We start from the raw sequence: 46,514 nt of genomic DNA, 5'->3' as shown, positions 1-46,514 counted from the left end.
TTGTTTATATGTGCCTGGGTGTCAACTCGACATGCTTTTCGTCGAGTTGACACCCCTACCTGACTGTGGCCCGCTCTTGGTGCGGCTCGTGATGGGACCCCACCGCCAACCCCGACTCTCTACGCAACGCGCAGCCGCTCTGAGCAACAGGCGTGCCATCAACCTGCTCACGGCGCTACCCCCATTTCAGATTGCCGGGGTCTGGGGCAGAGCCCCAGGGGAAGCACGCAAGGCGACCAGGCCGCACGCAAAACGACCCACCTGCAAAGGCAGCCACCCGCCGAAGCCGCGACACGCCGGTCGAAGACGAGCAGGCAGCAGCAAGGTCGCCAGGGCGTCAGGCGGATGCGAAGCCAGCGGAGAGGCGGAGGCGGTGTCCTCCACCACCACAACCCTGCACGTCAAACCAGCCGAGATACCCTTACCCCGTGGAACACATCTTCACCGGACTCCTGGTGCTAGTGACGATCGCCGTGACGTGGTTCGCCGGCTACGTCGTCTACCGCCTCTACTCCGACCAGCGATGAGCAGCGGCGACGAGGCCATCCGCCTGGCCGAGGAGCGTGCGGCGGCCACCAGGGAGCGCAACCTCCCGCAGTTCACCGACATGCCCGTCCCGGCGGACACGGCGAACCTGCGTGAAGGCGCGGACCTGAACGACGCCCTGCTGGGCGTGCTGCCGCTCGTGGGCGTGTGGCGTGGCGAGGGCGAGATCGTCTACCCGACGATCGACGGCCCGTTCCGCTTCGGCCAGCAGATCACGTTCGCCCACGACGGCCGGCCGTTCCTCGTGTACGAGGCGCGGTCTTGGCTGCTCAACGAGGCCGGCGAGGTCATCCGTCCCGCTGCGCGCGAGCAGGGGTTCTGGCGGCCGCAGGAGGACGACACGATCGAGCTCCTGCTGACGCACAACACGGGCATCGTCGAGCTGTACTACGGCAAGGTGCGCACGCAGACGTCGTGGGAGTTCGAGACGGACGCGGTCATCCGTTCCGCCTCGGCCAAGGACGTCAAGGCGTCGCAGCGCCTGTACGGCGTGGTGAGCGGCGACCTCGCGTACGTCGAGGAGCGCGCCATGATGGGCCAGGACATGCAGCCGCACGCGTCGGCGCACCTCAAGCGCATCGTCGGCTGAGCAGACCGCGAACGCGCCGTCGGCTGTGCAGGCCGCACGTACGCCGTCGACTGAGCAGGCTGCAAGCGCGCGGTGAAGGATTGTTGAACGATCTGCGTGTCGGATTGTTCAACAATCCCACGATTCCCCGTAGCATGGGGGCATGCTTCTGCGGCGCTGCGGAACCGACGCGCTCCTGGTCGAGGTCGACTCACTGACCGAGGTCGCGGCCGTCCGCGCGGCCCTGGAGAAACTCGACGGCGTCGAGGAGCTCGTCCCCGCCGCCCGAACGGTGCTGGTCAAGGGCGCGCTGACCCAGGTCAGGGAAGCGCTCAGGTCCATCGACCTGACCCAGGCGCCGACCACGCACCCGCGCGAGATCACCATCCCGGTCATCTACGACGGCCCGGACCTCGCCCTCGTCGCCGAGACCGCCGGCACCACACCGGACGAGGTCGTGAAGCTCCACACCGGGGCCGTCTACGAGGTCGCGTTCTGCGGCTTCGCACCGGGCTTCGGCTACCTCACCGGCCTCCCGGAAGCACTCCAGCAGCCCAGGCTCGACTCCCCGCGCACGAAGGTCCCGCAGGGCTCGGTCGGCATCGCGGGCGAGTTCACCGCCGCCTACCCGCGGCCGACGCCCGGCGGCTGGCGGCTGATCGGGCGCACCGAGATCACGCTGTTCGACGCCAAGGCCGAGACCCCCGCGCTGCTGCAGCCCGGCGACCAGGTCAGGTTCGTGGTCGCATGAAGCGCTCGATCACCATCCTCAGGACCGGACCGCAGGCGCTGGTCCAGGACCTCGGCCGGCCCGGCAACGCGCACCTCGGCGTGCCCCCGTCCGGCGCGCTCGACCAGGAGTCGCTCAAGCTCGCCAACCGGCTCGTCGGCAATCCCGAAACCGCCGCCGGGCTGGAGATCCTGCTCGGCGGGCTCGCACTGAAAGCCGGCGCGAGCTGCACGGTCGCCGTCACCGGGCCGACCACCGAACTCCGTGTCGACGGCAGGCTCGCCGACTCCCACCAGCCGGTGCACCTGAAGCCGCAGCAGACCCTGGAGATCGGCACCCCGCAGACCGGGCTGCGCACCTACCTGGCCATCTCCGGCGGCCTCGACGTGCCGGAGGAGCTCGGCAGCCGGTCCACCGACCTGCTCTCCGGAATCGGTCCAGACCCGTTGCGGGACAACGACGTTTTGCAACTCGGGACGCCGAACGCGGCAACCGGCGCGGACGTCGTGCCGCCGCTGCGGGCGCTGCAAACGTTGGTCATCCCGATCCGGCTCGGGCCGCGCGACGACTGGTTCGACGACGCGGAAACGCAGCTGCGGCAAGGGAAGTGGACCGTGTCCGACCGCAGCAACCGGGTCGGCGCGCGACTGCAGGGCACCGCACTGAATCGTCGTGACGGGGAGATTCCCAGCGAGGGGATGATCACCGGCGCGGTCCAGGTGCCGCCGGACGGCCAGCCCGTGGTGTTCCTCAACGACCACCCGACGACCGGCGGCTACCCCGTCATCGGCGTCGTCGACGGCGATCACCTGCGGTTTCTCGGGCAGGCGCGGCCGGGGACGACCATCAGGTTCCGGCCGGTCGACTGAGGAACCGGAGCATTGACGTGAGTGGTCCAGACCAAATACCGTAACCACCAGGCCGCCGCGGAATCTCTACCAAACTGGAGTTCCGCATGCGCCGAATCCCTGCCCTGTTAACGGTTCTGGTCGCGCTGCTGGCCCTGGCGGTTCCCGCACAGGCCGCCACCGGCATCACCGCGACCTTCTCCCGCACCGGCACGAGTGGCAAGTTCGTGGTCGCCAACGCGAGCACGGCCGCGCTCAACGGGTGGTCGATCAAGTTCGACCTCCCGGCCGGTGTCACGGCGAGCAGCCCGCAGAACGCGACGATCACCCAGAACGGCACGAGAGTGACGCTCACTCCGGCCTTCTACATCAACAACCTCCCCGCCGGGCGCAACACCGAGCCGTACAGCCCGACGTTCACGCTGAGCGCCGCCGCCGACCCGACCACCTGCACGATCAACAACATGGCGTGCGATGGCAGCGGCACCCCACCGCCGGCACCGACCGGGCTCACCGCCGAGTACTCGGTGGCGGCAGGCGCGGCGAAGTTCATCGTGCGCAACCACGGCGCCGCCGCCGTCAGCGACTGGTCGATCTCCTTCACGCTGCCCAACGGTGTGACGGTCAGCAACGGCCAGAACGGCACGGTCGCGCAGAACGGCAACCAGGTCACCGTCACGCCCGCCCACTACAACAAGACCATCAACGCGGGAGCGAGCACCGAGCCGTACAGCCCGACGTTCTCGATCAGCCAGAACGTCGACCCGGTGACGTGCCGGATCAGCAACGCGAACTGCGACGGCAGCGCGGACACCCCGCCGACCACGCCGGCGAACCTGACGTCACCGACGAAGACCACGCGCACGGTGACGTTGCAGTGGAACGCCTCCACGGCGGGTTCGCTGCCGATCGCCGGCTACGACGTCTACAACGGCTCCAGCCTCGCAGGAAGCTCCACCACGACGTCCACGATCATCACGGACCTGACCCCGAACACCGCCTACTCGTTCACGGTGCGGGCCAAGGACACCAAGGGCACGCAGAGCGGACCGAGCACCGCCCTGAGCGTCACCACCAACAACCCCGCCGACGACACCACCCCGCCGACCGCACCGGGCAACCTGCGTTCGACGGCCAAGGACGCGGGCAGCGTCACGCTGGCGTGGAACGCCTCCACGGACAACAGGGGCGTCGCGAACTACGACGTCTACGTCGGTGGCACCGTCAAGCAGACGGTTTCCGGCACCACGGCAGTGGTCAGCGGCCTCTCGCCGTCCACGAACTACACGTTCACCGTCCGAGCACGCGACATCTACGACAACCTCTCGACCCCGAGCAACGCGCTGAACGAACGCACTGGTGACATCGTCGGCGGTTACGCCCGTGTCGGGTACTTCGTGCAGTGGGGCATCTACGGGCGCCAGTACTTCGTGAAGGACATGGACGCCGCGAAGATGACGCACGTCAACTACGCGTTCGGCAATATCGACCCGGTCAACCTGACGTGTCTGCAGGGCGTCACGAAGGGCACGAGCCCGAACCCGCAGGACCCCAACCAGGGTGACGGCGCCGGTGACGCGGAAGCCGACTACAGCAGGCCGATGAGCGCGGCGCAGTCCGTCGACGGCGTGGCGGACAGCGGCTGGGAACCGTTGCGCGGCAACTACAACCAGCTCAAGAAGCTCAAGGCGAAGCACCCGAACCTCAAGGTGCTGATCTCGCTCGGCGGTTGGACGTACTCCAAGTACTTCTCCGACGTGGCGGCGACGGACGCGGCGCGCAAGAAGTTCGTGTCGTCGTGCATCGACATCTACATCAAGGGCAACCTGCCCGTGTACAACGGCGCCGGCGGCCCCGGCAGCGCCGCGGGCATCTTCGACGGCATAGACCTCGACTGGGAGTGGCCGGGCGCGGAAGGCCACGCGGGCAACCACTTCGGGCCGCAGGACAAGGTCAACAACACCCTGCTGATCGAGGAGTTCCGCCGTCAGTTCGACGCGCTGACCACCACCACGGGCAAGCGCTACCAGCTCACGGCGTTCACCCCGGCCGACCCCGGCAAGATCGAGGCGGGCTGGGAGCTCGGGCGGGTCGCGCAGTCGATGGACATCTTCAACGTCCAGGGCTACGACTTCCACGGCTCCGGCAGCGACAACTCGTGGGAGCCGAACCGGACCGGCCACCAGGGCAACCTCTACACCGACCCGGACGACCCGTACACGACCAAGTTCAGCGTCGAGACCACCGTGCAGGCCTACCTCGACGCCGGGGTGCCGTCACGGAAGATCACGCTCGGGCTCGCGTTCTACGGCCGCGGCTGGCAGAACGTGGCCAACGGCGGCAAGAACGGCGAGTGGCAGACCGCGGGAGGTGCTGCTCCCGGCCAGTTCCCGGAGGAGGCGGGCACGCGCGGGTACGCCAACCTCGTCGCGTCCGTGCCGAACTGCACCGTCTTCCACGACGACGTGGCCGTGGCGACGTCCTGCTACACCGGCAACCAGTGGTGGACCTTCGACGACGCCTGGTCGATCCAGAAGAAGACCGCGTGGCTCAAGTCGAAGAACCTGCTGGGCGCGATGTTCTGGGAGATGTCGGGTGACCGCGGCCCGTTGATGGCCGCGGTCGACGCCGGACTCCGCTAGCGGGAAGGGGCGCGGCCGCGCCCCTTCTCAGTACTCCGACTCGTACAGGCCCTGCAGCTCGGTCAGCAGGGCCGACGAGTCGGGCAGCTGCTTGCCGTCCAGCACGTTCACCTTCGTGATCTTGCGGACGCTGGACGCGAGGAACACGCCGTCGGCGTCGTAGAGCTCGCTGGTCTGGATCGGCTCCACGAGCACGGTCCAGCCGGCGCGCTCGGCGGCGCGGAACAGCGCGTACTGCGTGGTGCCCGGCAGGATGCCGAGCTTCGACGGCGGCGTCACCAACGTCTTGCCGCGCACCAGGATCAGCGTCGAGGTCGGGCCTTCGAGCACCGAGCCGTCGGACGTCGTGAACACGACCTCGTTGGCACCGCGGCGCTCGGCCTCGCGCAGCGCGGCCATGTTGATCGCGTACGACAACGACTTCGCGCCCAGCAGCAGCCACGGCGCGCGGTCGGCGAGGTCGGCGTCGATGCCGCGGTCCAGCGTCACGGCGGACAGGCCCTCCGCGCGCTGCTTGAGCACCTTCGCGCCGATCTCCAGACCGATCGCGAAGCCGGTGGGCGTGCCGTCGCCGCCCTCGACGCCGCGGGTGTAGACGAGCTTCAGCGCGAACTCGTCGCCGCCGGCCCAGTTGCCGATGACGAGCTCGATCGCGCGCTCGAACTCCGCGCGGGGAGGCGGCGACATGTCGAGCATGGCCGCGGACCGGTCGAGCCGGTCGAGGTGGGGCGTGAGTTCACGGGGCTTCCCGCCGACCACGAGGATCGTTTCGAAGACGCCGTCGCCGCGGATGAGTCCGAGGTCGTCGACGCGGATCAGCGGCGAGTCGGGGTCAGCGAGGGTTCCGTCGAGCAGTGCCAGCACGCGCATGGAGCGAGCCTACTAACATCGGGCATGTGGAGACCGCAAGAGGCCTGCGGAAAACGCTGCACGACCGCGGCATGAGGATGACGCCGCAGCGCCAGCTCGTGCTGGACGCGGTCAGGGCGCTGGAGCACGCCACTCCGGAGCAGATCTGCGCGCGCGTCCAGGAGACGGCGCCGACGGTCAACATCACGACGATCTACCGCACGCTCGACCTGCTCGACCGGCTCGGGCTGGTGCGGCACACGCACCTGGGTCACGGCGCGCCGAGCTACTCGGTCGACGAGCACCAGCACGTGCACCTCGTGTGTCACGTGTGCGGCTCGATCCAGGAGATCCCGTGTGAGCTTCTCGACCCGTTGGTCGGAACATTGCGGGGGCGCGACGGGTTCGAACTTGATGCAAGCCATCTCGCGCTGTCCGGCACGTGCCGCGACTGCTTGAAGCAGGAGCAGGAGACCGAGTGACCCTCCCAGGAGCCGTCCCGCCGCCCGACGAGTCCACGGACGCCGGCGTGGCCTGGCACTACGGGGACCCGTTCGCGGAACAGCGGTCCGCCGCCCGTTCGGTGGTCGTCGTCGACCGCTCGAACCGCGGTGTCATCGCGATCCCCGGCGAGGACAGGCTCAAGTGGCTGCACCAGCTCACGAGCCAGCACTTCGAGCAGCTCGGCGAGGGCGCGGCGACCGAGGCGCTGATCCTCGACGCCCAGGGCCGCCTGGAGCACCACATGGTCGTCGCGAACGTCGGCGGCACCGTGTTCCTGGACGTCGAGAAGGTCGACGACCTGCTCGCGTACCTGAAGAAGATGGTCTTCTGGTCCAAGGTCGAGCCGCGTGACGCCACGGGCGAGTTCGCGCTGCTGACCATCACCGGTCCCGAGTCGTCCGCGCTCCTCGACAAGCTCGGCATCCCGGTGCCGGCCGACGCCGACGTGCTCGGCGAGGGCTTCGTGCGCAAGGCGTCGTGGCCCGGTCAGAACTCGTTCGACCTGCTGGTCCCGCGCGACGACAAGGCCGCGTGGTGGCAGAAGATCACGGACGCCGGCGCACGCCCCGCGGGCAGCTACGCGTTCGAGGCGCTGCGGGTCGAGTCGCTGCGGGCGCGGCAGGGCGTCGACACCGACGAGCGCACGATCCCGCACGAAGTCGGCCTGATCGACCCCGCCGTGCACCTGAACAAGGGCTGCTACCGCGGCCAGGAGACGGTCGCGAAGGTCCACAACGTGGGACGCCCGCCGCGGCGGATGCTGCTGCTCCACCTGGATGGTTCTGCCGATGCCCAGCCAGAGCCCGGTGATCCGGTCACGCTGGACGGTCGCGCGGTCGGCCGGGTGGGCAGCGTGGCTCTGCACCACGAGCTGGGCGCGATCGCGTTGGCGCTGGTCAAGCGGTCCGTGCCGGTCGAGGCGGAGCTGGTCGCGGGTGCCCCCGAGCGTGAGGTCTCCGCGCGGATCGACCCCGACTCGGTACCCGCGGACACGCCCGGATTGGGCCGGGAAGCTGTTCGCAACTTGAGGGCGTGACGCCCTAAAGTCGCGCCTATGTCCCTGGGCACGCTCATCACTGTCGCTCCCACCGGAGCGGAGCACGCTAAAGCCGACGTCCCGCAGCTTCCGGTGACCCTGGAAGAGCTGGTCAAGACGGCGCAGAGCTGCGAGCAGGTCGGCGCGGCGATGATCCACGTCCACATCCGCGGCGAGGACACCAAGCCGTCGCTGGACCTGGGTCTGCTGAAGGCCACCGTCGAGGCCCTGCGCGCCGAGACCAACCTCGTCGTGCAGTTGTCGACGGGCGGGTCGGTGCACGACCCCGAGGAGGACCGGCTGCGCGTGCTGGAGGCGATGCCGGACTCGGCCTCCTGCACGATGGGCACCGTCAACTTCGGTGACGACGTGTTCCTGAACCGCTGGGAGTTCATCGTCTCCCTGCACAAGGGCATGCAGGAGCGCGGCATCGTCCCGGAGTACGAGATCTTCGACATCGGGCAGCTCGCATCGCTGAAGCGCCTGCTGGACCAGCACGGCCTGCCCGCGGGCGGCCACGTGCACGTCGACTTCGTGATGGGGGTGCCCGGCGGCATGCCGGGTGACGCGGCGACGCTGGTCGCGGCGGTCAGCGCCCTGCCGGACGGGGCCTCGTTCTCAGCCACCGGGATCGGCAGGGCCACCCTGCCCGTGATGTTCACCGCTTTGGGTGCGGGTGGCCACCTCCGAGTGGGTATGGAAGACACGGTGAGCTACTCGCGAGGCGTGCCCGTGCGGGACAACGCACAGCTCGTGGCACGTGCCGCAGGTCTCTCGAAGATCGCCCAGCGACCCGCTCTGACACCCGATGAGGCGCGGAAGCTGCTGGGCGTGCACATTTGAGACAAGTTTGGTGCATGGGATGTGTTGGCGGGTGAGGAGGATCTACCGCAGGATGGACACGTGATCGAGGTGCGTCCTGGCGGGCGCCGCCGAATCGACCGGGTGCTCGCCCCCGACTACACGGAGGGCGTCGAGCAGCGCCCGCTCGTCGAGGTGCGCGAACTCCGCGACGAGGCCGCGCAGGAAGAGACAGATCTGTCCTACCTGCGACGGCTGTTGCACGCGCGAATCGACATCGTGCGTGCCGAACAAGAGCGCCGCAGCTCCGGTGGCTCTGCGGTGGTCGACCAACTGGCCACGATCCTCTCCACGAACGCCGTGGGTCCCGCGACCGGTCTCGGCCGCTACCAGACCCATGAGCCGTCACGTGCTGATGCGCATCAACGGCACGTCGAGGCGCTCATCTCCGACGTGGACCTCTCCGACGTGAGCTCGCTTACGGACGAACGCCTAGGCGAGGTGCTGGAGACGTTCATCTCGGAAGAGGCGTCCGTGTCGGTGCGGCGACGCGAGGTGCAGGTGGTGGTGGACACGCTCAACGCCGAGATCGCCTCGCGCTACCAGCGCGGGAGCGCGTCGGTGGACGAGCTGCTGGCCGCCGAGCGCGGTCACCACCGTCCCAAGAGATAAGACGAGCGTTCCACTTTCTGAGCAGCCGACCTAGCGTGCCCCCATGGGGTACCGCTGGGTCGTTCTGTGCATCGGGGCTTTGGCGCAGGGCACGAACGCGGCCGTCTTCCTCGGTCTGCCGGCGATCAGCCCGCAGCTCCGCGAACACTTCTCCCTGACGTTGCCGCAGGTCGGCCTGCTGCTCGGCGCGGTCAACCTCGGCACGATGATCGCTCTCGTGCCGTGGGGAGTCGTCGCGGACCGACGCGGCGAACGGCTCGTGATGACCATCGGCGGCGTGGGTGCCGCAGCCTTCCTTCTCGCTGCGGCACTGGGCAACGCCTGGATCGCCGGCCTCGCACTGCTCGGCGCCGGGCTGTTCGGCGCGAGCGTCAACGCCGCCAGCGGCCGGGCGGTCATGTCGTGGTTCGGCAAGGAGTCGCGTGGCCTCGCGATGGGCGTCCGGCAGACGGCGACCCCGCTCGGTGCGGCGTTCACCGCGGCCGTCCTGCCCGGGATCGCCCTCTCGGCCGGCGTGCCCACGGCGTTCGTCGTGCTGGCGGGCGTGACGGCGTTCGTGGCGCTCGCGGTGGCACTGCTGGTCCGTGAACCTCCCGGCGCGATCCGGGCGAGCTCCGACCACGGCCTGGTGCTCAAGGACCCGCGGTTGCTGAGGCTGTCGCTCGCCAGCGGCCTGCTGGTGGTGCCCCAGTTCACCGCCACGGCCCTGACGGTGCCGCTCCTGCACGAGCACCGCGGCATGAGCGTCACGGCGGCTGCGGCCGTCTTCGCCGTCGCGCAGGTGGCGGGCGGCGCCGGACGGCTGGTGGCCGGCGTGTGGTCGGACAGGGCGCGCAGCCGGATCGGGCCGCTGAAGATCGTGTCGATGATCACCGCGAGCGGGTTCGTCCTGGTCGCGCTGCTGGACCAGGCGCCGCTGCCGCTGCTGATCGCGGTGCTGGTGCCGACGTCGCTGTTCGCGCTGTGCTGGAACGGCCTCGCGGTCACCGAGGCGGGTGAGCTGGCGCCGGACGGCCGCAGCGCCACCGCGATCGCGATGCAGAACTCGGCGAACTACCTCAGCGCCGCGGTGACCCCGTTCGTCGCGAGCTTCGTCGCCGTGACCGTCGGCTGGCCTGCGGCGATGGTGCTGGCGGCGGTCTGCGCGGTGGTCGCGCGGGTGCTGCTTCAGCCGTGGCGTTCTCTGCGGGCCAGCTCGCTCCAGAACTCGCGCAGCGACTCGTAGCGCAGCGCGACCTCCTCGGCGTCGTCCGCTTCGAGGGCGTCGACGATGGCGTTCACGTCGACCGCCGAGGTGTCCTCCAGCAGGTCCTTGTCCTCCAGCAGCTGCACCAGGCCGCCGTAGTCGAGCTCGACGGCCGAGTGCGGGTGGAAGTGCTCCAGCCAGCGGCCGGTGTCGGCGAGGACCTTGGCGGGGCCCTGGTCGCCCAGCGAGCGCTTCACGATCTTCAACGCCCGCGCGACCCGCCGTCGGGCGTCGGCCATGGCCACCCGCCACGACACCTGCCGTTCGGGGTCGTCCTGGGCGCTGGCGAGCACCACGCGGCGTTGGGCGGGGTCCACGAGGGCGAACCACGGGAGCGGGATCGTCCACGTCGTGGAGATCACGTGGACGGCGCCCGCGGACAGTTCGGCCATAACGGCGGACGCGCGCGCACGGACCGTTTCCGGGGAGAGGGAGAGGGCCGCGTCCTGGAGGACCGGCGGCGCTGAGGCCAGGAAGCCCACGAGAGCGGCGGCGGAACGGGCCCGGAGGTCCAGCGGGCAGACGAGCGGCCCCTGCCCGACCCTGGCCGAGTCGGAGGTCGGAACCTCGGCCGGACTGATCGTCATGACGTCGAAGGACTCGCCCGGGAGGAGCTTTTGTCCCAACTGTGATCGCAACCACAGCTCTCGTTCCCGGTCGCCTGCCTCCGAGCGGGGGATCGGGCCCGTTTCCAGGGCTTTTTCCACCTTGGAAGCTAGCGTTGCGTCCAAGACCGATAACGGTTCGTACACCCGTAGGTAGGCAACGAACGGTCTCGGCACGTGTGCATCCTTCCACGCGAGGGGGGCCGTGAGATTTGGCGGCACGTGTCACGCCTACCGCGTCGCGAGGAACCCCATCGGCACGGTACGGTAGTTACCAGGAATCAGTTGTCGAGACGAGTGGGGCCGCCGTTCCCCCGGCCGCCCCCGTCCCTGTGCGAGGGGGTCGAGCCATGGGGCGCGGCCGAGCTAAGGCCAAGCAGACGAAGGTCGCCAGGGAGCTCAAATACAGCTCTCATGAGACCGACTTCGCTGCGTTGCAGCGCGAGCTGTCGACTGATGAAAGGTCGGCGAACGGGAGTGGTGGTGGCGACGAGCCACACGACGACCCGTACGACGACTACGACGATTACCGTCGCTGAATTCAGCCTTCGGAGTTCAAGGGTTGGGCAACCGGTCACCCCGGCGCCCAGCCCTTGAACTCTGAGGGCTCTTTCAGAACGCCCTGGCGTACTGCTTCGGCGCCCTGACCTCCACACCCAGCTGCTGTGCCGCGTGCAGTGGCCAGTACGGGTCGCGGAGCAGTTCGCGCGCGAGCAGGACCAGGTCGGCGGAACCGTCCGTCAAGATCTGTTCGGCCTGCGTCGCCTCGGTGATCAGGCCGACCGCACCCGTGGGCACGTCTGCCTTGCGTCGCACAGCTTCGGCGAGCGGCACCTGGTAGCCGGGCCCGATCGGGATGTCCGCCTGCGCGGTGTTGCCACCGCTGGACACGTCGATCAGGTCCGCACCCGCGGTCTTGAGCGCCTGTGCCAGCACGACGCTGTCGTCGGCCGTCCAGCCGCCCTCGACCCAGTCGGTGCCGCTGATCCTCACGATCACGGGCACCTCGGGGCCGACCGCCGCGCGCACGGCCGCGGTGACCTCGACGGGCAGGGCGATGCGTTCCTCGATGCTGCCCTCGTTCGTCAGCGGTGAGTAGAACTCGTGCAGCAGGTAGCCGTGCGCGGCGTGGACCTCAAGCACCTCGAAGCCGGCGTCGAGCGCGCGCAGGGCGCCGTCGACGAACGCCTTCACGATCTGCGTGGTGTTGGTGAGCTTCTCCGGCTGGTTGCCGCCGGGGAACGGCTCGGTCGTGGGCGCCACCGGCACCCAGTCGCCGATCGCCTTGCGCCCGGCGTGCGCGAGCTGGATCGCGGGCACCGAGCCGTGCTCCCTGATGAACTTCGTGATCGGCTTCCAGGCCTCGACCTGCTCGTCGTTCCAGATGCCGACGTCCTGCGGCGAGATCCGGCCGCGCGCCTCGACGGCCGTGGCCTCGGCCATGACCAGTCCGGCGCCGCCGATCGCGCGGGAGCCCAGGTGGACGAGGTGCCAGTCGGTCGGGACACCGTCCTCCTTGTCGACCGAGTACTGGCACATCGGGCTGACCGCGATGCGGTTGGGCAGCGTGACCGAGCGCAGGGTCAGCGGGGAGAACAACAGGCTCACGGGAGCTCCCTCGAACGTTCGTAGACCTAACTAAATGTTCAAGGGAGGCCGCCGGGGTGTTGTTCCCGGCGGAGAGGTCATCTCAGTCACTGAACAACGACGCAGAGACACGGGCCGGCGTGAAGTCGGCAGGCCACGTGGTGCCGCGGTTGACGCGGGCCCCGGTCAGCACGGCCTTGTCCAGGTTGAGGGCGCGCATGTCGGCACCGCGCAGGTCCGCGTTCGTGAGATCGGCCGCACGGAGGTCGGCGCCTTCGAGGCAGGCACCCCGCAGCGAGGCCTCGCGCAGGGAGACTCCGCGCAGGTCCGCTCCGCGCAGGTCCGAGGCGTCGAGGACGGAGTCGTCCAGGCACGTTCCGAACAACCGGGCGCCGGCGAGGTTGGCCCGGCGGATCACCGCTCCCGCGAGCCCCTGCTTGCCCAGGTCGGCGCCGCGCAGGTCGACGTGGGACAGGTCCAGGTCCGCGCCGGAGGGCTGGGTGAGGATCGCGAGGGCGGTCTCGACCTCCGGGCTCTCGTCAGCGGGCCGTGCCGCGTGCTCCGCGTCCGTCCAGGGCGAGCGCTCGCGCAGGAAGTCCCCGATGGTGACGTCCACGAGCCGTCGGCTCTTCGCGGAGTCCTTCGCGATCTGCTCCAGCTCGTGGAGCCCGTCGAGCCGCACCTCCGCCTGGTCGCTGCCGAGGTGCTCGACGGCACGGCGGTACCGGTCGACGACCTGGCCGTCCCTGACCTGGCGCCACGCCAGCGCACCACCCACGACGACCAGCAGTCCACCGAGGACGAGCTGCGACGCCGAGCGCGGGGCGGCCTGTGGCACCAGCAGGACGACGCCGAGCGCGACCAGTGCCACCGCCCCGAGCCTGAACATCCGCTTGCTCACGGAAGGCCATCTTCGCGACCGCACGGACCAGACGGTATCCGCTGTTGGAGTTCAGCTCAGGAAACGGACCTGTTTGGCCTTGCCCTCCAGCACCTCCGCGCGGGCCGCCGCGGTCTGCTCCCGGTGCGACACCTCCGGCACGCCGACCTCCCACCAGGCCCCCGCCTCGGTCCACGAGGACGGGTGCGTGCGGATCACGACGACGGCCGGGCGCTTCTCGCCGACGGCCACTTCGCGGGCCTTGCGGTAAGCGCCTTCCAGATCTGCGAGGGAGTCCACTGCGAACACCGCGCAGCCCATCGCGGCGGCGTGGGCGGCGAAGTCGGTGCGCGGGGGTTCGGGGTGCGCCGAGGTGCAGTCGGCGTAGAAGTTGTTGTAGCCCGCCCCGCCCTGACCTGTCTGGAGGCGGTGGATCACGGCGTAACCGTCGTTGTCGCAGACGACCGCCACGAAACCGTGGCCCGCGAAGGCCGCGGAGAAGAGCTCGGAGTTCAGCATCAGGTAGCTGCCGTCGCCCAGCAGCGTGGTGACGACGCCCTGCGTGTGCGCGATCGCGGCTCCCCAGGCGCCGGCCAGTTCGTAGCCCATGCAGGAGAAGCCGTACTCGACGTCCATCGTGGACTCGCCGGTCGCTCGCCAGCCGCCGATGAGTTCGCCGGGCAGGCCGCCGGACGCCGTCATGACGTAGTCGGTGGGCTCACTGACGTCGTTGACCACGCCCACGACCTGCGCGTACGTCGGAAGACCGTCGTTCGGCGAGCGCAACGAGGTGATGTGGGCGTCCCACTTCGTGCGTTCCGTCAGCGCTGTGGCCGCCCACTCCGCGGGTGCCTGCCAGGACGCCAGCAGGTCCGTGAGCTCGCGCAGGCCCTCGTCGGCGTCGGCCACCAGCGCGAACGAGCCGTGCTTGACGGCGTCGAAGCGGGCCGCGTTCAGGGAGAGCAGGTGCGCGTCCGGGGAGAAGACGGTCCAGGACGCGGTGGTGAAGTCCTGCAGGCGCGTTCCCACGGCGATGACCAGGTCCGCCTCGCCCGCCAGCACGTTGGCCGAGGTCGAGCCGGTGATGCCGAGCGGACCGGCGTGCAGCGGGTGCTCGTGCGGGACGAGCGTGCGGCCGGCCGTGGTCTCGACGATCGGGATGTTGTGCTGCTCGGCGAAGCGCAGGGCCCTGCCCGCCGCGCCCGAGTAGCGGACGCCGCCGCCCAGCACCAGCAGCGGGCGGGACGCGGACCGGATCGCCGACGCGGCCTCGGCCAGGGCGACCAGGTCCGGGCGCAGGCGCAGCGGGCGGTGCACGACCGGGGTGAACAGCGCGTCCGGGAAGTCGTAGGACTCCGCCTGGACGTCCTGGGGCAGCGCCAGCGTGACGGGGCCGCAGTCGGCTGGGTCGGTGAGGACGCGCGCGACCTGCGGCAACGTCGACAGGAGCTGCTCGGGACGGGTGATGCGGTCGAAGTAGCGGCTGACCGCGCGGAACGCGTCGTTGACGGTCGCGGTCGGGTCGTGGAAGTGCTCGACCTGCTGGAGAACGGGGTCCGGGGCGCGGCCGGTGAAGGTGTCGCCGGGCAGGAGCAGCAGCGGCAGGCGGTTGGCGTGGGCGACGCCGGCCGCCGTGACCATGTTCAGCGCGCCGGGGCCGATCGACGACGTGGCGACGCCGACCTGGCGGCGGTGGGTGGCCTTGCCGATGCCGACGGCCGCCAGCGCCATGCCCTGCTCGTTGTGGCCGCGCCACACCGGAAGGCGGTCGCGGACCTCCTCCAGCGCGTTGCCGAGGCCGAGGACGTTGCCGTGACCGAAGATCGCGAACACACCGGGGAACAGCGGCGCCTGGGTGCCGTCCTGCAGTTCGGTGCGCTGGGCCAGCATCCAGCGGACCAGCGCCTGCGCGGTCGTGAGCTTCACTTGACCCGCCCCTCTGCGGTCGTGACCGGGCAGCGGGGGTCGAGCTCCTGCGTCGCCCAGCTGTCGCGGATCCAGGTGTGGGCCGGGTCGTCGCAGAACGCCATCGAGCGTTCGGGGCCCGGACCTGCGAGAACGTTCAGGTAGTACATGGGGTAACCCGGCGCCGCGACGCACGGGCCGTGGTAGCCGCGCGGGATCAGGAAGACGTCGCCGTCCCGCACGGTCACGTCCTCGTCGATCGTGCCGTCGTCGGTGTACGTGCGGTGGAACCCGAAGCCGGTGCGGGACGGGGTGACGCCGTCGCGGTCGGCGATGCGGAAGTAGTAGATCTCCTCGTTGTTCACCTCGCACGGCTCGGACTCGTCGTGCTTGTGCGGCGGGTACGACGACCAGTTGCCGTCCGGGGTGATCAGCTCGCACGCGTTGAGCTTGTCGGCGTGGTCCCAGACGCCGGGCACGCCGAAGTTCGTGACCTGGCGGGTCGCGTTGCCGGAGCCGCGCACCTCGACGGGAACGCCGTCCGCAGGGCCGTACTTCGGCGCGAGCTTGTTCTCGCAGCGCGCCATCGGCAGGGCGACCTCGCAGCCCTCCGCTGAAACGAGACGGACCGTCTCGTCTCGCGGGACGTAGGCGAAGTCCGTGACGCGGGTGAAGACGGAGTCGCGGCCCTGCAGTTCGAACCGCTCGGAACCGGCCTCGACCGACAGCGATCCGGCGAGCGGCAGCACGAACGCCTCGAACTCGCCGGTCTCGATCGTGCGCGACCCGCCGGCCTCGATCCGCAGCACGCGCAGGCCGGTGTAGGCCCAGCCCGCGTCCTGCGGGGTCAGCGAGATGACGTCGTCGTCGGTCGAGAGCGTCCCGTGTGGACGGTGCAACGTCATTCCGTGACTCCCTTGGCGGTACGCAGGATCTCGGCGGCGGCGGCAACGGCGGCGGCCACGTCCCCGTCCGGCGGGTAGAGCAACGCCCTGCCGACGACGAGACCGCGCACGGTCGGGTGTTGCAGCGAACGACCCCACGACTTGAGGTCGTCCTCGGGGTTCGCCGACGGCACACCGCCGAGCACCAGCGCCGGCAGCGCGGTGGTGTCCAGCACGACCTCCGGCTCCTCCGGCGCGGGCAGCTTCAGCCAGGTGTACGCCGACGTGGAACCGAGTCCGGCGGCCACGGCGGAAGCGCGCGAGAGTGCCGCGGCGTCCTTCTGCAGCACCAGCTTGTCGTTGTGATCACGCTTGTACGGCAACGGTTCGACCATCGCCATCAGGCCGTGCTCGGCGAGTTCGGTGACGGCTCGCGCGCAGCCTTCCAGCGTCGGGATCGTGCCGGGGTCCGAGTCGACCAGGCGCAGCAGCATCTTGCCGCCGTCCAGGCCGAACGTCGCGATGGACGACGCGTCGTACGCGGTGAACCTGTCGTCGATCTCCCAGTCCGCACCGGCCAGACCGCCGCGGTTCATCGAGCCGATGACGACGCGTTCGTTGAGGCCGTCCAACAGCAGCAGGTCCTCGATCACGTCCGGCGTGCCGAGCACACCGTCGACGTCGGGATTCGCCAGCGCCGTCAGCAGACGGGACAGCAACGACCGGCGGTCCGCCATCGCCAGCGGGTCGCCGCCGACGCCGAGCGCACCCCGTGCCGGGTGGTCCGCCGCGACCAGGAACAGCGTGGACTTGCCGTTCAGCAACGAGTTCCGCCGCCTGCGGGACTGGTAGGCCCGTCTGATCGAACCGGGGTCCTCCGCCCGCCGCCACAACAGTTCGCGCCACTGGCCGTCGGTGATCACAGCAGTTCCTCGATCTCTTTCTGATCAGGCATCGCGTCCGCGCACGCCAGCCGGGACGCCACGATCGCGCCGGCCGCGTTGGCGTAGCGGGCGATCTTCACCGGGTCCCAGCCGGACAGCAGGCCGTGCACCACGGATCCGCCGAACGCGTCTCCGGCACCGAGTCCGCAGACGACCTCGACGGGGTTCGGCTCGACCGTCCACCGGCCGTCGGGGGTGGCCACGAGCACGCCCTCTGCGCCCTTCTTGACCAGTGCCAACGAGATCCCGTGCGCCAGCAGCCGGTCGGCCGCCTCGTCGGGGTCGGACGTGCCGACCGCGATCTCGCACTCGGTCCGGTTGCCGACGGCGACCGTCACGTGGTCGAGCATCCAGCCGATCTCGGCCCGCGCGGTCTTCACGTCCGGCCAGAACATCGGCCGGTAGTCCAGGTCCAGCACGGTGTGGCCGTTGCGCGCGCGGTTCGCCAGCATCATCCGCTGCGATCCGCGCGACGGCTCGGCGGAGACGCCCGTCCCCGTGACCCACAACAGCGGGACCTCGCGCGTGAGCTGCCACGGCACGTCGTCCTCGCCGATCGTCATGTCCGGCGCGGTCGGCAGGCGGTAGAACAGCAACGGCGGGTCGGCGGGCGGGTTGAGCTCGCAGAACACCACCGGGGTCAGCAGGTCCGGCGAGGTGCCGACGTGCTCCGACGAGACGCCGAAGCCCTCCAGCGCCTCGCGGACGTACGTGCCGAAGCCGTCAGGACCGACCTTCGTCAGCACGCCGGCGCGACGGCCGAGGCGCGCGGCGGCGACCGCGACGTTGGTCGCGGTGCCGCCGAGCGACTTGGCGAAGGTGCTGACCTGGGCCAGCGGTACGCCGGACTGCTCGGGGTAGAGGTCGACACCGACCCGGCCGACGGTCAGCACTTCCAGTGAGGTCACGCCTCGACACCCCGCAGCTCGTGCTCCAGCGCTTCCAGTTCGGCACCGCCGGCCATCTGCTTCGTGAGCTCGTTGATGTCGATCTCGGACTTCTCGTACGAGCCCAGCGCGCGGCCCCGTTTGAGCAGCAGGAACCGGTTGCCGACCGGGTAGGCGTGGTGCGGGTTGTGGGTGATCAGCACGACGCCGAGGCCGCGATCACGCGCCTGGGCCACGTACTTCAGCACCACACCGGCCTGCTTCACGCCGAGAGCCGCCGTCGGTTCGTCGAGGATCAGCACCTTGGCGCCGAAGTGCACGGCGCGGGCGATGGCGACGCACTGCCGTTCGCCACCGGACAGCGTGCCGACCGGCTGTTCGACGTCGCGGAGGTCGATGCCCATGTCGGACAACGCCTTCTTGGTGATCGCCTTGCCCTTCTTGCTGTCCAGGAAGCCGAGCTTGGTCGTCGGCTCCGAACCCAGGAAGAAGTTGCGCCACACCGACATCAGCGGCACGACCGCGAGGTCCTGGTACACGGTCGCGATGCCGCGGTCCAGCGCTTCACGCGGTGAGGAGAAGCGGATCTCCTCGCCCTCGACCTTGAACGAGCCCTGGTCGTGCTGGTGCACACCGGCCAGGATCTTGATCAGCGTCGACTTGCCGGCGCCGTTGTCGCCGAGCACGCAGGTGACCTCACCGGCGTTGACCACAGTGGACACATCGCTCAGCGCGATGACGCTGCCGTAGGTCTTGCCGATGTTCTCGGTCTCGATGAGTGACGTCATCGCCTGACCCTTTCCGCCCGGCGGCGCAGCATGTTGTTGACCAGCACGGCCGCCAGCAGCATCACGCCGAGGAACAGCTGGAACCAGTCGCTGTTCCAGCCGGCGTAGACGATGCCCTGCCGGGCCATGCCGAAGATCAGCGCGCCGATCGCCGCGCCCACCGCGGACCCGAAGCCACCGGTCAGCAGGCAGCCGCCGATGACGGCCGCGATGATGTACTGGAACTCCAGCCCGATGCCCTGGTTCGCCTGCACGCTGGCGTACCGCAGGATGTTGATCGAGCCGACGAGCCAGGCTGCGAACGCCGTCGTCATGAACAGCAGGATCTTCGACCGCACGACCGGCACACCGACCGCACGGGAACTCTGCGCGGCACCACCGATCGCGAAGATCCAGTTGCCGAACTTGGTGCGCATCAACAGGGTCGACGCGACGACGGTGAACAGGACCCACCAGATGATCGACACGTAGAAGCTCGTGCCGCCGATCTGGAACGTCGAGGCGAACAGGAACCCTGCGGACTCGTAGCCCGCCGCCTCCCGCATGCCCGACACCTGCACGCTGCCCGTCACCAGGCGCGTGACGCCGAGGTTGAGGCCCTGCAACGCGAGGAAGCTGCCCAGCGTCACGATGAAGCTCGGCAGGCCCGTGCGCATCACGAGCCAGCCGTTCAGCGCGCCCACCGCCAGCGCGAAGGCGAGCGACACCAGCAACGCCAGCCAGACGTTGAGTCCCAGCTGGGTGGCGAGGAGAGCCGTGACGAGCGCGGTGGACGCGGTCATGACGCCGGCGGACAGGTCGAACTCGCCGCCGATCATCAGCAGTGCCACCGCGACCGCCATGATCCCGAGCATGGAGGCGTCGTCCAGCCAGGTGGCCGCGCCTCCCACGCTCAGGAACTGCTCGGTGACCACGGAGAAGAACAGGAACACCAGCAGTGCGCCGAGCATCGCGCCGATCTCGGGGCGTTTGATCAGCTGATCCATCGCCCTGGGCTTGCCCAGCCGTTCGTCGGCAGCCGGTGGAGCTGTGGCTGTCACGGTCATCTCCCCGCCTCCTCCTTACCTCTTGCCGTTCTTGGCGTACTCCGCGACCTTGTCGACGTTGTCCTTGTCGACGAAGCCGGGACCGGTGAGGACGGGCTTGCCGCCACCGAGGGTGTTGGCGTTGTCCTTGTAGAGCTTCAGCATCACGATCGGCAGGTAGCCCTGCTGGTACTGCTGCTGGTCGACGGCGAAGAGCACCTCGCCGGCCTTGATCGCGGTGACCACGTCGGCGTTCAGGTCGAACGTCGCGACCTGCGCCTTGGAGCTCGCGCCCTTGATCGCGGAGGCCGCGTTGACGGCGACCTGCGGGTTCAGCGCCAGCACACCGTCGACGGCGGCGTCGGACTGCAGCTTGGCCTTGATGCGGGCCTCGATGTCGGTGGGGTTGGAGATGTCGACCTGCAGGTTCTCCACCGCGCCGCCGAAGCCGGAGCGGGCACCGTCGCAGCGCTGGTTGAGGCCGGAGTTGCCGGCCTCGTGGATCACGCAGAGCAGCTTGGTCTTGCCCGCGGCCTTGAGCTTCTTGCCGGCTTCCTCACCGGCGATCGTCTCCTCCTGGCCGACGTGCGCCATGGCACCGAACTCCGCGCTCTTCGCGCTGCCGGAGTTGATGGTGATGACCGGGATGCCGGCCTTGACCGCGTTCTCGATGGAGGTCTTGAGCGCGTCCGGGTTCGCCATCGACACCACGATGCCGCCGACCTTCTGCGACACGGCGTTGTCGATCAGCTTGGCCTGGGCGCCGGGGTCGCCGTCGGAGTTGTAGGTGACGCCGACGCCGAGCTGCTTGCCCGCGTCCTCGGCGCCGACCTTCACGACGCTCCAGAACGCGTCGCCCGCGGTGCCGTGCGTGATGACGGACACCTTGAGGTCACCCGAGGCCTGCGAGCTGTTGTTGCTGCCGGTGTTCTGCGTGTTCGTACCAGTGGGACCGCTACAGGCGGCGAGTAGTGCAACACCCGCGAGCGCCACGCCCGCACGGATGACCAGACGAGACTTCATCGTCTCCAGTCCCTTCAGAGGATCTTGCTGAGGTGCGCAAGGCTGCGCGCGGTGTCCTGAAGTGGCTTGTCCACCGGACTTCCGTCCTTGAGCTGGGTGTCCTGCTCAAGCACGAACCAACCGGTGTAGCCCGCCTCTTGAACAGACTGCACCAGCGCTTCCACGTCCACGTCGCCGTCCCCGAGCGGCACGTAGATGCCCTGTTCCACGGCATCGGTGTAACTGAGCTCGCCGCCGCGCACCTTCGCCGCGATCTCGTCACGCACGTCCTTGAGGTGCACGTGACCGATCCGGTCCGGGTAGCGGCGCGCCAGCTCGACCGGGTCCGTGCCACCGATGAGGAGGTGACCGGTGTCCAGGCAGAGCTGGAGATCGGAGTCCGCGAGGAACCTGTCGACCTCCGCCTCCCGCTCGACGTGGGTGCCCACGTGCGGGTGCAGCACGGTTTTGAGGCCGTGCGTCGCGGCGATCTCACGGATCTTCGCGCAGGTGTCGACGAGCGTGTTCCACTCGTCGTCGGTGAGCTTCGGCGTCTCGTCGTAGCCGTCGAGTCCCGTGGCCGCGGCGAGCACCAGGACCTCGGCGCCGCCGGCCTTCAGGATCGCGGCGACGCGGTCCGCTTCGTCCAGAGTGGACTGCACGTCGGTGTGCAGCGTGACGGCGAGGAAGCCGCCGACGAGACCGAGTTCGTGGCTGTGGAGCAGGGTCTTGAGCTGCTCGGGGTCGGCCGGGAGGTAGTCCGGCGGGCCGAGTTCGGTGGCCGTGAGCCCGAGGGAGCGCATTTCGGAGAGGACCGTCCCGGACGGGAGCACGTTGCCCCAGCCAGGCACCTCGCACACGCCCCAGGAGATCGGCGCTCCCGCGATCTTCGCCATGCCCTCAGTTCCCCTCGATCTTCACGGGCGCGCCGCTGCGACGCGACTGCTCACAAGCTTCTGCCAGGCGGAGGCTGATCAAACTCTCTCGCGCCGGGGACGGATTCGCGACCTCGCCCTTGATGACCTGCGTGAACAGGTTCATCTCGTTGACGTACGCGCGGTGGAAGCGCTCCGGGAAGCCGGGGTAGGCGTCGTCGCCGGCCACGTGACCGCCGGGCTCCAGCGAGTTCAGCGGCGTGCGCGGGTCGACGCCGGCGACCAGCGAGTCCTTGCTGCCCATGACCTCGATGCGGTGGTCGTAGCCGACCGGGTCGTGCCGTCCGCCGGCCAGCGTGGCGTGTGCGCCGCCCTCGAACTTGAGCATCACGACGGCGTTGTCGACGTCGTCGGCGTCCGCGAACGCCTGGTGCACCAGCACGGATCCGGACGCGTAGACCTCGACGACCTTCTGGCCGACCAGCCACGGCACGCAGTCGAGGTCGTGGATCAGGAGGTCGCGGAAGATGCCGCCAGACGCGGGCAGGTAGGAGAAGTCCGGCGGGTTCGCGTCGTTGCCGATGGCCCTGACCAGGTAGATGTCACCGACCTCGCCCGCCTTGATCCGGCGGTTCAGCTCGTAGATGGCCGGGTCGAAACGGCGCTGGAAGCCCACCAGCACCTCGACGCCGGACTTCTCGACGTCCTCGACCAGCGCCGTCATCTCGGCGACGTCGCTCGCGATCGGCTTCTCGCACAACGTCGGAACGCCCCTGCCGATCGCCGCGCGCAGCATCTCGGGGTGGGTGTTCGTCGGGGTCGCCAGCAGGACGCCGTCGACGTTGCCGAGCAACGTGTCGAGGTCGTCGACCGCCTTGGTCCCGGCGAGTTCCGCCGACGCCTGCGCTGCCCTGCCGGGCACCGGGTCGAAGAGGAGGACCTCGTCGACCCGATCCAGTGCGGCGAGGTTGGTCGCATGCATGGTGCCGATCCTGCCGACACCCGCTACTCCGATCCGCATCGCAGGTTTCCCCTGTTCATCGCTTTGATCTGTTAGAGCGCTCTATTGGTTGGAGCGCTCTAATGCTGTAGCTTGCGTCACACGGGTGTCAAGGGTGCGTTTCCTGCCCGTGACGTGAGGGGAGGTGTTTCCGGTGGTCAGGCCGACGATGGAAGACGTCGCTCACCGCGCGGGCGTGTCCCGTGCCCTGGTGTCACTGGTGATGCGCGGTTCACCCAAGGTGAGCGAGCTGCGACGCAGCGCAGTGCTGAAGGCCGCGGAGGAACTGGGGTACTCCCCGCACGCCATGGCGCGGTCGCTGGCCTCGCGCACGTCCACAGTGCTCGGCGTGATGGTGTCCGACCTGCACAACGCGTTCTTCGCGGAGGTCGTCGACGGCATCGACGAGGTGGCGCGCGAGCAGGGGTTCGACGTCATCATCAACACCGGCGGCCGCTCACCCGCCCGCGAGCGCCGAGCCCTGGAGTCGTTGCTGTCCTTCCGCCCCGCCGGGTTGATCCTGCTGTCGCCCGTCGTCCCGGCGACCGCGATTTCCAAGGCCGCGGAACAACTTCCTGTCGTGCTCGTTGCCCGGTCCTCGCGGGTGTCCACTGTGGATACCGTGAACGACGACGGCGAGGTCGGCGCGCGACTGGCCGTTGAGCACCTGGTTTCTTTGGGGCATCAGCGGATTGCCCATTTAGACGGCGGCGAAGGGACTCAGGCCGGGCCGCGCCGGCGTGGGTACGTCGCCGCCATGGAGGCTTGCGGGCTCGTGCCCCAGGTCGTGTCGTCGGAGTACACCGATGCCGCTGGGGCGCGGGCGATCCGTTCGTTGATCGCTGATCGTTCTTTGCCCACGGCCATTTTGTCCTGCAACGACTTCAACGCCGTTGGCGCGATCTCGGCTTTGGAGGACGCCGGGTTGCGGGTGCCTGGCGATGTTTCCGTTGTGGGGTACGACAACACGTCGTTGGCGGCGTTGCGCCACGTCTCGCTCACCACGATCGACCAGCCCCGTGCCGAGTTCGGCCGGTTGGCGGCCGACGCGCTTCTGCAGCGCGTTCGTTCCGAGCGCACTGAGCCCGTGCGCCATCTCCTCACTCCCTCACTTGTTGTTCGGAGTACGACCGCTCCCCCAGGAGGACCGCGTTGAGCACCATCCCCCACTGGATCGACGGCGCCCGCACCAGCGGGGTGTCGTCCCGGACCTCAGACGTCTTCAACCCCGCCACGGGTGAGGTCGCGGCGCAGGTCGTGCTCGCCGAGCAGGCGGACGTCGACCTGGCGGTTTCCTCGTCCTTGAAGGCCGCGCAGTCCTGGTCGGAGTCGTCGCTGTCGACCCGGTCGCGCATCCTGTTCGAGTACCGCCACCTGCTGCACACGCACCGCGACGAGCTGGCCGCGATCATCACGTCCGAGCACGGCAAGGTCCTGTCGGACGCGGCCGGCGAGGTGCAGCGCGGGCTGGAGGTCGTGGAGTTCGCGTGCGGCATCCCGCAACTGCTGAAGGGCGAGCACTCCGAGCAGGTCTCGCGCGGGGTCGACGCCTACTCGCTGCGGCAGCCGCTGGGCGTGGTCGCGGGCATCACGCCGTTCAACTTCCCCGTGATGGTGCCGATGTGGATGTTCCCCATCGCCATCGCGTGCGGGAACACCTTCGTCTTGAAGCCTTCCGAGCGCGACCCGTCGGCTTCGCTGCGGCTGGCCGAGCTGTTCGCCGAGGCCGGATTGCCGGACGGCGTGCTGAACGTCCTGCAGGGCGACGCCTTCGCGGTCAACGCTTTGCTGGACCACCCCGATGTCGCGGCGGCGTCGTTCGTCGGCTCCACTCCGATCGCCCGGCACGTGTACTCGCGCGGCACGGCGGCCGGCAAGCGCGTGCAGGCTCTCGGCGGCGCCAAGAACCACATGGTCGTGCTGCCTGACGCCGACCTCGACGTGGCGGCCGACGCCGCTGTCTCCGCCGGTTACGGCTCCGCGGGCGAGCGGTGCATGGCCATCTCGGTAGTCGTGGCGGTGGGCTCGGCGGGCGACGAGTTGGTATCGAAGATCGCCTCACGGACCCGTGAGCTGCACCCGTCCGTGCTTCCCGGGACCGATCCGTCCGCGCAGATGGGGCCGCTTGTCACCGGGGTGCACCGGGACCGCGTGCGGTCCTATGTGGACGCCGGCGAGGCCGCTGGTGCCTCGTTGGTCGTGGATGGTCGCGGGTACGCGCCTTCGGGGTCCGAGAACGGGTTCTGGCTGGCGCCGACGTTGTTCGACCACGTCACGCCGGACATGACGATCTACACCGACGAGATCTTCGGGCCGGTGCTGGCGGTCGTGCGCGCTTCGACGTTCGAGGACGCCCTGGAGTTGGTGAACGCCAACCCGTACGGGAACGGGACCGCCATCTACACCGGGGACGGGCTGGCCGCGCGGGAGTTCCAGCGGCGCGTGCAGGTCGGGATGGTCGGGATCAACGTGCCCATCCCCGTGCCGATGGCCTACTACTCGTTCGGCGGGTGGAAGGACTCGCTGTTCGGGGACACTCACGTGCATGGGGCTGAGGGCGTGAAGTTCTACACGCGGGCGAAGGCGATCACGGCTCGGTGGCCGCAGCAGCACGGCGTGAACCTGGGCTTCCCGACCCACGGCTGATCCGTTCGGAGCAATGGCCGTCCCGTCCGCCCCAAGCGAACAGGACGGCCATTTCCATTTGGTACGAACCAATTGCCGACCGGACGACTCGCTGATCTGGCCAAACGATCTAAGCGAACGATTGTCCTGTTGAATTCGCCTTCAGTTTCGCTGATCTTGGAATATCAGGACACGACGGATCGGTTCGACAAAGACGCTGGACACGGAGGTAGGATCCGCGTTCACACAGTCGAACACCTCTTCCTTTCTCGCGGACGCCGCACCGTTCGTTACACGGAGAAAGGAAGAAGAACGCCCTCAGCAGGAGGACCGAACACGATGTCGCCCAGCGAGGACGACAGTCCTTTCGCGACGGCATGCCGCGCCAGCACTCGCACCGAGTTCATCTGCGCACTGAACCAGCTGCGCCTCTTGAGAGGACTTTCGTTCCGGGAGGTCTCGATCAACGCGGGTGAGTTCGCGCTGGCGAAGAGCAGCGCGCACGCCATGTGCACCGACCGGCCGCCCAAGCAGGAGGACAAGCTCAGGGCCTTCCTCACCGGCTGCGGAGAGCCGGCGGAAGCGCTCGACGGCTGGGTGGAGCAGTGGCGGCGTGTGACGGCCTCCCGCGCCAACAGGAGGCCGCACCCCGCTGCTCAGCTGGTCCCAAGCTCGGCCAGGGGTTTCTCACCACCGGAATGACGCTCCGGCCGTGCGCGAGCCTAACGGTCCACCCCGACGTCGACCAGACAGTTGGACGGCATTGGACGTTGTCAATACGAACAAATGCCGACAACGTGGTCAGAGGCTCCGCGAAAGTTGCCAGAAACTGGTCATTCAGACTCCGTTGGGCGAGTTCGGACGCCGTTGCACAGAACGCGAAAAAACCTGGACGGTGATTCAGTTGGCAATCACCCGTGTGAGTGACATCCTCGTAGTAGAGCTGTTATGTCGCCGAGTTCCGCGGCAACGCCAATTGCCCGCGTGGACGCATTCCGCACATCCGGCTCGGAGCTGTTCCCACACCAGCTGGTCCCCTTCGGCGCACGGTGACGCGCCGAGCCCTTTCCAGGAGTTTCGATGACCACTACGCCCTACAACGGGGCGCTGCACCCGCGCAGGCGCTGTGCCACCTCCGGCACCAGCACGGTCCTGCTGGCGGCGGCCGCCTTCGTCTTCACCGCGTGGATGCTCGCGCACGACCACTCGCCGGTCGTCGCCGTGTCCACCACGGCCGCCGTGCTCGCGGTGACGATCACGCTGAGCCGCAGCCGGCCGTTCACCGCGAGGTTCGGCCCGCTGCCGCCGGCGGGTCCGATGGTGCTCTGGGAGGAAGACCAGCGATGACGGGCCAGGAGGGCGACGCGGTGGAACGGCTGAACCGCCTCTGGCCGCAGCTGCTGCTCGCCCTGTCGAGACCGGGCCGGCGCGCGGAGGCGATCGCCGCGTACCGCGAGGTCCACGCGATCCTCGGAGCGGAGCTCGGCATCGACCCCGAGCCTGTGCGGCCGTTGATCGCGACGTCGACGGCCGAGTTGCGGGCGGCGACCGAGGCCGAGTTCGTGGAGCTGCTGCGGACCGTCCACGTGCGGTCCGGGCTGAGCCTGCCCGAGCTTTCGCGGCGTGCGGGTCCGGTGTTGTTGCCGCGCAGCCAGGTCTACTCGTTGCTCAAGCGCGGCAAGCTGCCGACGAAGCCCGGCCAGGTTCGGGCGTTCGTGAGCACCTGCGGGCTGTCCGAGCCACAGGTGGCTCGTGTGATGGAGCTGTGGGCGACGTTGCGCGAGCAGACCGAGCTCGCGGTGCGCGGCCCTGAGGACGACAAACCGTTCGCGATCCTGATCGTGCGCAGCGCGTGAGAAAGCCCCCGCCGGGAGAGCGGGGGCTTTCTTCAGAACGCGATCAGGCGTCGACCTTCTCGCGTTCGGACTCCGAAGTAGCAGGGGGCTTCGGCAGGAACCTCTTGATCAGCGGGAAGAACAGGATCACCAGGATCACCACGTAGACCACGACCGCCATCGGGCTGTTGACCAGGCCGGTCAGCGAGCCGTCGGACAGCTGCAACGAGCGCCGCATCTGCTGTTCCGCGGCCGGGCCGAGGATCACGCCGATGATCGCGGGCAGCACCGGCAGGCCGTAGCGGCGCATGCCGAAGCCGAGCAGGCCGATCACGAACATCAGCAGCAGGTCGAAGATGTCCGCGTTGACCGCGTAGGCGCCGACCGAGGCGAAGAACAGGATGCCCGCGTACAGGTACGGCCGCGGGATGCGCAGCAGCTTCGCCCACAGGGGTGCGAGAGGCAGGTTCAGCACCAGCAGCAGGGTCAGGCCGATGAACAGCGACGCGATCAGCGCCCAGACCAGGCCGGACTCTCGCTGGAACAGGAGCGGGCCCGGCTGGATGCCGTACTGCTGGAACGCCGCGAGCATGACGGCCGCTACCGCCGTGGTGGGCAGGCCCAGGGTCAGCATCGTGACGAGGGTGCCGGCGGCGGAGGCTGAGGCCGTGGACTCCGGGCCCGCGACGCCCTCGATGGCGCCCTTGCCGAACTCGTCCTTGTGCTTGGAGAGCCGCTTCTCCGTCACGTAGGACAGGAAGGTCGGGATCTCCGCGCCGCCTGCCGGGATCGCGCCGAACGGGAAGCCGATCACCGGGCCGCGCAGCCAGGGCTTCCAGGTGCGCTTGAGGTCCGCACGAGACAGCCACGGGCGGCCGACGGGGATCGGTTCGAACGGCTTGCGGCGCAGGTGAGCCGCTACCCACAGGGCCTCGCCGACGGCGAACAGGGCTACGGCGACCACGACGATGTCGATGCCGTCGGCCAGGTGCAGCGAGCCGAACGTGAGGCGCTGCTGGCCGGTCATCTCGTCCAAGCCGACCAGGCCCAAAGTCAGGCCGATGAGCAACGACGCGACGCCGCGGATCCGGGAGGCGCCCAGGACCGAGGTGACGGCGATGAACGCCAGCACCATGACGGCGAACAGGTCGGGGGCGCCGATGTCGACCGCGTGCTTCGCCACGAACGGGGCGAGCAGGACGATCAGCAGCGTGCCGATGATGCCGCCGGTGAAGTGACCGATGGCGGCTGCGGCAAGCGCTTGCGCCCCACGGCCCTTGCGGGCCATGGGATTGCCTTCGAACGCGGCTACGACCGCTGCGCTCTCGCCTGGTGTGTTCAGCAGGATCGAGGTGGTCGAGCCGCCGAACATGCCGCCGTAGTAGATGCCCGCGAACATGATGAACGCGCCGGTCGGCTCCATGCCGTAGGTGACGGGCAGCAGCAGCGCCACCGCCATGGCCGGGCCGATGCCCGGCAGGACACCGATCGCGGTGCCCAGCAGCACGCCGACGGCGGCGAGCAGCAGGTGTGTCGGCGTCAGCGCCGTGGCGAAGCCGTCGAGCAGTTGTTCCACCTAGAACACCTCCATCAACGGGCCACCGGGGAGCGGGACGCCGAGCAGGTTGTTGAACATGACGAACGTGAAGATCGACAGGCCTGCCGCGATCAACGGGTCGCGCACCAGGTTGCGGCTGCCGAGGGCGTAGGCCGAGCCCCAGAAGAGGATCGCGCCGGAGATCGGGAAGCCGACCACGCCGATCAGCGCGGCGTTCGCGAGGAAAGCGCCGCACAGCAACAGGACCGTGCGCCAGTCGGCGGGTGCGGACAGGTCGACGTCCTCGCCGGCCTCCGCCTCGCCCTTGCCGCCGCGCAGGACGTCGCGGGCCAGCAGGGCGGCGACGATCAGCAGCAACGAGCCGACGAGGATCGGCACGGCCTTCGGGCCGACGGGGCCGCGCTGGGCGAAGTCGGTGGGGATGCTCAGCGCGTCGGTGAGCACCAGTACGCCGAGCACGACCAGCAGGACGCAGATGCCCAGCTCGGAGTGTTCGCGGAACCAGCTCCTGCGCTGGTCCGGCTCGGTCACGGTCGTCATGCCAGCCCCAAGTCCTTGAGCACCGTTGCCACCCGCTTGTTCTCGTTCTCCAGGAAGGTCCCGAACTCGTCTCCCGGCGCGAAGGCGTCCGTCCAGCCGTTGCGCTGCAGGGCTTCCTTCCACTGCGGCGTCCTCTGGAGGTTCTGGAACACCTCGACCAGCTTCGCCTTGTCCGTCGGCGAGATGCCGGGCGGTGCGACGATGCCGCGCCAGTTCGTGAACTCGACGTCCACACCGGACTGCTTCAGCGTCGGCGCGTCGATGCCCTCGATGCGGTCCTTGCTCGTGACCGCGAGCACCCGCAACGTGCCGGCCTGGATCTGGTCGCGGTACTCGCCGACGCCCGAGACGCCGAACGCGACCTTGCCGCCCAGAACGCTGGCCAGCAGCTCGCCTCCGCCGTCGAACGGGATGTAGTTGACCGTCTTCGGCTCCAGGCCGACCGCCTTCGCGATCAGCATCGGCGCGAGGTGGTCGGGGCCGCCGGGGGCCGAACCGCCGCCGACCGTCACGGTGCCGGGGTTCGCCTTCCACGCGTCGACCAGTTGTTGCATCGACGTGTACGGCGAGTCCTTCGCGACCACGACGATGTCCGGTTCCTCGATCAGCTTCGCGATCGGGGTCGTGTCGAGCAGCGAGTTCGGCGACTTGTTCGTGTACACCGCGCCGACGACGCCCAGGCCCATCGACATGATCAGCTTGCCGTTGCCGCGCTCACCGACCGTGCGGCCGAGTCCGACCGTGCCGCCCGCGCCGGGGAGGTTGAACACCTCGGCGTTGCGCAGCAGGTCAGCGTCCTCCATGGCCTTCGCCGCGGTGCGCGCGGTGATGTCGTAACCGCCGCCCGGTGCGTTCGGGACCAGCACCCGCAACGCCCGCACCTGGTTCGTGTCACCGCTGTCCGCACCCGGCGTCAGCAGCGGTGGCACGAGCAGGACGGCGAGCAACGCCGTCGCCACCGCCACCCACACCTTCACCGACACTGTGATCCCCGCCTCTCGTCCGCGTGGTTGGACATGTTGCTCTCGTGTAAACCTTGATGTCGCTCTTGCGCTCTCAAGGTTTCTTTCGGTCTTTCTGGTCACGGGAGGTCACATGCGTCGCAGCCGTTCCCTGGCCAGTCAACTCCTCGCATGGCAACTCGTAGTCGTCACGTTGCTACTGTGCGCGGTGGGCGCGCTGACTGTCGTCCAGACGGGCAGCAACTTTCGCTCCAACGAGGAACGCAGGATGCTGTCGGTCGCCGAGACGGTGGCCGCGAACTCGCTGGTCCAGGAGCGGATGGGCAACTGGCGCGAGCTGTCCGCGCCCGCCGAGACGGCCCGCAGCCTGTCCGGCGCCTCCTACGTGCTGATCCTCAACGACAAGCAGCTCGTGATCGCCTCACCGGACCCGTCGCAGATCGGGTCCACTCTGGACACCAGGGACACCGCATTGGAGGGCAGGTCCTGGACTGGCACGATCGGCGACTCGATCGAGGCGCACGTGCCGGTGTTCGACCCGGTCAGCCGCCGGGTCAACGGCATGGTGATCGCGGGCGCCGAGGACCCCGGCATCTTCGCCGGCGCGCTGGAGCAGCCCGTCGACGTGCTGCGGTACCTGGCGATCGCGCTGATCATCGGCGTCACCGGGTCGTTGCTGCTGGCCAGGCGCGTGAAGAACCAGACGCTCGGACTGGAGCCGCACGAGATCACCGCGCTGGTCGAGAACCGCGAGGCGTTGCTGCACGGCATCCGCGAGGGCGTCGTCGGTCTCGACGGGCAGAACCGGATCACGCTGGTCAACGACCACGCGAGCGACCTGCTGGCGTTGCCGGAGGACGCGGTCGGGCGTTCGGTCGAGGAGCTGGAGCTCAACGACCGGCTGCGCGACGTGCTGACGGGCCGCGCGACCGGCGTCGACCAGCTGGTGCTGCGGCAGGGCGTCGTGCTGACGTTGAACCGCATGCCGATCGACGGCGGAGAGGGCGCGGTCGTGACGTTGCGCGACCGCACGGAACTCCTTGCGCTGCAACACGAACTCGACGCCTCGCAGCACGCGACGGACACGCTGCGGGCGCAGGCCCACGAGTTCGCGAACCGGCTGCACACCATCGCCGGGCTGATCTCGTTGAAGGAGTACGACGAGGTCACCAACTACATTCACCAGATCAGCTCGGCGCAGGACCAGTGGCGGACGGAGGTCGGTTCGTCGATCGGCGACCCCTCCGTGGCCGCGCTGCTCATCGCCAAGGCGTCGCTCGCGGCCGAACGCGGCACGGCGCTGCGGATGGGCCCGGACAGCGTGCTGGGCAGGGTCGACGAGGAGCTGTCCGCGGACCTGGTGATGGTGCTGGGAAACCTCGTCGACAACGCGTTGGACGCGCTGAGCTCGTTGAACACCAACGGGGCCGGCAAGTGGATCGAGGTGGGTGTGGTGCAGCTGGACGACGAGGTCCAGGTCGTGGTGCGGGACTCGGGCCCGGGGGTGGCGCCCGAACTCGCGGAAGAGGTGTTCCGGCACGGGTTCACGACCAAGGCGGCATCCCACGGCGAACGCGGCCTCGGCCTCGCGCTGATCAGGCGGGCGTGCCTGCGGCGCGGCGGTTCGGTGAGCGTGTCCGGGTCGGTCTTCACGGCAAGGCTGCCCTGGTGATCCGGGTGCTGGTCGTCGACGACGACTTCATGGTGGCGAAGGTCCACAGTGGATACGTCGCGCGCACCGAGGGGTTCGAGGTCGCCGGTGTCGCGCACAACGGCGCGGACGCGCTGAAGGCCGTCGCGGCGTTGAAGCCGGACCTGGTGCTGCTCGACATCTACCTGCCGGACGTCAACGGACTCGAAGTGCTGAAGTCGTTGCGCGCCAACGAGGACGTGGACGTCATCGTGATCACGGCCGCGACCGACGTAGACACCGTGCGCAGTGCGATGCGCGGCGGCGTGCTGCACTACCTGATCAAGCCGTTCGACTACTCGGCCCTGCGCGACCAGCTCGCGCACTTCGCCTCGCTGCGGGAGCGGTTCCACGGACTCGACGCGGCCGGGCAGGCGGACGTGGACCAGGTGTTCGGCGCGCGTCCGACCTCGAAGCCGTTGCTGCCCAAGGGTTTGACGCCGGAGACCGCGCGGCTCGTCGAGAACGCGCTGCGGTCGCACCCGGAGGGGTTGTCGGCGTCGGAGTGCGCCTCGTCGACCGGTGTCGCACGGGTGAGCGCGCGCCGGTACCTGGAACATTTCGTGTCGATGGGACGGGCCGAGGTCCGGCTCCGGTACGGCGGAACCGGCCGTCCGGAACGGATCTACGCGTTAGTCCCAGGAGCCTGACCGGCCGCGGCCCTTCTTGGTGTCCGCACGGCGCTTCTTCGAGGCGATGCGGCGTTCCTGCGACCCCCTGGTGGGCTTGGTCGCCCTGCGCACCGGAGGCGGCGGAGCGGCGGCCGCCCGCAGGATCGCGGCGAGGCGTTCACGAGCGGCGGCGCGGTTCTGCAGCTGCGCGCGGTGTTCGGACGCGGCGATCGTGAGCACGCCGTCGACCAGCCTGTTCGCCAGCCGGTCGAGCATGCGGCTCTTGAGGTGCTCGGGGATCGACGGCGAGGCAGCCAGGTCGAACGAGAGCTCCACGCGGCTGTCCGCCGTGTTCACTCCCTGCCCGCCCGGCCCACCTGACCTGGAAAAACGTTCGCGCAACTCGGCCGCCGGCAGCACCAGCGTCCTCGTCACGGTCACGTCGTTCATGCCCTCAAGGTTAGAAGGTCAGACCCGGCGATGTCGCGATCTTTATGACCGCGTCCCTGCCCAGGACCGGTTCCGGCCTGGTCACGGCGTCGGTCGCGGGGTCGCGGTTGTCGCTCCTGACCTCGACGCGCATGCCGTTCGGGCGCACCACCTCGGCGACCCAGACGATGGCGCCGCCGGGCTCCTCCAGGAAGTTGGTCCGTACGTGGTAGCCGGTGGCGGGGTCGACGTAGCAGTCCCGTGCCGACCCAGGTTGAGGGCAGATGAGGTACTGCGGGGGGGTGGTGCGGTCGATCGCGACCTTCAGGCCGCTCGTGCCCAGCGCGTCGGTCAGGCGCACCGCGGCGTACGGGGACCCGTTCGCCGAGCGGTAGGTCATCGCCCTGCTCTCCGCGAAGTCGTCCACCACGACCCCCTCAGGAACGACGTTCGCGTCCCGCAGGACCTGGGCCAGCGCGACGTTGCGGTTCAGCGTCGCGAACGTCGCGGATCCTGCGCTGTCGTGCGACTGCGCCAGGTACCCGGCGGTGCCCAGCCCGGCCAGCAGCACGAACGTCAGCGCCGACGCGATCGCGGTGCGCCTGCGCACGAGCTTGGTCTTGCCCTTGCGGATGACCTCGGAGCGGTGGACGCGCAGCTCCGGCTCGTCCTCCAGCAGGTCACGCAACGCGGCGAGCCCCTTGGCGGCCTGGCTCTTCACCGTGCCCTCCGTCCTGCCGAGGATGCGGGCGGTCTCGGTGATGCTCAGGTCCTCCCAGTACCGCAGCACGACGACGGCGCGTTGCCCCGGTGGCAACGCGTCGAGGGCCTCGCGCAGGTCCAGGTCGGAGGCGGAGTCCGCGACGGCGCGTTCGGGCACGGCGTCAACGGTCCGTTCGCGCTGGAAGAAGCCGCGCCGGGTCTCGTCGATCGCGGTGCGCACGAGCACCTTGCGCGCGTAGGCGTCCGCGCTGTCCTTGCGGACGCGCGACCACGCCACGTACATCTTGATCAGCGCGGTCTGCACGATGTCTTCCGCGCGATGCCAGTCGCCGCACAGCAGGTAGGCCGTGCGGCGCATGACAAGAGCACGTGCGTCGACGAACTCCCCGAACTCGCGGTCCCGGTCCAAGTCCCCTCCTCGGTCGCCGCTTAGTACGCGGCGACCGGTTCAGGAGGTTGCCTCAGAAACGCGGGTGATCGCCAACCAGTGCGGCGCCGCCCTCGTCGGACTTCGAGATCTCGCCGAGCACCCACGCCGGCACGTGGCGGGCGGTGAGGACGGCCAGCGCGCGGTCGACGTCCTCCGGCGCGACGACGGCGACCATGCCGACGCCCATGTTGAACGCCTTCTCCATCTCCTCGCGCTCCACGCGGCCGCGCTGGGCGATGAGCTGGAACACCGGCGCGGGCGTCCAGGTGCCGCGGTCGAGCTTCGCGTGCAGGCCCTCCGGCAGGACGCGGGCCAGGTTCGCCGCCAGGCCACCACCGGTGACGTGGGAGAACCCGCGGACCTCGGTCTCGGCGATCAGCGCGAGGCAGTCCTTGGCGTAGATCTTGGTCGGCTCCAGCATCTCCTCGCCGAGGGTGCGGCCGAACTCCTCGACGTGGCCCTCCAGCGGCATGCGCGCGATCTCCAGCAGCACGTGCCTGGCGAGCGAGTAGCCGTTGGAGTGCAGGCCGGACGAGCCCATCGCGATCACGACGTCACCGTCGCGGACGCGGTCAGGGCCGAGCAGCTTCGACTGCTCGACCACGCCGACGCCGGTGCCGGAGATGTCGTAGTCGTCGTCGCCCATCAGGCCGGGGTGCTCGGCGGTCTCGCCGCCGAGCAGCGCGCAGCCTGCCTGGACGCAGCCCTCGGCGATGCCCTTGACCAGCGACGCGATCCGGTCGGGGACGACCTTGCCGACCGCGATGTAGTCCTGCACGAACAACGGCTCGGCGCCGCACACGACCAGGTCGTCCACGATCATGGCGACCAGGTCGATGCCGACGGTGTCGTGCTTGTCGAGCGCCTGCGCGATCGCGATCTTGGTGCCGACGCCGTCCGTGGACGAGGCGAGGACCGGCTCCTTCCAGCGGTCGAGCTTGAGCTGGAACAGGCCGGCGAAGCCACCGATGCCACCGAGCACCTCGGGCCGGTGCGCCTTGGCCGCCCACGGCTTGAGCTTCTCCACCGCCTCGTCACCTGCGGCGATACTGACTCCGGCGGCGGCGTAGGTGGCCTTGGCGCTGTCGGTCACGTCAACTTCTTCCATTGATCTCGGGTGCTCAGGGGCGACGCAGAGCGTCTTCGGCACCATAGCCGTTGGGCAGGACGGGAGAGGCTGAGCCCGACACGCCCTTGAGGCCCTCCAGCAGGTGCTTGCCGATGAGCGCGTCCTGCGGCAGTTCGATCGGGTACTCGCCGTCGAAACAGGCGGAGCACAGCCGCGTCTTGGGCTGTTCGGTGGCCGCGACGAGCTGCTCCAGCGACACGTACCCGAGCGAGTCGGCGCCGACCGAGCGGCGGATGCCGTCGTCGTCCAGGCCGTTCGCGATGAGCTCTGCCCGCGAGGCGAAGTCGATGCCGTAGAAGCACGGCCACTTCACGGGCGGCGAGGCGATCCGGACGTGCACCTCCAGCGCACCGGCCTCGCGGAGCATGCGGACGAGCGCGCGCTGGGTGTTGCCGCGCACGATCGAGTCGTCCACGACGACCAGGCGCTTGCCGCGGATGACGTCGCGCAACGGGTTCAGCTTCAGCCGGATGCCGAGCTGGCGGATGGTCTGCGACGGCTGGATGAACGTCCGGCCGACGTAGGCGTTCTTGACCAGGCCAGACCCGTACGGGATGCCGCTGGCCTGCGCGTACCCGATGGCGGCGGGCGTGCCGGACTCCGGCACGGGGATCACCAGGTCGGCCTCGACCGGGTGCTCCTTGGCGAGGCGGCGGCCGATCTCGACGCGGGTGGCGTGCACCCCGCGGCCGGCGATCGTGGTGTCGGGGCGCGCCAGGTAGACGTACTCGAAGATGCAGCCCTTGGGCTCGGGGGTGGCGAACCGGGACGACCGCAGGCCGTCCTCGTCGATCGCGATGAGCTCACCGGGCTCGACCTCGCGCACGAAGCTCGCGCCGACGATGTCGAGCGCCGCCGTCTCGCTCGCCACGACCCAGCCGCGTTCCAACCGGCCGAGCACCAGCGGGCGGACGCCGTGCGGGTCGCGCGCCGCGTACAGCGTCGACTCGTCGGAGAACGTGAGGCAGTACGCGCCCTTGACCGTGGGCAGCAGTTCCAGGGCGGCCTGCTCGATGCCCTTGTCGGCCGCCGCGTGGGCGAGCAGCGCGGTGAGGATGTCCGAGTCGGTCGTCGCGCCGTTGCGGCTGCTGATGCCGAGGCCCTTGGCCTTCTCCAGCAGTTCGGCGGTGTTCACCAGGTTGCCGTTGTGGCCGAGGCTCAGCGCGCTTCCGGTGGCCGTCGTGCGGAACGTCGGCTGCGCGTTCTCCCAGGTCGTGGACCCGGTGGTGGAGTAGCGGCAGTGGCCGACGGCCACGTAGCCCTTGAGCGACTGCAGGACCTGCTCGTCGAACACCTGGCTGACGAGACCGAGGTCCTTGAAGACGACGACCTGCGTCCCGTCTCCGACCGAGATGCCGGCCGCCTCCTGCCCGCGGTGCTGCAGGGCGTAGAGGCCGTAGTAGGTCATCTTCGAGACGTCTTCACCGGGAGCCCAGACGCCGAAGACGCCGCACTCCTCACGGGGTTCCTGTTCGGACTGGGAATGGTCGTCGACCACCGAATTGGCTCCCTCACGCATGGGGCTGGCTGCAACCCGAGTGTAAGTGGCGCAGCACGTGGTAGACCCCCCTCAGACCCCTGGTGAGGTGATGAAACTCATGCCTTCGGCCCACTTCAGGCCTTCTTGCACCCGCTGAGCGTCGTCCTGTCCGACTCGTAGGACGCTGCGCAGACCACCCCGTCGTTCACCCCGACCGTGCCGGCGATCTCGTGCTCCTGCACGGACAGGCCCTTGAGCTGATCTTGTTCCGCGTCCTCGGGCAGCGAACCGACGGGTTCCAGCCGGACGCGCTTCTCGACCGCGCCGCTCTCGTCGATCTTGTGGTCGTAGAACTCGGCGACCTTGAAGGAGACGTCGCCCTGCCAGTTCGAGCTGCAGCCGGCTAACGCGAGCAAGCCGGCGAGTGCCGCGATGGTCTTCCGCATCACGCCTTTCTACATTTCCTCAAGTGCGTCACGACGTTCGAGTTCCCGAACGCGTTCCCCTTCTCCTGCTCGGCGGCGCAGAGCACCTCGTCACCGACCTGAGCGCCCTCGATCTCGGACGTCTGCATGAGCTGCAACTTCAGCTGCTCGGCTGCCAGAGCACCACCGGGCGCGTCCCCCACCAGTTCGAGCCGGAAGTACTCGGTGGGCGAGTTGCTGGTGTCGAGCTCGGCGATCCTGTACCGGACCTCCTGCTGCCAGGACGCGGAGCAGCCGGTCAACACCAGGCAGCCGGCCAGGACGACCGCGAGCTTGCGCATCAGTGCCCCCGCCCGACCTGGAGAACGTCCAGCACGCGCTGGTCGCCGGACATCTCCTTGAAGTTCATGCGGTTCCAGAGCCAGAAGTAGACGAGCTCGGCCTCACCGGTCACCTGCGCGTCGCCCTCCTCGCCGGGAGCGGCGGCACGGACCTCCGGCGCCTCCTCCGTCGCCAGGGAGATCAACCACGACTCCGGCACGTCCGTCGGCCGCACCGTCGCGGTACCCGACACGAGGTTCGGCACGTCGCCGTCGAGCTTGGCCGCGACGATCGTCGTCAGCACCTCGTCGATGCCGTCGGCGCAGAGGTCGGCATCGGTGGCCACGACCCCGCGGACGACCGTCTGCGCGTCGAACCGGCGCAGCACGGTCTCGTGCGCGATCCGGCGGTGCCACACCCACGCGAGGTCGGGCGCGGCCGGCGAGAACGTCCAGACGGGCCGGTTCCCCGGCACGGCGGTCATGATCTCGGCGGCGGCGGTGATCTGCAGATCGAGGTATTCGAGCGGCGACAGGCCCGCCTGCGGGGCCGGCGGCTGCAGGGCGGTGCGGCTGCCCGTGCGCAGGTACGGGGTGGAGGTCTCCAGGAAGCGCCCGAGGTGGATGACCAGGTCCTGGACGGTCCAGCCGGGCCGCGTCGGCACCTCGGCCGCCGGGTCGGCCTCCGCCACGGCCTTGCGGAACATCTCGGCCTGCTCGATGAACACAGCGGTCCACCGCTGGGCCGTCCACCCTGTCTGCACCATGAACCACATCGTGCCCGAAACGTTCATCACGCGAGTGGGGAACCGGCGATGATGTATTCGCGTCGCAGTGATCGAGGACCAACACGGGGGTGGCGATGTTCGGCGTTGAGCCAGACCTGCTGCGCAACGCGTCCAAGGAGTTCGGCAACGGCTCCGACGCGGTGCGCGAGGCGGCCGAGATGATCTCGATGCTCCGGCTCGACGCGGGCGCGCTCGGTGAGGTCGACGCCGCCGCGGAGTTCGCGGACGCGCTGGCGAAGTTCGTCGGCACGCACTCCCAGGACCTGCAGCGCGGATCCGCCTGGATCACCGACGCTGCGGAGGGTCTCGTGTCGAACGCCGAGTCCTACCAGCGCACCGACGACGACCACGCGTCCGTGTTGAAGAAGCTTCTGAGCGGTTTTGGGGGCGGCAAGTGAGCTTCACGGATCCCGAGAGCCTGTACGGCAGGCTGGCGTCCGGCGACGTCGGCCGCATCGCCTCCGCCGCCGACCCGATCACCGGCGCGATCAGCGCGGTCGGGCGCGCGGGCGAGTCCGTCGCCAACGGCGGGAAGACCGCCGTCAGCAACTGGACCGGTGACGCCGCCGCCAAGTTCACCGCTCGCGCCCAGCTGTCCGCGAACGCCGCCAAGGCCGCTGCCGAACGACTCGGCGCGGGTGTCGACATCGTCCAGGCCGCTTCCCGCGCCTACGGCCAGATGCGGGGTGCGGCGGACCAGGCGATCGGCGTGTGGCGCGGCCGCCCGCCGGGCCTGGACGCCGAGCAGACCCGTCAGCTCGCGAACCAGGTCAACAACGCGCTGAACAACGTGAAGTCGGGCTACGACAACGTTCTGCGCTCCTACGCGAGCGCGCTGACGAGGATCCCGCCCGGCTTCGAGGAGTCGGCGCACTCGGACAGCGGCTGGAGCCGTGCCGCCCAGGCCGGCGGTGCGGGTGGCGCGCTGCCGCCGGTGCCGCCGCCGGGCTCGGACCCCAAGGCCGTCGCCGACTGGTGGAAGTCGCTCAGCAAGGAGCAGCAGGAAGCGCTCAAGAACACCAAGTACCAGGAGCTCGGCCAGCTCCGCGGCCTGCCGGCCGAGGTGCTGGACTACGCGAACCGCAAGCGCATCCCGGAGGACGCGGCGCGGTTCAACGCGGAGAAGGACCAGCTCAAGCAGCAGCTCGCCGACCGTGCCCGCGAGCTCGGGGTCGACCCGAACTCGTCCGAAGGCCAGCGAGCCCTGCGCAACGACGCCCAGGGTTCACAGCTGATGTCGCAGTACGACGAAGCGGCTCGCCGGGCGAAGAACGCGGACGACGCGAACGGTGCGCTTAGGGAGGCCGACAAGCTCGCGACGAGCGAGAAGAAGGCTTACGTCCTCGCGTGGAGCCCGGACGGCGCCGGCGCCAAGGAAGGCGCGATCGCCGTGGCGTTCGGCAACCCGGACGAGGCCGACAACGTGGCCGTGTGCGTGCCGGGCACCACGTCCAAGCTCAGCAGCTTCGGCCTGGACCAGGCCGCGAACCTCAGCGCGGAGATGGGCCCGAACGGCGTCGCGATCCAGTGGCTCGGCTACGACGCGCCGGAGTTCCTGCCAGGACAGGTGAACGACCCCGAGCAGGCCCGCGAGGGTGGCGCGATCCTTGCGAAGGACGTCGAGGGCTACCGCACCGCCAACCCCGACGCGCACGTCACGGTGATCGGCCACAGCTACGGCAGCACGGTCGTCGGCTACTCCGCGATGGACAACGGCCTGAAGGCGGACGACATCGTGTTCGTCGGCTCGCCGGGCGTCGGCGCGTCCAACGTCGACCAGCTCTCGGCCGGCGCCGGGCACGTCTACGTCGGCGGCACCGAGCACGACCCGGTCATCCAGGCGACCAGTGGCGACTGGTTCACCAAGGACGGGTCGTCGACCGGTCCGTACGACTCCTCGTTCGGCGGCAAGACGTTCGGCACGTCCGGTGAGTCGTGGATCGGGCACGCCCACTCGTCGTACTACGACAAGGACTCCGAGTCGCTGCAGAACCTCGCCAGGATCGCGAACGGCGACGGCGCGAACGTCACCGAGCAGCGCTGGCAGGACTCGCCGCAGCCCGTCGAGGTGCCCGGTTCGGACCTGCCGGTGGCGGGCCCGATCATCGACTGGGGCGTCAACACCGGCAAGGAGGTCGTCGACATCGGCGAGGACGTCTGGCGCGGTGGCGGTCAGGTCGTGGACGACATCTCGAACGGCCGGTGGGGCGACGCGGCCGGGCACGCGGCGAACACCGTCGGCGAGGTCGCGAGCGATGTCGGTGACGTCGTGGTCGACACCGTGGGCAACGCGGTGGAGCTGGGCAGGGACGTCGTCGAGGGTGTCGGCGGCGCGATCAAGACGATCGGCTCGTGGTTCTAAGTGGTGTGGCTCGCAATGTTGCCGGCGTGATTCGCGGTCAGACGGGCGCATCGTGGTGCCGCCCCCACGTCCTCATCCTGGTTGGCTGTGGGCGTGGGGGCGGTACCGCGAGGCGTCCTGCTGAGCGTGGATCACGCCGCCGACATTGCGAGCCACGCCACTAGAACCGGACGACCGGCAGCAGCGGTGAGAGGTCGGCTCGCGTCCCCGACGCGGTGACGCGAGCGCCGTCCAGGGCGTCGTCCCAGCCGAGGGCGCCCGTGGCCAGTTCCAGCCACGTGCGCGGGTCGGTCTCGACGACGTTCGGGGGCGTGCCGCGGGTGTGGCGCGGGCCCTCGACGCACTGCACGGCGGCGAACGGCGGAACGCGCACCTCGACGCTGCGGCCGGGCGCGATCTGCTCCAGGGTGCGCAGGCTCAGGCGGACGGCGGCGGCGAGCGCGGGACGTTCCGGCTGGTCAGCCTCACCGCGCAGCCAGGGGAGCACGGCCTGCACGGCGGCGCGCATCTCGGCGGGGTCGACGGCTTTGGCTGGCACGCCGCCCACATTAGCGAAGGGGCGGCGGCGCTCCGGGGGCTGTTGGTATACCTGGGGCCGTGATCAGGAACTTCGCCGTCGTCGGTCCGGGGCAGGCGACCAGGGAACGGCTCACGACGGCGCTGGCGGCTGCGCCGGGCATCTCGGTCTACCGGATCGGGCGCGGTGCCGACCCGTTGCCCGTCTCCGCCACCTTCGACCCGGCGGACGAGTCTGGCTGCCGCAGCCTGCTGGACTGGTTCGAGCGCGGGGCGCCGTCGGGTGCCGTGCTGCTGATGGACGACTGGGAGCTGTGCTCCGGCCTCGACCCCGCGCTCGACAGGACCGTCGAGTGGATCGCGGCGTTCGGGCCGGCGCGGGGCGTGCAGGTCGTCGTGACGGCGCGGAAGTGGTCGGCCGTGCCGGACCGGTTGCGGCGGCACCTGCACGGCGAGGCCACGGACTTCCTGGCGCTGCACGAGATCGAGGCCGATCTGGGCAACAAGTACGAGCGGCACGACCTGCAGGCCGCCATCGGCGCCGACGCCCGCGGCTGGCCGGTGTACCTCGACGTCAACGGACCTGTCGTCACCTGCATCGGCTCGCCCGCGGAACGCGAGCAGCACCTCCTCAGCGCGTTGCTGGGACTGATGGTCACGCACTCGTCGGAGCACCTGAACCTCGGTCTCTTCGACATGAAGAACGTCGGCGTGTTCGACGGCCTGGACGCGGCGCCGCACGTCGCGTTCACCCTCACCGGGGAGACCGGCGAGGAGATGCTCGAACGGTTCTGCGAGGGTCTCGCGGGCGAACTCGACCGCAGGCGGCGGCTCGTCCAGTCCGGTGACCCGTTCCCGGCACTGCTGGTGTGCGTGGACAGCGTCGAGGTGCTCATCAGGCGGTTCCCCGGCTACTCGCGCGTCCTGGAGGACCTCATCCGGGCCGACAGCGGGCTCGGCGTCCACCTGCTCTGCTCCGGCGACGTGTACCCGACCCTGCCGTTCGACGTCCCCGCCTGGCCGGCCGCGGACCCGCCGTACGACCTGGAGGAGTGGGCCGAGGTCCTGCCGCCGGCGCTGGCGGGCTCCTGCCCTCCCGCGCACGAGCTCGCGCTGCCGCCGTTGCACAAGTCCTTTGTGGACCTCAGGGTGGAGATGCTGCCGCCCGGCGCCATCGGCTTGCTGGACAACCCTTCCGAGCAACGCCGCGACGTCCTGGTGCCCGCGTTCACCGAGGAGCTCCGCCACGGCGCCATCGTCGGCAAGCAGGGCACCGGCAAGAGCACGACGCTGCGCACGCTCGCCGGCGTGCTCGGCGATTCGGTTCGCTACCAGCTCCTCGACGGCCCCGGCGAGCCGCTCGACCCGCAACGCCACATCGTCGTCACCGCCCGCACGTGGGAGCAGGTGCCGCCGTTCATCAGGAACAGCCTGGCCTTCGCCGTCGAGTTCCGCCTCGACGACCCGGCCACGTCGCTCGTGGACGCACGGCAGGCGGAGCTCGTGCCGGACCAGCCGGGGTTCGGCCTCTCCGTGCCCCACGGCCTGCACGCACAGATCGCGCTGCCGTGAACCACCTCGCGCTCATCGGTCCGGCCGACCTCGTCGCGCGCCGAATCGTTGCGATGCAAGGGGTCTACCGCATCGGCCGCGGGGAGCTGCCGGGTGTCGCGGTCAGTTTCGAGCCCGGTGACGAGCGGCGGCGGCAGAACCTGCTGGCCTGGTTCGAACGGGGTGCGGAGCCGGGGGCGACGCTGCTGGTCGACGACTGGAAGTACTGCACCGCAGGCGATCCCGGGCTGGCGGACACCGTCCGGTGGATCGCGGCGGCCTCGTGGAACGTGCGGGTGATCATCACCGCGCGGGCGTTCGACGAGCTGCCGGAACGGCTGCCGTTGCGCGTCGAGGTGCTGGACTTCCTGTCGCTGCACGGGATGAAGCGGTTCACCAAGGCGCTCGCGTGGAAGGGCCGGTGGTGGAAGGTTCCCGTCGGCGTCAGCGAGAGCGGCGCGCCGGTGGTCGTGGAGCTGACGCACTTCGCCGACGGGAAGTGGCGCACGGGCTCGCATCTGAGCGTCACGCCGCCCGGAGCGTTCCGGAGTGCGGTGCTCGGGCTGATGGTCACGCACTCGCCCAAGTTGTTCCAGGCCGTCTTCGTCGACGCGCACGACTCGGGTGTGTTCGACGGGCTCGACCAGGCACCGCACGTGGTCGCGCATCACCGGCACGTGGCGCGGGATCCGCAGAAGGTCGTCGATCTGCTCGTCGAGGAGTCCGAACGGCGGCTGGAGATCGTCGGCAACACGTGGACGGTGTTCGACCACCGGGGCTTCGACCAGGTGTTGCCGCAGCTCCTGGTGTGCGTCAGCGGGAACATCGGCGAGGAGGCGTTCGCGGCCATCGCGGCGGACGTCGGCAAGTCCGGGATGCAGCTGTTGTTCGACGGTCCGAGCCAACTGGCGGACGTCGTGGTCGACGACTGCCTGGTGCCCGCGAACCTCGACGAGGCCGCGCGGGAGCTGCCGGCGTTGATGCACCAGGAGGAACCGGCCCCGGACTTCTTCGCGTTGCACGAGATGCCGAACAAGCACGCGTGGCGGCCGAGGCCCGTCAAGCTCCAGTACCGGGTGCCGGTCGGGGTGGACGAGTTCGGGCAACGCGTGGAGATCGACCTCAAGTCGAAGCACCTGCAGGACGGGATGGGTCCGCACGGCGAGGTGGTCGCACCGGACGAGCGGCGGGCGGAAGCGGTCCGCGCGCTGGTTCTCGGCCTGATGGCACGCCATTCACCGGACGAGCTGCAGGTCGTCCTCATCGACTTCCACGGCAACGGTGTGTTCGCGGGGATCGACGGCGCACCGCACATCAAGCACGGCATCGTGGACCTGCTGGAGGACCACGAGCAGCGGACCAGGACGTTGGCGGAAGCACGGCAGCGCAACATCTGGGACTACCGCGCCGGCGGCCACGTCCTGCCCGAACTCCTGATCTGCATCGACGGCGTGCACGGGCTCCTGGAGGCACGTCCGGAGTTCAAGAAGGTCCTGCAGACCCTGGCCACCGAAGGGCGCACCTACGGCCAGCACCTGCTGCTGTCCGACACGACGCCGGGCGGGCACGCGTCGTACCGGCTGGAGTTCGGCGAGGAGGGCTGGGCGCGCAGGATCGGCAGGTCGGTGGAGAGGTTCGTGCTCCCCACCGACCTGGGCGACGTCGTGTGGTCGTTGCCGATCAGGATGTCCGAGTCATGAGCGGCGCAGTTTTCGCTGGGCGTCGTAGAGGTTGCGCGGGGTCACGGACGTCGTGCCGTAGAGCTCCAGGCGGGAGTTCAGGTCGCCGGTGAAGTCCGGCTTGTCGATCTGGCCGAAGTCGCGGACCTCGGAGATCGCCACGGTGGCGCTGCACGGGGCCACCTGGTCGATGCGGACGTTGCCGGCCCGTTGGTTGGTGACGGTGACGTTCCAGTGCGCGAAGCGGGCGCCGTAGAGCGGTCCGGCGTTGGCGCTGCCGCCGTGGGCGCCGACGTTGTTGATGGTGATCTCGGTGCGGACGTTGGCGAACGGCAGGCCGCGGTGGGTGTCGAAGACGTCGTGGTCCATGCGCCCGCGGGTCCAGACGTTGCCGCAGGACAGGCCTTCCACGTTCAGGCCGTGGTTGCCGGCGCCCGCCTGCGAGGGTTCGGACGGGGCGTCGATGACGAAGCCGTCGGTCAGGTTGTCGTGGGACTGCTCGCGCACGGCGTACGCGTGGTGGTGGCCGCGGCCGGAGACGCGGGTGTTCAGCAGCGAGATCCCCTTGGAGGACACCAGGAGGAAGCCGTTGTCGACGTCCTGGACGTGCACGTCGTCGGCCCAGCAGTCCCACGCGCACTGGAACGCGAGTCCGTTGTACCCCTTGTCCAGCAGGTGCTTCGGGGTCGGCACCTTGAACATCTCGATCTTGATGCCCTCGACGCCGGCACCGGTGATCACGGGCGCCATCGTGGTCAGGCGCGCCTTCCACTCCGGACGGATCTCCAGCGGCAACGGCTGCGCGAGCTTGACCCTGTTGCCGCGCACCCACTCCACGCGCACCGGCCACAGGAACGGGAAGTACGACAGGAGCTTGTCCTTGTCGTCCCAGCGGTAGGTCTGCGTTCCCGGGATGTCGCCGCACATGTGCTTGGGCAGCGAGTACTCCGAGTCGTCCAGGCGCAGCAGCACTCGCTGACCGGCGCGCAACGACCGTCCGTTCTCGACGGTCACGACGAACGAACCCCTTGCGGCAGAACCGGTCACGGCCGTGAGCGTCGAACCCTGCTCCAGCTCGTTGCCCGTCCAGCCTTCAAAAGGCCACTTCTTGGCCTTGATCGCGTCGACCAACGGCTGGTAGCGGTCGCGGTGGCAGACCCACACCAGGCCGCCCGACCAGCTCCACGCCGAGTTCTCCGAGCCGTACCGGCTGCGGTTGATGCCGACGATCTCCTCCAGCGACCTGGTCGCGTAGAACGTCGTCCGGCCGCTGCCCGCGCCGCGCAGCACCACGTTGTCGTAGCCGATGCGGACGATGTCGTCGATGCGGTAGCGGCCCGGCGGCACGTACACGGTTCCGCCGCCGAGCCTGCCGACGAACTCGACGGCCTTGTTGATCGCGCCGGAGGCGTCCTTCGAACCGTCGGACCGGGCGCCGAAGAACAGCACGTTCGCGAGAACAGGACGGCGGGCGGGCCTCTCACCGGTGCGGTAGCCGGCGTAGGCGATGTTCGGGATCTGCGGGTGGTCGTACGGGTTGGCAACGAACTCCTGCCACAACGAGGCGGAGGACTGCGCGGAAGCAGTCCCCGTCAGCGTTGACGACCCGACCAGCGCCGCTCCTGTAGCCAGCAGGAACAGCCTTCTGTCGATGCTCATTTCGCCGTCTCCAAGGGGTCTTGGCCACGGCGGCGGTGATCAGATCAAACCAGACGTCAAGCGCCTGCGGAACGGCTCGCTTCCGCGATCAGCTCGTCGACCTGGTGCATCATCCGGCGCGCGTCGGTCGGCGTGAACGTGCTCCACGGCGGCTGACCGTTCGAGGAACGGCGTTGCTGCAGGTAGCGGCCCTCTTCGGTGTCGAAGAACGCGACCACGCGCTCGGGGCGCCAGCGCTTGCCGTACTTGTCGCGGGCCGCCGCGCCGAAGTTCCCGGTGTGCACGAGCCCGGTGAACATCTTCACGAGCGCCTTGGCGTCGTCCTCGCGCAGCCCGATGCCGCGGAACGCGGCGTCCATCGACTTCGGCGAGCCGTCG

General features: G+C 69.4%; 46 protein-coding genes and 1 pseudogene (1 of these 47 running past the window's edge). 21 read left to right on the top strand and 26 right to left on the bottom strand.

Annotation, left to right across the window (positions count from 1 at the left end; all coding sequences use genetic code 11):
* Positions 1-523 precede the first annotated feature (523 nt).
* The 4 genes from ACFWN2_RS40935 (at position 524) to ACFWN2_RS40920 (ending at position 5,334) form a co-directional block, all read left to right on the top strand.
* The gene (locus ACFWN2_RS40935) at positions 524-1,135 is read left to right on the top strand and encodes an FABP family protein (protein WP_382435974.1); all 612 of its coding nucleotides are present in this window, start codon (positions 524-526) and stop codon (positions 1,133-1,135) included.
* A gap of 142 nt (positions 1,136-1,277) precedes the next feature.
* The gene (pxpB, locus tag ACFWN2_RS40930; RefSeq protein ID WP_382435973.1) at positions 1,278-1,865 is read left to right on the top strand and encodes a 5-oxoprolinase subunit PxpB; all 588 of its coding nucleotides are present in this window, start codon (positions 1,278-1,280) and stop codon (positions 1,863-1,865) included.
* Positions 1,862-2,713, top strand: a complete 852-nt coding sequence (locus tag ACFWN2_RS40925) for a biotin-dependent carboxyltransferase family protein (RefSeq protein ID WP_382435972.1) — start codon at positions 1,862-1,864, stop codon at positions 2,711-2,713. Before pxpB ends, ACFWN2_RS40925 begins: the two co-directional genes overlap by 4 nt.
* 86 nt (positions 2,714-2,799) lie before the next feature.
* Positions 2,800-5,334 carry a glycosyl hydrolase family 18 protein gene (locus tag ACFWN2_RS40920; RefSeq protein WP_382435971.1) on the top strand — a complete coding sequence of 845 codons (2,535 nt, stop codon included), beginning with the start codon at positions 2,800-2,802 and terminating at the stop codon, positions 5,332-5,334.
* Between the two features lie 27 nt (positions 5,335-5,361).
* Here ACFWN2_RS40920 and ACFWN2_RS40915 read toward each other — a convergent pair whose 3' ends face one another.
* Complete coding sequence (locus ACFWN2_RS40915) at positions 5,362-6,204, bottom strand: aminodeoxychorismate lyase (RefSeq protein ID WP_382435970.1); 843 nt, start codon at positions 6,202-6,204, stop codon at positions 5,362-5,364.
* A gap of 71 nt (positions 6,205-6,275) precedes the next feature.
* Here ACFWN2_RS40915 and ACFWN2_RS40910 point away from each other — a divergent pair, with 71 nt between their 5' ends.
* The 5 genes from ACFWN2_RS40910 to ACFWN2_RS40890 are packed head-to-tail and all read left to right on the top strand — an operon-like array spanning position 6,276 to position 10,421.
* Positions 6,276-6,665, top strand: coding sequence for a Fur family transcriptional regulator (locus tag ACFWN2_RS40910; protein WP_382435982.1), 390 nt, complete (start codon positions 6,276-6,278; stop codon positions 6,663-6,665).
* Positions 6,662-7,723 (top strand): YgfZ/GcvT domain-containing protein, encoded by a 1,062-nt coding sequence (locus ACFWN2_RS40905; protein ID WP_382435969.1) that lies wholly within the window; start codon positions 6,662-6,664, stop codon positions 7,721-7,723. Before ACFWN2_RS40910 ends, ACFWN2_RS40905 begins: the two co-directional genes overlap by 4 nt.
* Before the next feature lie 18 nt (positions 7,724-7,741).
* Positions 7,742-8,566 (top strand): 3-keto-5-aminohexanoate cleavage protein, encoded by an 825-nt coding sequence (locus ACFWN2_RS40900; protein ID WP_382435967.1) that lies wholly within the window; start codon positions 7,742-7,744, stop codon positions 8,564-8,566.
* Positions 8,567-8,626: 60 nt separating this feature from the next.
* Complete coding sequence (locus ACFWN2_RS40895) at positions 8,627-9,196, top strand: aerial mycelium formation protein (protein WP_382435966.1); 570 nt, start codon at positions 8,627-8,629, stop codon at positions 9,194-9,196.
* 43 nt (positions 9,197-9,239) lie between these two features.
* The gene (locus ACFWN2_RS40890; RefSeq protein ID WP_382435965.1) at positions 9,240-10,421 is read left to right on the top strand and encodes an MFS transporter; all 1,182 of its coding nucleotides are present in this window, start codon (positions 9,240-9,242) and stop codon (positions 10,419-10,421) included.
* Here the strand turns inward: ACFWN2_RS40890 and ACFWN2_RS40885 are convergent.
* On the bottom strand, positions 10,364-11,224 hold the full coding sequence (locus ACFWN2_RS40885; protein WP_382435964.1) for a hypothetical protein: 861 nt from the start codon (positions 11,222-11,224) through the stop codon (positions 10,364-10,366). The genes ACFWN2_RS40890 and ACFWN2_RS40885 overlap by 58 nt on opposite strands.
* A 173-nt stretch (positions 11,225-11,397) precedes the next feature.
* Between ACFWN2_RS40885 and ACFWN2_RS40880 the strand changes: the two genes are divergently transcribed.
* Positions 11,398-11,586: a DUF3073 domain-containing protein gene (locus ACFWN2_RS40880; protein ID WP_191297952.1), complete on the top strand. Its 189-nt coding sequence runs from the start codon at positions 11,398-11,400 to the stop codon at positions 11,584-11,586.
* 73 nt (positions 11,587-11,659) lie between these two features.
* On the opposite strand, the gene ACFWN2_RS40875 is transcribed toward ACFWN2_RS40880, so the two are convergent.
* From ACFWN2_RS40875 to ACFWN2_RS40825, 11 genes are all read right to left on the bottom strand, one after another.
* Complete coding sequence (locus tag ACFWN2_RS40875) at positions 11,660-12,655, bottom strand: NADH:flavin oxidoreductase/NADH oxidase (protein WP_382435962.1); 996 nt, start codon at positions 12,653-12,655, stop codon at positions 11,660-11,662.
* Positions 12,656-12,737: 82 nt separating this feature from the next.
* Entirely contained in the window at positions 12,738-13,535 is a 798-nt protein-coding gene (locus tag ACFWN2_RS40870; protein WP_382435961.1) for a pentapeptide repeat-containing protein, read from the bottom strand.
* Between the two features lie 51 nt (positions 13,536-13,586).
* The gene (gene iolD, locus ACFWN2_RS40865) at positions 13,587-15,440 is read right to left on the bottom strand and encodes a 3D-(3,5/4)-trihydroxycyclohexane-1,2-dione acylhydrolase (decyclizing) (protein ID WP_382435960.1); all 1,854 of its coding nucleotides are present in this window, start codon (positions 15,438-15,440) and stop codon (positions 13,587-13,589) included.
* The gene (gene iolB / locus ACFWN2_RS40860; RefSeq protein WP_382435959.1) at positions 15,437-16,324 is read right to left on the bottom strand and encodes a 5-deoxy-glucuronate isomerase; all 888 of its coding nucleotides are present in this window, start codon (positions 16,322-16,324) and stop codon (positions 15,437-15,439) included. Before iolB ends, iolD begins: the two co-directional genes overlap by 4 nt.
* Positions 16,321-17,226: an aldolase gene (locus ACFWN2_RS40855; protein WP_382435958.1), complete on the bottom strand. Its 906-nt coding sequence runs from the start codon at positions 17,224-17,226 to the stop codon at positions 16,321-16,323. Before ACFWN2_RS40855 ends, iolB begins: the two co-directional genes overlap by 4 nt.
* Positions 17,223-18,155, bottom strand: a complete 933-nt coding sequence (gene iolC, locus ACFWN2_RS40850) for a 5-dehydro-2-deoxygluconokinase (protein WP_382435957.1) — start codon at positions 18,153-18,155, stop codon at positions 17,223-17,225. The genes ACFWN2_RS40855 and iolC overlap by 4 nt, the downstream gene beginning before the upstream one ends.
* A complete protein-coding gene (locus ACFWN2_RS40845) occupies positions 18,152-18,922 on the bottom strand; it encodes an ATP-binding cassette domain-containing protein (protein ID WP_382435956.1) in 771 nt (256 codons plus the stop codon). The genes iolC and ACFWN2_RS40845 overlap by 4 nt, the downstream gene beginning before the upstream one ends.
* Positions 18,919-19,968, bottom strand: a complete 1,050-nt coding sequence (locus ACFWN2_RS40840) for an ABC transporter permease (protein WP_382435954.1) — start codon at positions 19,966-19,968, stop codon at positions 18,919-18,921. Before ACFWN2_RS40840 ends, ACFWN2_RS40845 begins: the two co-directional genes overlap by 4 nt.
* A 15-nt stretch (positions 19,969-19,983) precedes the next feature.
* Entirely contained in the window at positions 19,984-20,970 is a 987-nt protein-coding gene (locus ACFWN2_RS40835; RefSeq protein WP_382435952.1) for a sugar ABC transporter substrate-binding protein, read from the bottom strand.
* 14 nt (positions 20,971-20,984) lie between these two features.
* A complete protein-coding gene (locus tag ACFWN2_RS40830; RefSeq protein WP_382435950.1) occupies positions 20,985-21,845 on the bottom strand; it encodes a TIM barrel protein in 861 nt (286 codons plus the stop codon).
* A 4-nt stretch (positions 21,846-21,849) separates the two neighbouring features.
* Positions 21,850-22,845, bottom strand: a complete 996-nt coding sequence (locus ACFWN2_RS40825; RefSeq protein WP_382435948.1) for a Gfo/Idh/MocA family oxidoreductase — start codon at positions 22,843-22,845, stop codon at positions 21,850-21,852.
* A gap of 133 nt (positions 22,846-22,978) precedes the next feature.
* On the opposite strand from ACFWN2_RS40825, the gene ACFWN2_RS40820 reads away from it, so the two are divergent.
* From ACFWN2_RS40820 to ACFWN2_RS40800, 5 genes are all read left to right on the top strand, one after another.
* A complete protein-coding gene (locus ACFWN2_RS40820; protein WP_382435947.1) occupies positions 22,979-23,980 on the top strand; it encodes a LacI family DNA-binding transcriptional regulator in 1,002 nt (333 codons plus the stop codon).
* Positions 23,977-25,470, top strand: coding sequence for a CoA-acylating methylmalonate-semialdehyde dehydrogenase (locus ACFWN2_RS40815; protein ID WP_382435946.1), 1,494 nt, complete (start codon positions 23,977-23,979; stop codon positions 25,468-25,470). The genes ACFWN2_RS40820 and ACFWN2_RS40815 overlap by 4 nt, the downstream gene beginning before the upstream one ends.
* 318 nt (positions 25,471-25,788) lie before the next feature.
* Positions 25,789-26,151, top strand: a complete 363-nt coding sequence (locus ACFWN2_RS40810; protein WP_382435944.1) for a hypothetical protein — start codon at positions 25,789-25,791, stop codon at positions 26,149-26,151.
* Positions 26,152-26,529: 378 nt separating this feature from the next.
* Positions 26,530-26,796, top strand: coding sequence for a hypothetical protein (locus tag ACFWN2_RS40805; RefSeq protein WP_382435943.1), 267 nt, complete (start codon positions 26,530-26,532; stop codon positions 26,794-26,796).
* On the top strand, positions 26,793-27,305 hold the full coding sequence (locus ACFWN2_RS40800) for a BTAD domain-containing putative transcriptional regulator (RefSeq protein ID WP_382435942.1): 513 nt from the start codon (positions 26,793-26,795) through the stop codon (positions 27,303-27,305). Before ACFWN2_RS40805 ends, ACFWN2_RS40800 begins: the two co-directional genes overlap by 4 nt.
* 43 nt (positions 27,306-27,348) lie before the next feature.
* Here the strand turns inward: ACFWN2_RS40800 and ACFWN2_RS40795 are convergent, their stop codons facing one another.
* Genes ACFWN2_RS40795 through ACFWN2_RS40785 form a run of 3 tightly spaced genes read right to left on the bottom strand, consistent with a single transcriptional unit; the run spans position 27,349 to position 30,347 of the window.
* On the bottom strand, positions 27,349-28,860 hold the full coding sequence (locus tag ACFWN2_RS40795; RefSeq protein WP_382435941.1) for a tripartite tricarboxylate transporter permease: 1,512 nt from the start codon (positions 28,858-28,860) through the stop codon (positions 27,349-27,351).
* Positions 28,861-29,382, bottom strand: coding sequence for a tripartite tricarboxylate transporter TctB family protein (locus ACFWN2_RS40790; RefSeq protein ID WP_382435940.1), 522 nt, complete (start codon positions 29,380-29,382; stop codon positions 28,861-28,863).
* Positions 29,379-30,347 carry a Bug family tripartite tricarboxylate transporter substrate binding protein gene (locus ACFWN2_RS40785; protein ID WP_382435980.1) on the bottom strand — a complete coding sequence of 323 codons (969 nt, stop codon included), beginning with the start codon at positions 30,345-30,347 and terminating at the stop codon, positions 29,379-29,381. Before ACFWN2_RS40785 ends, ACFWN2_RS40790 begins: the two co-directional genes overlap by 4 nt.
* A 130-nt stretch (positions 30,348-30,477) precedes the next feature.
* Here ACFWN2_RS40785 and ACFWN2_RS40780 point away from each other — a divergent pair, with 130 nt between their 5' ends.
* Positions 30,478-32,016, top strand: a complete 1,539-nt coding sequence (locus ACFWN2_RS40780) for an ATP-binding protein (protein WP_382435939.1) — start codon at positions 30,478-30,480, stop codon at positions 32,014-32,016.
* Positions 32,013-32,684, top strand: a complete 672-nt coding sequence (locus ACFWN2_RS40775) for a response regulator (RefSeq protein WP_382435938.1) — start codon at positions 32,013-32,015, stop codon at positions 32,682-32,684. Before ACFWN2_RS40780 ends, ACFWN2_RS40775 begins: the two co-directional genes overlap by 4 nt.
* Here the strand turns inward: ACFWN2_RS40775 and arfB are convergent.
* From arfB to ACFWN2_RS40740, 7 genes and pseudogenes are all read right to left on the bottom strand, one after another.
* Entirely contained in the window at positions 32,667-33,095 is a 429-nt protein-coding gene (gene arfB, locus ACFWN2_RS40770; protein ID WP_382435937.1) for an alternative ribosome rescue aminoacyl-tRNA hydrolase ArfB, read from the bottom strand. The two genes, ACFWN2_RS40775 and arfB, sit on opposite strands and share 18 nt — an antisense overlap.
* Before the next feature lie 652 nt (positions 33,096-33,747).
* A pseudogene (locus ACFWN2_RS40765) lies at positions 33,748-34,206 on the bottom strand (SigE family RNA polymerase sigma factor); the annotation flags it as partial.
* A gap of 52 nt (positions 34,207-34,258) precedes the next feature.
* Positions 34,259-35,335 carry a phosphoribosylformylglycinamidine cyclo-ligase gene (gene purM / locus ACFWN2_RS40760; RefSeq protein ID WP_382435935.1) on the bottom strand — a complete coding sequence of 359 codons (1,077 nt, stop codon included), beginning with the start codon at positions 35,333-35,335 and terminating at the stop codon, positions 34,259-34,261.
* Between the two features lie 13 nt (positions 35,336-35,348).
* On the bottom strand, positions 35,349-36,875 hold the full coding sequence (purF, locus tag ACFWN2_RS40755; protein ID WP_382435934.1) for an amidophosphoribosyltransferase: 1,527 nt from the start codon (positions 36,873-36,875) through the stop codon (positions 35,349-35,351).
* Positions 36,876-36,970: 95 nt separating this feature from the next.
* The gene (locus tag ACFWN2_RS40750; protein ID WP_382435932.1) at positions 36,971-37,282 is read right to left on the bottom strand and encodes a hypothetical protein; all 312 of its coding nucleotides are present in this window, start codon (positions 37,280-37,282) and stop codon (positions 36,971-36,973) included.
* Entirely contained in the window at positions 37,282-37,602 is a 321-nt protein-coding gene (locus tag ACFWN2_RS40745; protein ID WP_382435931.1) for a hypothetical protein, read from the bottom strand. The genes ACFWN2_RS40750 and ACFWN2_RS40745 overlap by 1 nt, the downstream gene beginning before the upstream one ends.
* Positions 37,602-38,348 (bottom strand): maleylpyruvate isomerase N-terminal domain-containing protein, encoded by a 747-nt coding sequence (locus tag ACFWN2_RS40740; RefSeq protein WP_382435929.1) that lies wholly within the window; start codon positions 38,346-38,348, stop codon positions 37,602-37,604. Before ACFWN2_RS40740 ends, ACFWN2_RS40745 begins: the two co-directional genes overlap by 1 nt.
* A gap of 95 nt (positions 38,349-38,443) precedes the next feature.
* Here ACFWN2_RS40740 and ACFWN2_RS40735 point away from each other — a divergent pair, with 95 nt between their 5' ends.
* Together ACFWN2_RS40735 and ACFWN2_RS40730 are read left to right on the top strand one after the other, a co-directional pair.
* Positions 38,444-38,767: a type VII secretion target gene (locus ACFWN2_RS40735; RefSeq protein ID WP_382435927.1), complete on the top strand. Its 324-nt coding sequence runs from the start codon at positions 38,444-38,446 to the stop codon at positions 38,765-38,767.
* Positions 38,764-40,731: an alpha/beta hydrolase gene (locus ACFWN2_RS40730; protein ID WP_382435926.1), complete on the top strand. Its 1,968-nt coding sequence runs from the start codon at positions 38,764-38,766 to the stop codon at positions 40,729-40,731. The genes ACFWN2_RS40735 and ACFWN2_RS40730 overlap by 4 nt, the downstream gene beginning before the upstream one ends.
* A 160-nt stretch (positions 40,732-40,891) precedes the next feature.
* On the opposite strand, the gene ACFWN2_RS40725 is transcribed toward ACFWN2_RS40730, so the two are convergent.
* On the bottom strand, positions 40,892-41,239 hold the full coding sequence (locus tag ACFWN2_RS40725; protein WP_382435979.1) for a sterol carrier family protein: 348 nt from the start codon (positions 41,237-41,239) through the stop codon (positions 40,892-40,894).
* Between the two features lie 89 nt (positions 41,240-41,328).
* Between ACFWN2_RS40725 and ACFWN2_RS40720 the strand changes: the two genes are divergently transcribed.
* Complete coding sequence (locus ACFWN2_RS40720) at positions 41,329-42,819, top strand: hypothetical protein (RefSeq protein ID WP_382435924.1); 1,491 nt, start codon at positions 41,329-41,331, stop codon at positions 42,817-42,819.
* Positions 42,816-44,498 (top strand): FtsK/SpoIIIE domain-containing protein, encoded by a 1,683-nt coding sequence (locus ACFWN2_RS40715; protein ID WP_382435922.1) that lies wholly within the window; start codon positions 42,816-42,818, stop codon positions 44,496-44,498. Before ACFWN2_RS40720 ends, ACFWN2_RS40715 begins: the two co-directional genes overlap by 4 nt.
* On the opposite strand, the gene ACFWN2_RS40710 is transcribed toward ACFWN2_RS40715, so the two are convergent.
* Both ACFWN2_RS40710 and ACFWN2_RS40705 read right to left on the bottom strand, forming a co-directional pair.
* A complete protein-coding gene (locus ACFWN2_RS40710) occupies positions 44,493-46,136 on the bottom strand; it encodes a glycosyl hydrolase family 28-related protein (protein WP_382435921.1) in 1,644 nt (547 codons plus the stop codon). The two genes, ACFWN2_RS40715 and ACFWN2_RS40710, sit on opposite strands and share 6 nt — an antisense overlap.
* 56 nt (positions 46,137-46,192) lie before the next feature.
* Positions 46,193-46,514, bottom strand: the 3' portion of a protein-coding gene (locus tag ACFWN2_RS40705; RefSeq protein WP_382435919.1) for an ESX secretion-associated protein EspG. The gene runs 485 nt beyond the window's last position; the window shows 322 of its 807 coding nt (coding positions 486-807); its start codon lies beyond the right edge, outside the window; the stop codon is at positions 46,193-46,195.

It is taken from the genome of Lentzea sp. NPDC058436 (genome assembly GCF_042721515.1).
Taxonomy (GTDB): domain Bacteria; phylum Actinomycetota; class Actinomycetes; order Mycobacteriales; family Pseudonocardiaceae; genus Lentzea.
Note: the sequence above shows the minus strand (reverse complement) of the source record. Positions and strands in the feature narration are given on the sequence as shown.

Coding starts and splice junctions, on each gene's coding strand:
- ACFWN2_RS40935 (WP_382435974.1), top strand. CDS start 524: ATGAGCAGCGGCGACGAGGCCATCCGCCTGGCCGAGGAGCGTGCGGCG.
- pxpB (WP_382435973.1), top strand. CDS start 1,278: ATGCTTCTGCGGCGCTGCGGAACCGACGCGCTCCTGGTCGAGGTCGAC.
- ACFWN2_RS40925 (WP_382435972.1), top strand. CDS start 1,862: ATGAAGCGCTCGATCACCATCCTCAGGACCGGACCGCAGGCGCTGGTC.
- ACFWN2_RS40920 (WP_382435971.1), top strand. CDS start 2,800: ATGCGCCGAATCCCTGCCCTGTTAACGGTTCTGGTCGCGCTGCTGGCC.
- ACFWN2_RS40915 (WP_382435970.1), bottom strand. CDS start 6,204: ATGCGCGTGCTGGCACTGCTCGACGGAACCCTCGCTGACCCCGACTCG.
- ACFWN2_RS40910 (WP_382435982.1), top strand. CDS start 6,276: ATGAGGATGACGCCGCAGCGCCAGCTCGTGCTGGACGCGGTCAGGGCG.
- ACFWN2_RS40900 (WP_382435967.1), top strand. CDS start 7,742: ATGTCCCTGGGCACGCTCATCACTGTCGCTCCCACCGGAGCGGAGCAC.
- ACFWN2_RS40890 (WP_382435965.1), top strand. CDS start 9,240: ATGGGGTACCGCTGGGTCGTTCTGTGCATCGGGGCTTTGGCGCAGGGC.
- ACFWN2_RS40880 (WP_191297952.1), top strand. CDS start 11,398: ATGGGGCGCGGCCGAGCTAAGGCCAAGCAGACGAAGGTCGCCAGGGAG.
- iolB (WP_382435959.1), bottom strand. CDS start 16,324: ATGACGTTGCACCGTCCACACGGGACGCTCTCGACCGACGACGACGTC.
- ACFWN2_RS40845 (WP_382435956.1), bottom strand. CDS start 18,922: ATGACGTCACTCATCGAGACCGAGAACATCGGCAAGACCTACGGCAGC.
- ACFWN2_RS40840 (WP_382435954.1), bottom strand. CDS start 19,968: ATGACCGTGACAGCCACAGCTCCACCGGCTGCCGACGAACGGCTGGGC.
- ACFWN2_RS40835 (WP_382435952.1), bottom strand. CDS start 20,970: ATGAAGTCTCGTCTGGTCATCCGTGCGGGCGTGGCGCTCGCGGGTGTT.
- ACFWN2_RS40830 (WP_382435950.1), bottom strand. CDS start 21,845: ATGGCGAAGATCGCGGGAGCGCCGATCTCCTGGGGCGTGTGCGAGGTG.
- ACFWN2_RS40825 (WP_382435948.1), bottom strand. CDS start 22,845: ATGCGGATCGGAGTAGCGGGTGTCGGCAGGATCGGCACCATGCATGCG.
- ACFWN2_RS40810 (WP_382435944.1), top strand. CDS start 25,789: ATGTCGCCCAGCGAGGACGACAGTCCTTTCGCGACGGCATGCCGCGCC.
- ACFWN2_RS40805 (WP_382435943.1), top strand. CDS start 26,530: ATGACCACTACGCCCTACAACGGGGCGCTGCACCCGCGCAGGCGCTGT.
- ACFWN2_RS40800 (WP_382435942.1), top strand. CDS start 26,793: ATGACGGGCCAGGAGGGCGACGCGGTGGAACGGCTGAACCGCCTCTGG.
- ACFWN2_RS40790 (WP_382435940.1), bottom strand. CDS start 29,382: ATGACGACCGTGACCGAGCCGGACCAGCGCAGGAGCTGGTTCCGCGAA.
- ACFWN2_RS40780 (WP_382435939.1), top strand. CDS start 30,478: ATGCGTCGCAGCCGTTCCCTGGCCAGTCAACTCCTCGCATGGCAACTC.
- arfB (WP_382435937.1), bottom strand. CDS start 33,095: ATGAACGACGTGACCGTGACGAGGACGCTGGTGCTGCCGGCGGCCGAG.
- purM (WP_382435935.1), bottom strand. CDS start 35,335: ATGGAAGAAGTTGACGTGACCGACAGCGCCAAGGCCACCTACGCCGCC.
- purF (WP_382435934.1), bottom strand. CDS start 36,875: ATGCGTGAGGGAGCCAATTCGGTGGTCGACGACCATTCCCAGTCCGAA.
- ACFWN2_RS40750 (WP_382435932.1), bottom strand. CDS start 37,282: ATGCGGAAGACCATCGCGGCACTCGCCGGCTTGCTCGCGTTAGCCGGC.
- ACFWN2_RS40745 (WP_382435931.1), bottom strand. CDS start 37,602: ATGCGCAAGCTCGCGGTCGTCCTGGCCGGCTGCCTGGTGTTGACCGGC.
- ACFWN2_RS40740 (WP_382435929.1), bottom strand. CDS start 38,348: ATGGTGCAGACAGGGTGGACGGCCCAGCGGTGGACCGCTGTGTTCATC.
- ACFWN2_RS40735 (WP_382435927.1), top strand. CDS start 38,444: ATGTTCGGCGTTGAGCCAGACCTGCTGCGCAACGCGTCCAAGGAGTTC.
- ACFWN2_RS40725 (WP_382435979.1), bottom strand. CDS start 41,239: ATGCGCGCCGCCGTGCAGGCCGTGCTCCCCTGGCTGCGCGGTGAGGCT.
- ACFWN2_RS40710 (WP_382435921.1), bottom strand. CDS start 46,136: ATGAGCATCGACAGAAGGCTGTTCCTGCTGGCTACAGGAGCGGCGCTG.